At 72.7% G+C, this 57,087-nt stretch carries 51 protein-coding genes and 2 pseudogenes (1 of these 53 only partly in view); 29 read left to right on the forward strand and 24 right to left on the reverse strand.

The genetic code is table 11. The features are described 5' to 3' along the window. The first annotated feature begins 129 nt into the window (after positions 1-129). Positions 130-894 carry a transposase family protein gene (locus tag ACJOT3_RS01080; protein WP_406967752.1) on the forward strand — a complete coding sequence of 255 codons (765 nt, stop codon included), beginning with the start codon at positions 130-132 and terminating at the stop codon, positions 892-894. 42 nt (positions 895-936) lie between these two features. On the opposite strand, the pseudogene ACJOT3_RS01085 reads toward ACJOT3_RS01080, so the two are convergent. The 6 genes and pseudogenes from ACJOT3_RS01085 to ACJOT3_RS01110 all read right to left on the reverse strand — a co-directional run. Beyond that, positions 937-1,062 (reverse strand): annotated as a pseudogene (locus tag ACJOT3_RS01085) (helix-turn-helix domain-containing protein); the annotation flags it as partial. Then, the gene (locus ACJOT3_RS01090) at positions 1,059-1,589 is read right to left on the reverse strand and encodes a DUF6879 family protein (protein ID WP_406967754.1); all 531 of its coding nucleotides are present in this window, start codon (positions 1,587-1,589) and stop codon (positions 1,059-1,061) included. The pseudogene ACJOT3_RS01085 and the gene ACJOT3_RS01090, both read right to left, overlap by 4 nt. A 169-nt stretch (positions 1,590-1,758) precedes the next feature. Continuing rightward, a complete protein-coding gene (locus ACJOT3_RS01095) occupies positions 1,759-2,916 on the reverse strand; it encodes a methyltransferase domain-containing protein (RefSeq protein ID WP_406967756.1) in 1,158 nt (385 codons plus the stop codon). A gap of 23 nt (positions 2,917-2,939) precedes the next feature. Then, positions 2,940-3,380 (reverse strand): annotated as a pseudogene (locus tag ACJOT3_RS01100) (methyltransferase domain-containing protein); the annotation flags it as partial. A gap of 132 nt (positions 3,381-3,512) precedes the next feature. Then, positions 3,513-3,713, reverse strand: coding sequence for a DUF397 domain-containing protein (locus ACJOT3_RS01105; protein ID WP_406967758.1), 201 nt, complete (start codon positions 3,711-3,713; stop codon positions 3,513-3,515). Between the two features lie 28 nt (positions 3,714-3,741). After that, positions 3,742-4,269, reverse strand: a complete 528-nt coding sequence (locus ACJOT3_RS01110) for a DUF6879 family protein (RefSeq protein ID WP_406967760.1) — start codon at positions 4,267-4,269, stop codon at positions 3,742-3,744. A 117-nt stretch (positions 4,270-4,386) separates the two neighbouring features. Here ACJOT3_RS01110 and ACJOT3_RS01115 point away from each other — a divergent pair, with 117 nt between their 5' ends. From ACJOT3_RS01115 to ACJOT3_RS01130, 4 genes are all read left to right on the forward strand, one after another. Further along, positions 4,387-5,244 (forward strand): helix-turn-helix domain-containing protein, encoded by an 858-nt coding sequence (locus ACJOT3_RS01115; RefSeq protein WP_406967762.1) that lies wholly within the window; start codon positions 4,387-4,389, stop codon positions 5,242-5,244. 90 nt (positions 5,245-5,334) lie between these two features. After that, positions 5,335-6,453, forward strand: a complete 1,119-nt coding sequence (locus ACJOT3_RS01120; protein ID WP_406967764.1) for a hypothetical protein — start codon at positions 5,335-5,337, stop codon at positions 6,451-6,453. After that, positions 6,446-7,387 carry a phosphotransferase gene (locus ACJOT3_RS01125; protein WP_406967766.1) on the forward strand — a complete coding sequence of 314 codons (942 nt, stop codon included), beginning with the start codon at positions 6,446-6,448 and terminating at the stop codon, positions 7,385-7,387. The genes ACJOT3_RS01120 and ACJOT3_RS01125 overlap by 8 nt, the downstream gene beginning before the upstream one ends. Next, the gene (locus tag ACJOT3_RS01130) at positions 7,374-8,447 is read left to right on the forward strand and encodes a hypothetical protein (protein WP_406967768.1); all 1,074 of its coding nucleotides are present in this window, start codon (positions 7,374-7,376) and stop codon (positions 8,445-8,447) included. Before ACJOT3_RS01125 ends, ACJOT3_RS01130 begins: the two co-directional genes overlap by 14 nt. A 40-nt stretch (positions 8,448-8,487) precedes the next feature. Here ACJOT3_RS01130 and ACJOT3_RS01135 read toward each other — a convergent pair whose 3' ends face one another. From ACJOT3_RS01135 to ACJOT3_RS01145, 3 genes are all read right to left on the reverse strand, one after another. Beyond that, on the reverse strand, positions 8,488-8,685 hold the full coding sequence (locus ACJOT3_RS01135) for a DUF397 domain-containing protein (protein WP_406967770.1): 198 nt from the start codon (positions 8,683-8,685) through the stop codon (positions 8,488-8,490). A gap of 179 nt (positions 8,686-8,864) precedes the next feature. Next, positions 8,865-9,047 (reverse strand): DUF397 domain-containing protein, encoded by a 183-nt coding sequence (locus ACJOT3_RS01140; protein WP_406967772.1) that lies wholly within the window; start codon positions 9,045-9,047, stop codon positions 8,865-8,867. A gap of 11 nt (positions 9,048-9,058) precedes the next feature. Next, the gene (locus tag ACJOT3_RS01145) at positions 9,059-9,916 is read right to left on the reverse strand and encodes a helix-turn-helix domain-containing protein (RefSeq protein ID WP_406967774.1); all 858 of its coding nucleotides are present in this window, start codon (positions 9,914-9,916) and stop codon (positions 9,059-9,061) included. A gap of 229 nt (positions 9,917-10,145) precedes the next feature. On the opposite strand from ACJOT3_RS01145, the gene ACJOT3_RS01150 reads away from it, so the two are divergent. The 6 genes from ACJOT3_RS01150 to ACJOT3_RS01175 all read left to right on the forward strand — a co-directional run bounded on the left by ACJOT3_RS01150 (position 10,146) and on the right by ACJOT3_RS01175 (position 15,638). Further along, positions 10,146-10,772, forward strand: a complete 627-nt coding sequence (locus ACJOT3_RS01150) for a hypothetical protein (protein WP_406967776.1) — start codon at positions 10,146-10,148, stop codon at positions 10,770-10,772. Next, entirely contained in the window at positions 10,748-10,990 is a 243-nt protein-coding gene (locus tag ACJOT3_RS01155) for a hypothetical protein (protein WP_406967778.1), read from the forward strand. Before ACJOT3_RS01150 ends, ACJOT3_RS01155 begins: the two co-directional genes overlap by 25 nt. Next, positions 10,987-11,226 carry a hypothetical protein gene (locus ACJOT3_RS01160; RefSeq protein WP_406967780.1) on the forward strand — a complete coding sequence of 80 codons (240 nt, stop codon included), beginning with the start codon at positions 10,987-10,989 and terminating at the stop codon, positions 11,224-11,226. Before ACJOT3_RS01155 ends, ACJOT3_RS01160 begins: the two co-directional genes overlap by 4 nt. A gap of 3 nt (positions 11,227-11,229) precedes the next feature. Then, positions 11,230-11,373, forward strand: a complete 144-nt coding sequence (locus tag ACJOT3_RS01165) for a hypothetical protein (RefSeq protein ID WP_406967782.1) — start codon at positions 11,230-11,232, stop codon at positions 11,371-11,373. Between the two features lie 559 nt (positions 11,374-11,932). Further along, positions 11,933-13,930 carry a glycosyltransferase family 2 protein gene (locus ACJOT3_RS01170; RefSeq protein WP_406967784.1) on the forward strand — a complete coding sequence of 666 codons (1,998 nt, stop codon included), beginning with the start codon at positions 11,933-11,935 and terminating at the stop codon, positions 13,928-13,930. Further along, positions 13,917-15,638 (forward strand): glycosyltransferase, encoded by a 1,722-nt coding sequence (locus ACJOT3_RS01175; RefSeq protein WP_406967786.1) that lies wholly within the window; start codon positions 13,917-13,919, stop codon positions 15,636-15,638. Before ACJOT3_RS01170 ends, ACJOT3_RS01175 begins: the two co-directional genes overlap by 14 nt. A gap of 50 nt (positions 15,639-15,688) precedes the next feature. Here ACJOT3_RS01175 and ACJOT3_RS01180 read toward each other — a convergent pair whose 3' ends face one another. From ACJOT3_RS01180 to ACJOT3_RS01195, 4 genes are all read right to left on the reverse strand, one after another. Next, a complete protein-coding gene (locus ACJOT3_RS01180; protein WP_406967858.1) occupies positions 15,689-16,144 on the reverse strand; it encodes a MaoC family dehydratase in 456 nt (151 codons plus the stop codon). 228 nt (positions 16,145-16,372) lie between these two features. After that, positions 16,373-17,503, reverse strand: a complete 1,131-nt coding sequence (locus ACJOT3_RS01185) for an enolase C-terminal domain-like protein (protein WP_406967788.1) — start codon at positions 17,501-17,503, stop codon at positions 16,373-16,375. Positions 17,504-17,942: 439 nt separating this feature from the next. Beyond that, positions 17,943-19,058 carry an alanine dehydrogenase gene (gene ald / locus ACJOT3_RS01190; protein ID WP_406967790.1) on the reverse strand — a complete coding sequence of 372 codons (1,116 nt, stop codon included), beginning with the start codon at positions 19,056-19,058 and terminating at the stop codon, positions 17,943-17,945. Between the two features lie 104 nt (positions 19,059-19,162). Further along, the gene (locus ACJOT3_RS01195; RefSeq protein WP_406967792.1) at positions 19,163-20,404 is read right to left on the reverse strand and encodes an amidohydrolase family protein; all 1,242 of its coding nucleotides are present in this window, start codon (positions 20,402-20,404) and stop codon (positions 19,163-19,165) included. Between the two features lie 307 nt (positions 20,405-20,711). Between ACJOT3_RS01195 and ACJOT3_RS01200 the strand changes: the two genes are divergently transcribed. After that, a complete protein-coding gene (locus ACJOT3_RS01200) occupies positions 20,712-22,922 on the forward strand; it encodes a bifunctional copper resistance protein CopD/cytochrome c oxidase assembly protein (RefSeq protein ID WP_406967794.1) in 2,211 nt (736 codons plus the stop codon). Between the two features lie 169 nt (positions 22,923-23,091). Here the strand turns inward: ACJOT3_RS01200 and ACJOT3_RS01205 are convergent, their stop codons facing one another. The 5 genes from ACJOT3_RS01205 to ACJOT3_RS01225 form a co-directional block, all read right to left on the reverse strand. Then, entirely contained in the window at positions 23,092-23,505 is a 414-nt protein-coding gene (locus ACJOT3_RS01205) for a hypothetical protein (RefSeq protein WP_406967796.1), read from the reverse strand. A gap of 143 nt (positions 23,506-23,648) precedes the next feature. Continuing rightward, positions 23,649-26,822 (reverse strand): AAA family ATPase, encoded by a 3,174-nt coding sequence (locus ACJOT3_RS01210; protein ID WP_406967798.1) that lies wholly within the window; start codon positions 26,820-26,822, stop codon positions 23,649-23,651. Next, on the reverse strand, positions 26,822-27,967 hold the full coding sequence (locus ACJOT3_RS01215) for an exonuclease SbcCD subunit D (protein ID WP_406967800.1): 1,146 nt from the start codon (positions 27,965-27,967) through the stop codon (positions 26,822-26,824). Before ACJOT3_RS01215 ends, ACJOT3_RS01210 begins: the two co-directional genes overlap by 1 nt. Before the next feature lie 189 nt (positions 27,968-28,156). Continuing rightward, entirely contained in the window at positions 28,157-28,816 is a 660-nt protein-coding gene (locus ACJOT3_RS01220) for an O-methyltransferase (protein ID WP_406967802.1), read from the reverse strand. Between the two features lie 88 nt (positions 28,817-28,904). Further along, the gene (locus ACJOT3_RS01225) at positions 28,905-29,621 is read right to left on the reverse strand and encodes a metal-dependent hydrolase (RefSeq protein ID WP_406967804.1); all 717 of its coding nucleotides are present in this window, start codon (positions 29,619-29,621) and stop codon (positions 28,905-28,907) included. Between the two features lie 233 nt (positions 29,622-29,854). On the opposite strand from ACJOT3_RS01225, the gene ACJOT3_RS01230 reads away from it, so the two are divergent. From ACJOT3_RS01230 to egtD, 10 genes are all read left to right on the forward strand, one after another. After that, complete coding sequence (locus tag ACJOT3_RS01230; RefSeq protein WP_406967806.1) at positions 29,855-31,717, forward strand: ABC transporter substrate-binding protein; 1,863 nt, start codon at positions 29,855-29,857, stop codon at positions 31,715-31,717. Next, positions 31,714-32,778 carry an ABC transporter permease gene (locus ACJOT3_RS01235; RefSeq protein WP_406967808.1) on the forward strand — a complete coding sequence of 355 codons (1,065 nt, stop codon included), beginning with the start codon at positions 31,714-31,716 and terminating at the stop codon, positions 32,776-32,778. The genes ACJOT3_RS01230 and ACJOT3_RS01235 overlap by 4 nt, the downstream gene beginning before the upstream one ends. Beyond that, a complete protein-coding gene (locus tag ACJOT3_RS01240) occupies positions 32,775-33,725 on the forward strand; it encodes an ABC transporter permease (protein ID WP_406967810.1) in 951 nt (316 codons plus the stop codon). The genes ACJOT3_RS01235 and ACJOT3_RS01240 overlap by 4 nt, the downstream gene beginning before the upstream one ends. After that, positions 33,722-34,720, forward strand: coding sequence for an ABC transporter ATP-binding protein (locus ACJOT3_RS01245; RefSeq protein ID WP_406967812.1), 999 nt, complete (start codon positions 33,722-33,724; stop codon positions 34,718-34,720). Before ACJOT3_RS01240 ends, ACJOT3_RS01245 begins: the two co-directional genes overlap by 4 nt. Continuing rightward, positions 34,717-35,781: an ABC transporter ATP-binding protein gene (locus tag ACJOT3_RS01250; RefSeq protein ID WP_406967814.1), complete on the forward strand. Its 1,065-nt coding sequence runs from the start codon at positions 34,717-34,719 to the stop codon at positions 35,779-35,781. Before ACJOT3_RS01245 ends, ACJOT3_RS01250 begins: the two co-directional genes overlap by 4 nt. 76 nt (positions 35,782-35,857) lie before the next feature. Continuing rightward, positions 35,858-36,754, forward strand: coding sequence for an arylamine N-acetyltransferase family protein (locus ACJOT3_RS01255; RefSeq protein ID WP_406967816.1), 897 nt, complete (start codon positions 35,858-35,860; stop codon positions 36,752-36,754). Positions 36,755-36,973: 219 nt separating this feature from the next. Further along, a complete protein-coding gene (gene egtA / locus ACJOT3_RS01260; RefSeq protein WP_406967818.1) occupies positions 36,974-38,257 on the forward strand; it encodes an ergothioneine biosynthesis glutamate--cysteine ligase EgtA in 1,284 nt (427 codons plus the stop codon). A gap of 5 nt (positions 38,258-38,262) precedes the next feature. Then, positions 38,263-39,648, forward strand: a complete 1,386-nt coding sequence (gene egtB / locus ACJOT3_RS01265; protein WP_406967820.1) for an ergothioneine biosynthesis protein EgtB — start codon at positions 38,263-38,265, stop codon at positions 39,646-39,648. Further along, positions 39,648-40,379, forward strand: coding sequence for an ergothioneine biosynthesis protein EgtC (gene egtC / locus ACJOT3_RS01270; RefSeq protein WP_406967822.1), 732 nt, complete (start codon positions 39,648-39,650; stop codon positions 40,377-40,379). Before egtB ends, egtC begins: the two co-directional genes overlap by 1 nt. 40 nt (positions 40,380-40,419) lie before the next feature. Next, entirely contained in the window at positions 40,420-41,394 is a 975-nt protein-coding gene (gene egtD, locus ACJOT3_RS01275) for an L-histidine N(alpha)-methyltransferase (RefSeq protein WP_406967824.1), read from the forward strand. A 10-nt stretch (positions 41,395-41,404) separates the two neighbouring features. Here the strand turns inward: egtD and ACJOT3_RS01280 are convergent, their stop codons facing one another. Then, complete coding sequence (locus ACJOT3_RS01280; protein WP_406967826.1) at positions 41,405-42,124, reverse strand: VIT1/CCC1 transporter family protein; 720 nt, start codon at positions 42,122-42,124, stop codon at positions 41,405-41,407. A gap of 77 nt (positions 42,125-42,201) precedes the next feature. Here ACJOT3_RS01280 and dapB point away from each other — a divergent pair, with 77 nt between their 5' ends. Next, a complete protein-coding gene (dapB, locus tag ACJOT3_RS01285; protein ID WP_406967828.1) occupies positions 42,202-42,945 on the forward strand; it encodes a 4-hydroxy-tetrahydrodipicolinate reductase in 744 nt (247 codons plus the stop codon). 61 nt (positions 42,946-43,006) lie between these two features. Here dapB and ACJOT3_RS01290 read toward each other — a convergent pair whose 3' ends face one another. From ACJOT3_RS01290 to ACJOT3_RS01305, 4 genes are all read right to left on the reverse strand, one after another. Then, positions 43,007-43,312, reverse strand: coding sequence for a hypothetical protein (locus tag ACJOT3_RS01290; RefSeq protein WP_406967830.1), 306 nt, complete (start codon positions 43,310-43,312; stop codon positions 43,007-43,009). Beyond that, the gene (locus tag ACJOT3_RS01295) at positions 43,305-43,868 is read right to left on the reverse strand and encodes a hypothetical protein (RefSeq protein WP_406967832.1); all 564 of its coding nucleotides are present in this window, start codon (positions 43,866-43,868) and stop codon (positions 43,305-43,307) included. Before ACJOT3_RS01295 ends, ACJOT3_RS01290 begins: the two co-directional genes overlap by 8 nt. Positions 43,869-43,975: 107 nt before the next feature. Further along, positions 43,976-44,848, reverse strand: a complete 873-nt coding sequence (locus ACJOT3_RS01300) for a 1,4-dihydroxy-2-naphthoate polyprenyltransferase (protein WP_406967834.1) — start codon at positions 44,846-44,848, stop codon at positions 43,976-43,978. A gap of 337 nt (positions 44,849-45,185) precedes the next feature. Continuing rightward, a complete protein-coding gene (locus ACJOT3_RS01305) occupies positions 45,186-45,734 on the reverse strand; it encodes a GNAT family N-acetyltransferase (RefSeq protein ID WP_406967836.1) in 549 nt (182 codons plus the stop codon). An 86-nt stretch (positions 45,735-45,820) separates the two neighbouring features. On the opposite strand from ACJOT3_RS01305, the gene ACJOT3_RS01310 reads away from it, so the two are divergent. The 4 genes from ACJOT3_RS01310 to ACJOT3_RS01325 all read left to right on the forward strand — a co-directional run bounded on the left by ACJOT3_RS01310 (position 45,821) and on the right by ACJOT3_RS01325 (position 51,939). Further along, positions 45,821-46,201, forward strand: coding sequence for a phage holin family protein (locus tag ACJOT3_RS01310; RefSeq protein ID WP_406967838.1), 381 nt, complete (start codon positions 45,821-45,823; stop codon positions 46,199-46,201). A 406-nt stretch (positions 46,202-46,607) separates the two neighbouring features. Further along, a complete protein-coding gene (gene dapA, locus ACJOT3_RS01315) occupies positions 46,608-47,579 on the forward strand; it encodes a 4-hydroxy-tetrahydrodipicolinate synthase (protein WP_406967840.1) in 972 nt (323 codons plus the stop codon). After that, entirely contained in the window at positions 47,576-49,261 is a 1,686-nt protein-coding gene (locus tag ACJOT3_RS01320) for a ribonuclease J (protein WP_406967842.1), read from the forward strand. Before dapA ends, ACJOT3_RS01320 begins: the two co-directional genes overlap by 4 nt. Positions 49,262-49,440: 179 nt before the next feature. Further along, entirely contained in the window at positions 49,441-51,939 is a 2,499-nt protein-coding gene (locus ACJOT3_RS01325; protein ID WP_406967844.1) for a DNA translocase FtsK, read from the forward strand. 127 nt (positions 51,940-52,066) lie between these two features. Here the strand turns inward: ACJOT3_RS01325 and ACJOT3_RS01330 are convergent, their stop codons facing one another. Further along, complete coding sequence (locus ACJOT3_RS01330) at positions 52,067-54,217, reverse strand: hypothetical protein (RefSeq protein ID WP_406967846.1); 2,151 nt, start codon at positions 54,215-54,217, stop codon at positions 52,067-52,069. Between the two features lie 246 nt (positions 54,218-54,463). Between ACJOT3_RS01330 and ACJOT3_RS01335 the strand changes: the two genes are divergently transcribed. Further along, complete coding sequence (locus ACJOT3_RS01335; protein WP_406967848.1) at positions 54,464-55,651, forward strand: helix-turn-helix domain-containing protein; 1,188 nt, start codon at positions 54,464-54,466, stop codon at positions 55,649-55,651. Positions 55,652-55,836: 185 nt separating this feature from the next. Continuing rightward, positions 55,837-57,087, forward strand: partial view of a 30S ribosomal protein S12 methylthiotransferase RimO gene (gene rimO, locus ACJOT3_RS01340; protein WP_406967850.1) — the 5' portion only. 192 nt of this gene lie beyond the right edge of the window; only the first 1,251 of its 1,443 coding nucleotides appear in the window; it begins with the start codon at positions 55,837-55,839; its stop codon lies off the right edge, out of view.

The raw sequence follows: 57,087 nt of genomic DNA on the forward strand, positions 1-57,087 counted from the left end.
TGAGCCTTTTTCATCCTGAAGGTGCAGGTCACAGCCCCGTACCGGTCTCCCTGAAGCCCTTCTGAACAGCAAGAAGCCCCTGGTAGATGGATTAACGACCAAGAAAACCCGCCCCACCAGAGGCTCCACATGCTGTTCTACCGTGCCGCGCTACCCCTGTCACGCCGGACCCTGAACCTGGCCGCCCGCACCATCCGCGCCCACCGCAAGGACACCGGTTCTCGATGGCGCCGCCTCGACCCGGCCGCCCAGGCCCTGCTCGTCCTGGTCCACCTGTACAAGGGCGAACCGTTCGCCCAAGTCGCAGCCGGTTTCGGCGTCGGCACCACCACCGCCTGGCGCTACGTGCACGAGACCACGGCCCTGCTCGCCGCCCAAGCCCCCACCCTGGAGCAGGGACTGCGCCGCGCCCGCCGCAAGGGGTGGGCGTACGTGATCGTGGACGGCACGCTGATCGCCTGCGACCGGGTGGCGGCCGACCGGCCCTTCTACTCCGGCAAGCACAAACAGCACGGCATGAACATCCAGGTCGTCGCAGCCCCCGACGGCGAACCGCTGTGGACGTCCTGGTCGCTGCCCGGCTCGGTGCACGACACCCGGGCCGCCCGGGTCTGGAGGATCGCCGAGCGCATCAGAGCCGCGGGACTGCTCGGCCTGGGCGATAAGGGATACGTGGGGCTCTCGGACGTGGTGTTCTGCCCGTTCAAGGGGCGCGGCAAGCCGCAGTGGAAGAAGGACGCCAACTCCGAACACGCCAAGCTCCGCTCGCCGGGCGAGCGCGCGATCGCCCGGCTCAAGCAGTGGGACATCCTGCGCCGCCTGCGCTGCTGCCCGCAACGCGCCGGCCAGATCACCCGCGCGGTGCTGGTCCTTCAGCTCCGAGAAGCAGGATGAAAAAGGCTCACTCAAGGGGTGTTCTCCGAGGTCTGTCCAGGGGCGGGACACCTTGGAGGGATGCCACCCGGCGCGGGCCGCCAGCTCTCTCCCGGACAGCCCGGCCTCCTTCCGGAGTTCGCGCAGGCGGACGCCGAGGGAGGTACGGGCGGTCCGGTAGTCGGTCATAGGGCGCGGGTGGCCATGTACTCCGTGAAGGTCAGGGCGTGGTGCCAGGCGGCGTCGCGGGCCTGGAGGGCGGTGAGCACCTGTTCGGGGTCCTCGGTGAGCGCGGCGCCCAGGACGTTGCCCTTGTCGTCGAACTCCAGGCGGGCGACGGTGCGGCTGTCGAAGACCCAGAAGTCATGGTCGGGCAGCTCGGCGACGATCGGGTGGGTGCGGGGCAGGTAGCGGATGTCCTCGCCGATGCCGAGGTTGTAGGGGGTGCCCCACAGTTCCCAGCGCAGGTAGTCCGAGGGCGGGTCGTCGATGAGCCGGACCCGTTCCATGCGCTTGCCGGTGGCGAGTTCGGCCCGCATCATCCTCAGCCAGGGCTGGAACCACTCGATGTCGGAGTCGTCCCCGACCAGCCACCGCTGGAAGGGCTCGTTCTCGATGAGAACGCCGTAGAAGGTGCGGGTCTCCAGCCGCCAGGCGGTGTGGCGGTAGTGCCGGAAGAGGTCGTTGAAGGCCTCTCCGGAAACGAGGTCGGACACGTCACTCCTTGGGGACGAAGCGCGTCAACAGGGTGCGGGAAGAGTGCTTTGAGTATTCCGGAGCGAATCAGCCTGGGGGCAGGCTTCGGTAGTCGCCGGGAGAACAATCTCTCGTAATGTCCGCTTTTGCTCACCGTCGCCGTCGTACGCCCATGCCGACTCGGTTCGATCAGCGGTCGTCCGATAGGTGATCCAGCGCGATGCTCGGGGTGTCGGGGGTGTCGAGCCAGAGGTGGTGTCGTCCGTCCGGGTCAACCGTGAGCCCGTACCGGCCGATCCCGGGTCGGCCGGCCTCGTCCCAGGACCGGAGCAGGGCACGGTAGGGCGCCCACAGAAGGTGGCCGCCGCCCTCGCCGACCGTGGCGTTCCCTTCGCCGTCGACCTCGGCGCGCCACCACGCCCCCGAGGCCCCGTCGAGCACGCAGTGCACCTCGTGCTCCTGCCGGTGTTGGACCATGCGAAGCGCGTAGGGCAGCAGCAGGGACAGCAGGAACTCGGCCATGGCGTGGTCGTCCAGGCCGGGAACCCGGGCCTCCTGGTGCACCCGGTCGGGTTCGCCCGCCGCCGCAGACAGGACACGGTCCAGGGCGGGCACGCCGGGGACGGAGATTGAGCGCAGTCGCATGAACCCCGCCGCGTCGGGGAGGAAACGCCCGCGTGCGTGCCCGTCCGGCTCTTTGCGCAAAAGGGCCATGCCCAGGCCGACGTTGGCGAGGACCAGCCCGTCCCCGTCCAGTTGGCCGAGCCAGGCGGTGGGTACGCGGCCGAGCCCGCAGGTGGCGAGGATCCGCTGGTAGGGGGCGTTGGGCGGGTAGCCCTGGGTGCCGTCCATCACAGCGAGGGTGGGCCGGTACCCGGCGGCCTCCAGAGCCTGCCGGGCCTGGGCGACCAGCGCCCGGTCGACGTCGATCGAGGTCACCAGACCCGACCCCAGGCGCTCGCTGAGCAGGGCGGCGTTGTAGCCGGTCCCGGTGCCCACCTCCAGGACCTTCATACCGTCCTGCACCTGGAGGTGTTCGAGCATCGACGCCATCAGCGAGGGCTCGGTGGAGGAGCTGGCGGCCAGCCCGTCGGGAGAGAAGCGGGTGATGAGGGTGGCGTCGCTGTAGATCGCCTCCAACCATCCCGGCGTCCGGTCGGTGTAAGCCGTGGTGCCCTGGTCGGTGCGGAGGTGGAAGGCCGGGACGAACAGGTGGCGTGGCACGTGGGCGAAGGCCCGCCGCCACGCGGCCGAGCGGACGCTGCCGTTCGCGGCCAACTCGCGGGCCAACCGGTCGGCGTGCCCGGACCCGGGAGCTGCGGGGTCGGTGTCCGCTGAACGCGTCATATGGGCTCTTTACTTCTCCGAGCCAGGCGTTCCAGGGCGTGCGCGGCCACGTCGGGGTCGATCTCCACGCTCGTCACCGCCCCCGCCGGGCCCACGAGACAGGCGAGGAGTGCGGCGTTCCACCCGGTGCCGGTGCCGATCTCCAGCACACGCATGCCCGGTGCGATCTCGGCGGCCCGGAGCATGTCCGCCATGAGTTGGGGCGCGGAGGACGAGGACGTCGGGATGTTCACGGGCCCCGCACCGCCGTTCTCGGCCTGGGTGGTGACGTAGTCGCCTGTGTAGACCGAATCCGCCCACCGGTCGGGGTCATCGGCCCGGTCGAGTGGCGCCCCGACCGCATCAGGCCAGATCACGTCGGGGATGTACGTGTGGCGGGGGTGGGCCGCGAAGGCGGCCCGGATCTCGTCGGTGGCATCCAGCCGATCGGTCAGAAGGGCGTGCGCCCGGTCGAGGTCGATCATTCCCTCATGCCTTCCCGGTCCCCTTGCACAGCGGGCACTGCACGGGCTCTTTGTCCTTTCAGGACCCTTGCCCGTCCCCACCCGGGAAGGTCCATCTACTTCCCGGGCGGTTGCCGAAGGTGGTCGGAGTGGTCAGAGCCGGTCGCCCCGAGCAGTGCGGATGAAGGCCCGCCACTCTGCGGCCGTGAGCAGGACCAAGGCTTCCCGCGGGTTCTTCGAGTCGCGCAGGCCGACGGCGTCAGGGGTGTGCCGGGTGATGGCGACCTCGACGCAGTCACCGCTTCCGCTCCCGCTGGCCTTGCGGAAGTCCGAGTCATTGAACGGGGGGTTCATCTTCTGCCTCCAGGATTCGTTGAGCCTGTCAGACCTGCGGTGTGAGTCCTGCTTGAGCCATGTACTGCTGCAACGGGGTGGCCTGAGCCAGAACGGCCTCGCGTCGGCGAACGTGCTCGCCGACGAGCACGGGATCCGTGGTGACCTCAACATGCCTGAGTGCGCCGTCGTCGCCGTAGACCATGACTCCGGTGCGGTCGTCGTCGAACAGCCAATAGTCCTCGTCGGGGATGTGCAGTTCCTTCGCGATCTCACGCGGCAGGACCCCGATCTCCTCCCCCGCCCTGATATTCGAGGGGTAGGCGCACGTCAGCTCGAAGACCAGGTACTCCGTCAGGGGTTCGTCCACCACGTGCACGCGGCGGAACAGGGCTCCCCTGTCCCGGGCGGACCGCACCCGCTCCGACCACGGCCCGAGCCAGGACGCGTCCTGGGGACGGCCCTGCCGGAAGTTGGCCAAGGGGACGCGTTCGCTCGGGGAGTCGTAGAAGTCCAGGGTCTCCATCCGGAAGACCTGGGTGCGGAAGTCGTCGAAGGTGCCGAGGAAGTCGGACATCGCCATCACGTTCACTGCTGCGTGCTCCCAAAGTCGGTGACAGCCGTGTGCACGTTAGTCTGTACACCTCACATCTCGATCAAAATAAGAGACTAGCAAGACTTGAATGGGAATACTATGAAGGAGTCCACGACCCAGGGCGAGAGAGCCGACGGTCCCAGAAAAGAGCTCGCCTCTTTGCTGCGCTCCGCCCGGCTGGACCACGGCCTGTCCGGGCAGGAACTGGCCGATGCCCTGGGCTGGTCGCAGTCGAAGGTCTCCAAGATCGAGAACGGCCGTACCAGGCCCACCACCGACGACGTCAGGGCCTGGTTGGACGCTTGCCGCGCCCCGGAGGATGTCGTGCGGCAAAGCGCGGAGCTGGCAGAGGCCGCCCTGGTGGAGTCCCGCCACTGGCGGGTGGTGCACGCCCGTGGGCTGCGCTCCGGTCAAGACGGGGTCCGGGCACTGGAGCGGCGTGCAGAAATCGTCCGTTCCTTCCAGCCCTCCCTGGTACCCGGCCTACTGCAAACCGCCGAATACGCACGGCAGGTGCTCAGTGCCGTCGACCTCTCCGGGCAGCGCGATGTCCCCGAGGCCGTCGCGGCGAGGATGCGCCGCCAAGAGACCCTCTACGATCCTGGGCGACGCTTCGAGTTCACCCTCACCGAGGCCGCACTGCGCTGGTACCCCCACGACGTCGGCCTACTGGTCGCCCAGGTGGACCGCCTGCTCTCCGTTGCCACGCTCACCAACGTCGCGCTGCGCGTCCTTCCCTTGTCCTCGCCCTTCGGCCATCTCCAGAGCAACGGGTTCCTGCTGTTCGAGATCCCCGGTGAACCCACCGTCATCGTCGAGACGTTCACCCGGGAGTTGGCGATCACCGACCCCGAAGAGGTCGGCCAGTACCGGGACATCCACGCCGCCCTCACCGAGCACGCCCTGGACGAGGCGGCCAGCCGCGACTACCTCAGGGACTTCTCGGCTTCCCTGTGACTCGGGCCGACGAAAACCGTTGACCTTCTCCACGCCCAGGTTTAGTCTCAATCTAGTCTTAAATAAGTCTTGATCTAACTGGGAGGTGCTGTGGTCCTGTTCCTCAACGGCCCTGTCCAGAACGGGGACTTCACCTTCCGCGACCTACCGGGTAAGGCCGTTGGGATCCGCCTGGCGGAGACGCTCGACGCCATGCTCGGTCTGCCGAGGCCACCGCATCTGTGGAACACCGTCACCTTGGCCGGGGACCTGCGGTTCGGCGCGAACTCCTCCGCTGGGCGAGAGGAATCCGAGTACCGGGCCTTACTCGGCAAGTACGGCTCGGATCTGTCCGTCCCCGCACGGATCCTCACCGACTCTGACCCCGACGTCGGCGCTCTGGCCCTGGAGATGATCGACGCAGGCCTCAGCCGTGGTTCTCTGCATATCGAGTGGACAGCGGTCCGGGAATGTGTCGCCTGCGGACACATGATCGGCCCCGTCGCAGACCGCTGCACCGCGTGTGGCGGAACCGACCTGCGTACGCGCCGGACCAGACACCTCGTACACGAACCGGCCGAGGGAGCACCCTCCCTCTCAGGTTTTCTTCACGGCCACCATCGCCGACACCCTCGGCACCTGGAGGCGGTGGTCGGGCAGGCGCCCCACCGCCTCCTGCTGTCCCGTACCCGCGCCCATGGGATCCGGTTGGATCCCTTCGGGTTGGACGGTCTCGTGCTGGATCCGAGAACCGGTGTGCATGTGGCCGTACTCAGCGCCGCCCGGAGCTTGGGCGTCCCCGAGGTCGCCATGACGGCGACGGCTCACGCCGTGGCCCACGTCGCCGCCCACGGAGCCGGGTTCACCTCCTGGCAGGGGCACCGGATGCGGTACGCCCTCCATGGGCGCGTCCCCTACGACGCCATGTCCCGGCTGGAAAGTTTCCACTCCTTGTACCGCACCAGTGACCGGGAACGGCAGGTGTTCGAGACCCGCTTCCTCCCCCTCATCGCCTGGCACAACAAGAACCGGACCGACTCCGGCCAACTGCCCGCGTTCCTGAAGTACTTCCTCAAGGTGCACCGGAGCCGCTCCATGCCCGAGGACTCCGAGCGGCTCGGCAGGGTCCGGGAAGAGATCCTTCGGGGAGGCACATCCTGGGTGATGGACAAACGCCTCCTCGCCGCCGCTTTGGCGGAAATCGCGGAAAGGACCGCAGCCGTTGTCTGACTGGGAACTGATTACCGTCAGGACCGCCTCGGACGGGGGAGCCGTCTGGTACTCGCCCGGCGAACGGCTCTACAAGCGGACCGGCGGCCCCGAAGTGGAGGAAGAAGGCGAGCACCAGCGTCTTCTCGCCGATCTCGGCTTCCCCGTGCCCCGGCCCATCGAGGTGGGGGCCGACGGGAAGGAGTCCTACTTCACCGAGCCCGAAGCGGGTGCGCGCAGTCTCCACGACCTCGCGATGGCCCAGGCGGAGGACGGTGACGGAGCGGTCGATGACTCACTCGTCGATGCCGCCGCGGCCATCTCCTCGCGGCTGCTGCGGGCGCAGGCCGCTCATCCGGTCGAGGGGGCGAGAGCACAGGCGCAGGTGAAGGCATGGTTCCACCGGGCGGGGTTCGTCGAGGAGGTCTTCGCGGAGAACCCGGACCTGGACACGGAGGAGATCCGGGCCCTGATCGACACCGCCGTCGACCGGCTCGCGCAGGTACCCCTGTGCCACGGCCACCTGGACTACGGGCTGCCCAACGCCTTTCCGGACGCCGTCATCGACTGGCAGCACCATGCGCCGGCCCCGCTGGGCTATGACGTCTACCCCATGCTCGACATCTCCGCCTTCAAGGGCGGGAACCGCGGCTACACCTTCACCCCGGAGCAGAGAGCCCGCTACACCGGCATGCTGGACGACGTCGCCCGGCAGTGTGCCGGCAGGCCGTTGAGCCCTCACACGGGGGATTTCCTACTCGCCAAGTGCTTCTTCTTCCTCGCCCGTATGCGACCGAAAGACGGAGCCTCTCCCGCCAAGCACCGCAAGTGGCGCTATCGCCGAACCCTCTTCATCCGAAGCGCAGAGGAATATGCAGGCACACGAAACATCGACACCGCCGTTTTCCCCCTCCTCGCCGACTTCGAGCACCGGTCTCCGGGTGCGCGACCGTGACTACCTGCTCGATCGTCACGGGACCGTCTTCAAGGTCATCGGCGATGTCCATCCCGACTCGCACTACCTGGGATATGTGAAGTACCACCCGCACCCCAGGGGCGACCGTGTCCTGTTCGGGCGCTGCTACCAGCAGAACAGCGTCGTCTCCAAGTCCTTCGGAATCCTGGCGTGCAGGCCGGAGTGCTATGTGTACTCCGATGTGCTGGGCAGCGTCATCACGGGGGTTCCGCGCCGGGACGTCGTCCGCCACTACTCCGCGCGCCGCACGCTCGCCGAGCTGCACCGCACCAACACCGGCCGGGCGGAGGCGAACGGTGTCGGTGGGGATCTGCTGGCCATCGTCGACCGCATCGCCGAGCGGGGGTGGTCACCGCTCTTCGGTGTCACCGGGTCGTTCCTGGTGGGGTGCGCCAACCGGTGGTCGGACATCGACCTGGTCAGCTACGGCCCTGAGGGTTATGAGGCCGCGCGGGAGCTCTTCGCGGATCGGGAGGTCATTCACGCTTACGAGGGCGAACACCTCACACGCCTGTACCTGCGCCGGGCGAAGTACATGGAGGGCAGCCGGTTCGAGACCCTCATCGAGCAGGAGAGCCGCAAGTTCCAGGGGATGACCGCAGGTGTAGGAGCGCACATTAACTGCGAGCCCCTGCGCTCCGACACCCCTGGGCAACTCGACACGATGAGGGCCAAGGAGATCGGCGAGATCACCCTGCTCGCCACGGTGACCGACCATTCCGAGGGGGTGCTGACCCCTGCGCTCTACCGGATCAGGGCCGATCGAATTCTGCACTCGACCGTGGACGACCCCGAGTCCTTCGCCGACCGGATCGTGCACCTGCGGTCGTACCTGGGCGCGTACACGGGGGCTTTCCGGGCAGGGGATTCGATCCACGTGGTGGGCAGGCTCGTCCACCTGTCCCAGGACGGAGAGGACACCTTCGGGGTGGAACTCACCCCGTGGACGGCGAGCAGGTCCTACCTGGCCGGCCTCGCTCCGAGAGCGGTCGCCCGCACCCGCCCTACGTCGGGTCTTTCTGTTCCACTGGCCCGATAGCGGACGCGCGTTCGGTAATCGGAGGCGTCGGGTCGGCCGATCAGGGCCGAAGAACGTCGAGCAGGGCTGCCCACTCCGTGGCGGGGAAAGTGATGTGCCCGGCAGCACGGTTCTGGGTGTCGCGTACAGCGGCTCCGCCGGTGGAGAGGTCCGCGACCTCCACGCAGTCGTTCGCGGTCGCGCTGTAGGACGACTTGCGGAAGGTGAGGGGGCGGGGGTTGTCAGCGTGCATCGTCATGCCTGCGTCGTCCCCCGGTAACTGGCCGCTCACACCCGTCCTGGTTTCATTAGGCCACCGAGTCTTTGCGCCTGCCTCGTTCACCCCTTCCGGGGCGCGGTGGGCGTGGGAGCTACGTCAGGTAGTGCAGCGATGCGGCCCCGACCATCTTGGTCGGGGCCGCATCCGTCCTCGGCCGGTCAGGGTCGAAGAGCGTCGAGCAGGGCTGCCCACTCTTGGGTGGGGAAGGTGAGGTGACCGGCTTCCCGGTTCTGGGTGTCCCGTACCGCTGATGCGCCGGGCAGGTCCGCCACCTCGACGCAGTTCTCGGTGCGGGCACCGGAGTAGGAGGACTTGCGGAAGATCAGGTCGTGGGATTGCATCTCATGCTTCCTTAGCTGGACGGGTCGGGCAGGAAGCCCTCCATGAAGCGGATGGACTCCTGGACCCCCAGGGCGCTTGCGCTCACATACTGGTACACGAGGTCGAAGCCCTCAACGTCATTAACATCGTCGAGCACTTGTTGGCGGGCTGCGCTCTCGGTGTACACCAGCCCGGAGTCCTCGGCGAAGTCCAGGATGGTGAACCCGCCGGCAACGGCAGCGTGCAGACCGGCACCGTCTGGGAGCACCTGGACTCTCAGGTTAGGGCGCTGAATCGTGATGAGGTGGCGAATCTGCTGCTCACGAAGCTCCACGGGAATCTTGCGCAGAGCGGCTTCATCGAGGATGCACCAGTAGGTGGGGCCGTCGGCCTGCGGATCGAGGATCCGTTGCCGGAGCATGCGGGCCTCGACTCGTCGATCGATCTCGTCCTGGTCCACGATGCCGCCGCCGACGACTACCGCGCGGGCGTACGCCTGTGTTTGCAGGAGCCCGGGAACCACGGTGAGGGCCACATCGCGGATGCGTGAGGCTCCGGGTTCCAGGCCTGTCAGCTCTCCCTGGCCGATGACATCGGCGTAGCTCGCCCACCATCGTTTCTGGCGGGCTTCCTTGGCGAGGCGGATGAACTCATCGCGTTCGGAGAGTGCGGAGATGCCGTAGATGTCGAGCAGGACTTCGACGTCTTCGAGCTTGGGGCGCACCCACTCGTCTCGCTCCAAGCGGGTGATCTTTGATGCCGACCACCGTGTGGCGCCCAGTTCGCGTGCTTTCTCGGTGACCTGGTCGGCCGTCAGACCCGCAGTCTCCCTGCTCTCACGCAGTAGGCGGGAGAGCCGTCGCTTACTCAGGGGCGGAGAACTGGTCACCAGGACTCCTTGGTCGGAGGCGGACTTCGATGTGCGCCCCGATCCTATGCGTGGATCTTGGTTTTCGGACATTTCACACATGGCCAACCTTAGAGTGAGGGATCTACAAGGAATGATCTCACTAACTCAAAAGTTGGTCTTGCATTTTTTAGCCCTTCGGGTGACCATGTAGCTACCTGATGCAGCCGCCGGGCTTCCCACCCGGCTCCCCTACCGGAGGTGTGCGCGTATGGCGCGATACCGCTACCTGAACTGCTCCGAACTCGTGGCCGCCCGATGGCTGGCCTCCGAGGCCCTCCGATGGCACCGGCCCCACCGAGCCTCTCGGGCCCGTATGTACGTCACCCACCCGGGGCGGGACCTGGCCCCGCTGGCTCTGGCGGTACGGCAGTGGATCACCCACACCGCCCCGACCCCGGCACCGGTGCCGCCCGTGCTCCCTCTTCCGCTACCGCTACCGCTACCGCGCAGGGTCAGCGGCACGGCCTCCTCCGGCCGGCCCCGGGTTCCGGAGCCCCGCACCAGCCCGGACCAGCGTCCCGAACCCCCGACCGCACTCTCGGTCTCGGCGTCGACGCCGATCGCGGACGCGGTCGCCGAGGCGGTGCCCGGCTCGGGGTTCACCGCCGCTCTGGCGTCCCGGCCCCGCATCCAGGCCCTACGGGAGGGCGCACGCACCCGCACGCGCACCCGGCCGAAGCCGTCCCTGGCCAGGGGCAGGGCGGCGGCGCGGTTGCGGGCCCGGACCGCCACCTTCCGGAAGACCACGCACATGACCGCCGACCGGGACGGGTTGTGGAAGGACTCCCTGGCGGCCGCGCGGATTCTGAAGTGGGACCTGGGCAGGGCCGCCTGATGCGCCGGGTGTGCGATATCCGCGAGTTCTCCTCGATCCAGACCCTCGGGTTCTGGGCCCACAACCACAACGTTCCGTTGCGCTACCTCGGACCCACCCTGGAAGGCCGCGCCGTCTACGCCGCGACGGACGGGTGCACGACCCGGGTCGCGGTCACCTCCGGACGCGACCCCCACCCGCTCCCGCTCATCTGGCGCAGCCCGCTGGAGGCCCTGTGACCACCGAACCCACGACCCCGGATCCGCGGGTGCGGGTGCTGGAGGACCTCATCCACGGCCGCTGGGTGCTGACCCTGGAGCCCACCCCTGACGGCGGCATGGAAGTCGTCGCCTACCGGCCCCTCGGCTGGACCGGGCCGAACCCCCACGAGCGCCTGGCCGCTCCCGACCACGCCGCCATGCGCGACCTGCTGGCCCGCCACACCACCACGGACACCGCCGAGAGCAGGGAGTAGGACATGGACAAGCCCGGCTACACCGACCCGGCAGACGACCCCATCCCCGACGACCTCACCGAGGAAGAAAAGAACGCCGTCCGCCGCCAAGGCGAATTCCTCGCCTGGCAGCGCTCGGTCCTCGGTGACCAGACCGACGGCGACTGACCACCACCCGCCTTCCGAACCCCCGCGTGCCCCGGACCCCACCAGTCCTCCTGGGCACGCGGGACCACGACCGGCCGCCCCGCACACCGGCACCCATCGCCGGAGAGGGGAAGCGCAGGGGCGGCCCCGGTGGGGCCGGGGCACACCCCGGCCCCACTTCACGCTTCAAGTAGTCAAGTTTGGCTACTACTAGTCAAACTTGGCTTCCACTCATCTCGTTAGCCGCTTTCTGGCTGAACGGAACCGGCCCTGACCTGCGGATGTCTTTGAGCTGCATCTCTCGGGGGTGCTCGGCGGACGTGGCGGTCGGTACGGCTGATGCTGGGGTGCCTGTTGTGCGCTTCGCTGTTCGGTGTCTTGTGCCGGGGTTTCGGTGGTTGGTTCGGCGCCGCGGGGCTGCCTTTCGGGGTGGCCCTTTTTGGTGTTTCGGACGGGGCCTGAGCAGTGGATATGACAACACGCGCACGGTAAGACACTAAAAGTCACCGTCATGTCTACTATGGGGCCTCGTGGTCGGTTAGCGCCCACCCCGTTTCGCCTAGACGATCGAGGACGCCCGATGATCACCACCGCCGTCCGCCAAGCCCTGCGCACCCGCGGGGACGAACCCGCGGTCCTCTGCCTCATCGGGGACCTGGGCCCCGACCGGGCCGAACTCACCTCACTGCGCCTACGCGGCAACGACCTCCGGATCGACCTCGACGCGCACGGCATGGGCCGCCCCGTGGAGGTTCCCGGGGTGGGTGGGGAGGAAGAACCGGCTTCGACCGGGCTCACCGTCGTTGTCGCGGGCGGTCTGACGGATCTGCGGCGGGCCGTCACCGTCGCGACGCAACTTCCGCCGACGGCTCATCTGCTCGTGGTGGCCCGGCATGTGCCTTCGCACCTGGGCCCGCTGGTGCCCACGGCCCCCACCATCGACGAGTGGAACGACCTCCACGAGCTGAGGGTCCGCCGCTTCGACCACCGTGGCTGGGCCTGTGAGCTGTGCTTCCCCAGCGGCGTCTCCGTCGCTGAGGCGCTGGCCGCCGTGGTCCACGGCGCTCGCGGCCGCCGACGCGGCCCCGGGGTGGGGATTCTGAGCGGCCTGCACGGCACCGACGCCGCCCTCTGGCGCCCCGGCGACGTCGCCGCCCGGGGCGTGAGCGCCACCGGCCCCGTGGAGATCGACCGCGTCACCCCGGTCTCCGATGTGGTCCTGCGCCTGGACGACGGAGAGGGCCTGCCGTTCTGGGAGGACGTCGAGGTCCCCGTCGTGGACCGCCCCGCCCCCGTGGCGGCGGTCCCCGAGGCGCGGGTGTACGCGGGTGATCCCGTCGCCCGGGTCGCTCCTATCGACGACCGGTTCGTCAATCCGACCGGTTTCAGCAAGAAGACCAAGGGCCCGCTCGGTGAGTTCGCCGAGGCCGACGGCCGCCTGGTGGTGCGCGACGAGGCCGGTGTCCTCGTCCGCCCCGCCCTCGACGGCACCGTCACCGAGAACGACCTCGAACGCATCCGCCACCTGCGCGGCGTCCGGATCACCTGGCCCGCCCGTGGCGACGCCTCCGCGATCCGTGCCATCGCCTCGCTCGCCGCCGGGGGTGTCCCGGTCGTCGGTGACCCCGCCCCCGCGTGGGCGGCAGGCCTGGGCGCCGATCTGATCGACCTCATCCCCTCGGTCGGCGAGGACGTGTTCACCGACGCGATGAGGCGCGAAGAGCACAGCATCCGCCTGCGCCGCGCCGCCCTGCGCACGCACGGCGTCCGCACCCGGTGGCGTTCGCTGGCGGCCGAGGCCGGGCTGCCCGTGCCGCCGCAGACCCGGGTGTCCGTGGTGCTGTGCACCCGCCGCCCCGAACTCGTCGGCTTCGCCCTGGCCCAGATCGCCCGGCAGCGCCACGTCCGCTTCGAGGCGGTCCTCGCCCTGCACGGCTTCCCCGCAACACTGGTGACCGCCGAGATCGCCCAGTTCCGCGCAACCGGAATCCCGCTGGTGGTCCACGAGGCCGACGGCGGCACCGTGTTCGGCGCCGTCATGAACGAGGCCGTCGACCGCGCCTCCGGCACGGTCATCGCCAAGTGGGACGACGACGACTGGTACGGCCCCGAGCACCTCGCCGACCTCATGCTCGCCCGCGCCTACTCCGGCGCCGACGTCGTCGGCATCAGCCAGAACTTCACCTACCTGGAGGAGCTGGACCTGACCGTCTGGCGTGGCTACCGGTCGGAGGTGCCCAGCCCCGCGATCGTCGGCAGCACCATCCTCGCCGACCGGGTCGTCATCGAGGACGTCGGCGGGTTCCGCCCCCGACCGCGCGCCATCGACAGCCAGTTCCTGATGGCCGTCACCCGCTCCGGCGGCCGCATCTACCGCACCCACGGCTTCGGCTACCTGCTGCGCCGCGCCGGCGGCGGCCACACCTGGAACGTGGACCTGGGCTACTTCCTGCGCAACCACACCGAGCAGTGGATCGGCCGCCGCCCCAGTTCCCTGCTGGAGGGGGAGCCCACCCCCTTCGGTGGCGACCGCGCCCACACCGAGCAGCACACGGGGGGACACGTTGAGCACTTCTGAGAGCATCCCGCGCCGGCACGGCCCGCACCGGAACAACCCGGAGCCGCACGGTCCGCGCCCGCGGCCGGTGGTGGACTTCGCCGACCAGCCGCGCGTGCGCCGCAACGAGTACGGAATCCTCGAACCGCCCACGCTGGGGGAGTGGACGCCGAGCCTGTCGGTGTCGGTGGTGGTCCCCTCCCACGGCCAGCCCGAGAAGCTGGCCCTGGTGCTGGCCTCGCTGGCCGCCCAGAGCTACCCCGCACACCTCATGGAGGTGATCGTGGTCGACGACGGCTCGCCCGAACCGCTCGCCCTGCCGCCGGTGGTCCCGGAGAACACCCGGCTGATCACCTCCGCCGCCGGGGCCTGGGGCTCCGGCCACGCCGTGAACACCGGGGTCGCGGCCTCCTCGGGCCAGGTGGTCCTGCGCCTGGACGCCGACATGCTCGTCTACCGCGAGCACATCGAGGCGCAGATGCGCTGGCACCACCTCGTCGACTACGCCGTGGTCCTGGGCCACAAGCTGTTCGTCGACTTCGAGCCGTCCATGCTCACCGGGGACCTGAACCCGGAGCGGGTGCGCGCGGAGGTCGCCGCCGGTCGCGCCGGAACACTGTTCGACCGGGAGGCCGCGGACCCGCACTGGATCGCGGACCTCATCGAGGGCACCGACGGCCTGCGCACCGCCGGGTACGGCGCCTTCAAGGTGTACATCGGCGCCACCGGCTCCCTGCACCGCGCCCTGTTCGAGCAGGCCGGGGCCATGGACCCCGACCTGGTCCTGGGCGGCGACAGCGAGTTCGGCCACCGGCTGGCCGAGCGGGGCGCCCTGTTCGTCCCCGACGACGAGGCCGACTCCTGGCACCTGGGCCGCTCCCAGATGCAGGACCAGCGCGACGCGGGCCGCCGGTTCCGCGCCCCCTACGTCGCCAACCGGGTTCCCGACTTCCACCTGCGCACCAAGGGCCCCGCGCGGGTGTGGGAGGTGCCGCGGGCGGAGGTGGTCGTGGACGCCGCGGGCCACACCCTGGAGGAGGTGGACGCCACCGTCGCCCCGCTGCTGGCCGGGACCGCGCCGGACGTGCGCGTGCTACTGAAGGGCCCCTGGGAGGAACTCACGGACGGCCGCCGGTCGCCGCTGGCCGAGGAACTGCTGGACCTGCGCCTGATCCGCGAGACCTACCGGGCCGACCTGCGCGTGCGGTGCGTGGAGGAGGTGCCCGAACCGGATGGCCGGGTGCCGTTCCGGCTCCACCTGCCCACCGGGGTGCGTCCGCTGCCCGGCATGGTCGACGACCTGGTGCGGTTGGCCGACCGCAAGTCGGCCGGGCTGGTGTGCGCGCCGGTGCCCGGGGCGCTGCGGGCCGGTGACGGGGTGCTGCGCCTGGAGCGCGCCGCCGCCTTCGCCCGGGCCCTGCACCTGTCGCCCAAGGCGGAGGGCACGGCCCTGGACCGGGTGGTGGAGGAGACGGGCGGTCTCCAGTGGACGTCCGCGAACCGGTACGTGGAGGTGCCCGAGGGCGCCGAGGCCACCTGGGGCACCGAACGCAGGGAGCCGGGCGCGGAACCCGAACCCGAGCCGACCCCGGTGGAGCTGCGCGCGGAGCTGCGCCGGGCCCAGCGGGAGATCGACCGGCTGCGCCGCCGGGCCGAGCGGACCGAGCGCAAGCTGCGCTGGTTCACGCCGGGGCTGGGGCGCCGCCTGCTGCGCCGCATCGCCCGCTGAGCAGAAAGACAGATGAGAGGGGCGCCGGGTTCCCCGGCGCCCTTCGTGTGTCAGGGCACCCAGAGCCCGAGGGACTCGGCGACCAGGGCCGGCCGCTCCTGCCCCTCGATCTCCACCGTGTGCCTGGTCGCGACCAGGTACCCCTTGGGGGTCTCCTGGACCGACAGGATCTCCACCCCGTCGCGCAGCCGCGAGCCGACGGTGACGGGCTGGAGGAAGCGCACCTTGTTGAGCCCGTAGTTGATGGACATCGACGGCTTCTTCTCGACCTTGATGATCGTCTGCGCGAAGTGCGCGAGCAGGGACAGGGTGAGGAATCCGTGGGCGATCGTGCGGCCGAAGGGGCCCGCGGCGGCCTTCTCCTCGTCCACGTGGATCCACTGGCGGTCCTCGGTCGCCTCGGCGAACCCGGTGATCCGCTCCTGGTCGACGGTGATCCAGTCGGTGTAACCCAGGTGCTCGCCCTGGGCGGCGATCACCTCGTCGATATCGGCGAAAACGCGCACCACGCCTCCACACTCCTCGGTCGGGTCGGATGGTGCGGCAACTCTACCTAACAGTGTTCGGTTATGGGAGGGGCTGAGAGGGCTCTGTACGGGAGGGAATGGAAAGGGGGCGAACGCCTCCGTCAGGGGGTGACGCTTCCGAGAGGACCGACGCCCCCGGCCTGCCCCAGCCCCGGCCAGGCCCCGCCCCGCTCTCTACCTCCGGCAGGGCCCCGCCCCTCACAGGCCTCAGCGCCCCCGAGCTGCTCTGCGCCGCCCCGAGGTGTCCACCAGCAGCGCCTCCGCCGTCCGCTCCGCCACCGCCGCCCGGTCCACCCCGTGCCCCAGGCCGCTCTCCGCCAGCGGGATCGCCACCACGCCCTCGTGCGCGCGCACCGGCGGCGCCACCAGCCCGTCGCGCCCCCGGTTCCCCGCCCCCGGCATCTCCACCGGCAGCGAGGCCCCCGCCAGCGAGGCCAGCGCCACCGTCGCGGCCCGGCCCACCCCGGTCGCCGCGGACGAGCCGCACCACACCTTCCACCCGGCGTCCACCGCCAGGTCCACCGCCCGCCGGGCCGGGGTCAGCCCGCCCAGCCGGGACACGTCCACGTTCACGGCGCTCCCCGCCTCGACGCGCACCGCCTGGTCCAAATCCTCCAGGGAGCACAGCGGCCGCCCCAGCGCCACCGGGGTGCGCAGCTCCGCCGCCGCGCGGGCGTACGCGCCCAGGTCGTCGGCCGGGAAGGGGTCCTCGATCGCCAGCAGCTCCAGCGAGTCCAACGCCCGCAGCGCCTCCAGGTGCCCCTCCGACTCGGAGTAGCGGCAGCCCGCGTCGACCTGGAGCACCAGGAACGGGAACCGGGACCGCACCGCGTGCACCACCTCGGTGTCCCAGCCCGGCGCCACCTCCAGCCGGATGCGCCGGAAACCCGCGCCCACCTGGCGGTTCACCTCGATGATCAGCGTCTCCACGCTCACCGTCCGGGCCACCGTCACCCCCGCCGTGAGCGCCGTGCGCTCCCCGCCCAGGGCGTGCGCCAGCGGGGTGCCGCGCTGGCGGCTCCACAGGTCCCAACAGGCGGTGTCCAGGGCCCCGGCCAGCGCCGGGTCCCAGGGCAGGTCCGCCCAGGCCGCGCCCGCCTCCGTGGGGCGCGTCCACCCGTGGTCCAGCAGCGCCGGGGCGTACGCCGAACGCAGCTCCGCCCACTGCGCGGGGGTCGCCCAGGGCACCTCGCCCCATCCGCTGACGCCCTCGCCGTCGGCGACGCGCACCAGCACGGGGCCGTCCCCGTCGTCGCGCCGCCCCCGGCCCTGGGGCCGCAGCCGGATCAGTTCGAGTTCGACGATCCGGGTCGCGGTCGTCGAGCCGGTGTGTCCCACGCTGTCCCACCTCGGTCCTCGTGGGCCCGTCTCGGTCCTTCCGGCCCGCGGCCGGACACGGGCTCCGTCCTTCCTCGACGGTACCCGCGCCCGACCCGGCCGACCACCCCGAACGGCACGGACCTGCCCGGACGTCCTCCCACTGTGCTTCTTTCGGCCCTCCGCTCCGCCCGCCCGTCAAGAATCAGAAGGTCCTCAACGGACGGCCTACGGCCGGCAGCCTTTCCCTTTGCCGTGCTCGGCGCCCTTTGAGGGCGGGAATGGGTTTCAGGAGGTACAGTGGCCCCTCCGTCGCAGTCCTCGCCCACCCGTCAAGAATCAGAAGGTCCTCAACGGATGGCCTTCGGCCACAGACCTCTCCTCGAAGACCGCTCCTCCAGGGCCTCCAGAACCCCGCCGGCGCCTCGCGGGCCTCCGGGCAGGTCCGGAAGCGTCGGCGCTAGACCAGCACCTCGTCCAGCGGGCGGTGCTTGAGGCCGTGGGCCTCGGCCACCGGCGCGGACACGACCTCGCCCGCGAAGGTGTTGAGGCCGCCCGCCAGCGCGGCGTCCTCGGCCAGCGCCCGGCGCCAGCCCTTGTCGGCCAGCGCCACCGCGTAGCGCAGCGTGTCCTTGGTCAGGGCGTGCGTGGAGGTGTTGGGCACCGCGCCCGGCATGTTCGCCACGCAGTAGAAGACCGTGTCGTGCACCCGGAAGGTCGGGTCGTCGTGCGTGGTCGGGCGGGAGTCCTCGAAGCAGCCGCCCTGGTCGATGGCGATGTCCACCAGCACCGCGCCCGGGCGCATCCGGGACACCAGCTCGTTGGAGATGAGCTTGGGGGCCTTGGCGCCGGGCACCAGCACCGCGCCGATGACCAGGTCCGACTCCAGGACCGACAGCTCCAGCTCGAAGGAGTTGGACACCACCGTCTTGACCTGGCCGCGGTACAGCGAGTCCACGTGGCGCAGCTTGTTGACGTTGAGGTCCAGCACCGTGACGTCGGCGCCCATGCCCACCGCGATCTGGGTGGCGTTGAGGCCGGACACGCCGGCGCCGATCACCGTCACGCGGGCCGGGCGCACACCCGGGACGCCGCCCATGAGGACGCCGCGGCCGCCGTTGGGGCGCTGGAGGGTGACCGAGCCGACCTGCGGGGCCAGTCGGCCGGCGACCTCCGACATCGGGGCCAGCAGCGGCAGGGAGCCGTCGGGCAGCTGCACGGTCTCGTACGCGATACCGGTGACGCCGCGGTCCAGCAGGGCGTCGGTGCACTCGCGGGAGGCCGCCAGGTGCAGGTAGGTGAAGAGGGTCTGGCCCTCCCGCATGCGGTGGTACTCGGCGGCGATGGGCTCCTTGACCTTCAGGATGAGGTCGCCCTCGGCCCACACCTCGTCCGCGGTGTCGAGGATGCGGGCGCCCGCCGCCTCGAACTCCTCGTTGGTGATGGAGGAGCCCAGACCGGCGTCGCGCTCGACGGACACCTCGTGTCCGCGGCGGGTCAGTTCGTGAACTCCGGCCGGGGTGATGGCCACACGGTACTCGTGGTTCTTGATCTCACGGGGCACGCCGACGCGCACGGTTCCTCCTGGATATCTCCGTTGATACCCCCACTGTCACCTGGGAAGGCGCAGTGACGCCATCGCCAACCTGACAGCGTGTCGGCGATCTTGTTGACAGGGTGTCAAGGCCAGGTGTGGGACGGGCCACTGCCGCCCGAGGGCGCGCGCATGCCCGCGACCCAGACCGGGCCGACTTCTCCGACCAGTTCCCTACCCGCGTACGGGCTGCGATCCACCCGCGGGACCGATACCGGCCGCTGCGGCGCGAACGCCACCAGGTCCGCGTCGCAGCCCGGCGCGATGCGCCCCTTGCCCGCCAGCCCCAGCAGCCGCGCGGGCGCCTCCGCCGTCCACCGGGACAGCAGCTCCAGGCCCGCCCCGCGGCGCCGCGCCGCCGTCCACAGCGCCGGCAGGCTCCACTCCAGCGTGTACAGGCCGTGCGCGGGCAGGTGCCCCGAGGACACCGTCGTGATCGCCGAGTCCGGCTCCAGCAGGGCGCTCCACAGCGCCTTGCGGTTGGCGTCCGAACGCAGCGGCGGGCGGCAGGCGTGCGCGGGCGACTCCGGGTCCAGCACCTCCGCGGGCAGGCACAGGTAGTGCGGGCAGGTCTGCGCGCTCAGCCCCACCCCGATCGACCCGGCCGCCGACAGCAGCGCCGCGCACTCCGCGGCGGTGAACGGCACCACGTGCGTGCGGGTCCCCACCGCACGCGCCGCGGAGATCACGCGTTCCAGGCCCCGGCGCTCGGCCCGCGGCGGGCGCTGCTCCGCCGTCAGCGGCGGCACGCCCAGCTCGCGGGCGTCCTCGGCGTGCACCAGCAGGACCGCGTCCAGCGCGGCCAGCTCCGCCATGGCCTTGCGCAGCCAGGAGTCGTCCAGCGCCGCCATGTCCGGGGCGCCGCCGTCCGACAGCGAGCACTGGAACGCCACCGCGCCCGCCGCCCGCAGGTCCGCCAGGTCCAGGGGGCCGCTGCCCGGGGTGACCCCGCCCAGGAAGTACAGCGCCACCGGAGTCCCGGCCGCCGCCCGGCGGTGCGCCTGGAGGTCGTCGGCGCAGATCACCGCGGGCCGGGCCGGGGCGGGGGAGACCACCAGCGTGGTGACCCCGCCGCGCAGCGCCGCCGCACCCGCCTCCCGGTAGGCCCGGTCCGGCTCCTTGCCCGGGTCGTACACCCCCGTGCCCAGGTCCACCGCCCCCGGCAGCAGGGCGGTGTCGCCCAGGTCGACCTGCTCGCGGGCCGACCAGCGGACGCCGGGGGCGGCCACCGCCTCGATCCGGCCGTCCCGGACGCCGACCGCCGCCGGGACGACCCCGTCGGGGGTGACCACTCGCCTGGACCGGATCACACTGTCGAAGTCGGTCATCGCGTCTTCCCCTTCAGGTGTGTGCGATGGAGGAACACAAAAGGCACTGCGGGGAGGGGCCGCACGCGGACGACGAGGCCCGGGGGCCTTGCGTCCCGACCGGGAGCACCGAGAGTATCGCGAAGAACACGCAAAGGAGGGGCGAACGCCACTTCCCGCCGCTGCCCCTGCGGCGCCGGAGGTGTTGTCCCACCCCCGACCGGTGCCCTGTAGTGGACGGTTTACGCTGGAGTGCGCCGAGCCGCCGCCCCCTTCGACGACCTGGCGGCACCCCCGCCTTGAACGACCTCGACGACGGAAGTGGCACGTGGCTCCTCCCGCAAAGATCACCCAGTCCCCGGATCGCGCCGGGGCGCCCCGCACGTCCACGACGGCGGTCCTGGCCGCGGTGGCCGCCCTGCTGGTCCTGGCCGGGCTGAGCCTCACCCTGACCCTGGGCGGCGCCGCGTTCGCCGAGATCATCCCCGGCCTGCCGGACGCGGGCGACGCCGTGCGCTGGGGCCTGCCGCTGTCCAAGGCGGTCATGGAGACCGCGGCGGTGCTCACCGTCGGGTCGCTGCTGCTGTCCGTCGTCCTGCTGCCCTCGGACAAGGGGCGGCTGTCGCGCCAGGCGGTCGGCTACGTGCACGCCGCCACCTGGAGCGCCCTGGCCTGGGCCGCGGGCGCGGTGGGCACCCTGTACTTCCAGGCGTCGGAGTTCCTGGCCCGGCCGCTGGGCCAGGTCAGCGTCGACGAGGTCACCGCCTACGCCGGATCGGTGTCCGGCGGCATCGCGCTGATGTTCGTCATCCTGCTCACCACCGGGATCCTGCTGTTCGGCCGCACCGTCACCGGCGCGACCGGCGCCCTGTGGCTGCTCGTCCTGGCGCTGGTCGCCCTCACCCCGCCCGCGCTCACCGGCCACTCCGCCTCCGCGGGGGCGCACGAGCTGGCCGTCACCGGGCTGGCCCTGCACATCATCACCATCAGCGTGTGGACCGGCGGCCTGGCCCTGCTCACCTTCCACGCGATGCGCGCCGGCGGCGACGCGGTGGAGACGGCGGCCGCCCGGTTCAGCAGGCTGGCCCTGTGGGCCTACACCGGCGTGGCGATCAGCGGCCTGGCCAGCGCCCTGGCCCGGTTCGAGATCTCCCCGGCCCCGGCGGACGCCACCGCCTGGGAGGCCGTGGCGTTCGCGCTCACGGACACCGTCAGAACCCTGACGACCAACCCCTACTGGATGATCATCGTCCTCAAGGTCGTGCTGTTCGCGATCCTGGGAGCGCTCGGGTACCTGCACCGCGAGTTCGCGCTCAAGGGCCTGGACAGGGCGGCCAAGCAGCCGGACTGGCCCGCCCGCCGCCGACTGCTGTTCCTGCGCGTCGCCGCCGTCGAGGTCCTCATCATGGCGCTCGTCATCGGCATCTCCGTGGGCCTGGGCCGCACCGCGCCGCCCCCGCCGCTGGACAGCCGGGTCGACCCGGCCGCGCTCATCCTGGGCTTCCCGGTGCCGCCGCCCATGGACGTGTACAACCTGCTCACGCTGTGGCGGCCCGACCTGTTCTTCATCATGTTCGTGGTCGTGGCCGGCGGCCTGTACGCCGCCGGGGTCACCCGGCTGCTGCGCCGCGGCGACTCCTGGCCGGTCGGGCGCACGGTCGCCTTCGCGGCGGGCCTGCTCAGCATCGTGGCCGTGCAGCTCAGCGGGTACGCGACCTACGCGATGGTGCTGTTCTCGGCGCACATGATCCAGCACATGGTGCTGGCGATGCTCTCGCCGATCCTGCTGGTGCTGGGCGCGCCCGCCACCCTGGCGCTGCGGGCGCTGCGCCCGGCGAGGCGGCGCGGGGACCGGGGGCCGCGGGAGTGGCTCAACCTGTTCCTGAACAGCCGGTTCTCCAAGGTGGTGACGCACCCGGCGGTGGCGACGCCGCTGTTCGTGTTCAGCCCCTACGCCCTGTACTTCACGCAGCTGTTCCCCACGCTGATGAACGACCACCTGGGCCACCTGTTCATGGGCGTGCACTTCCTGCTCAGCGGGTTCCTCTTCTACTGGGTGATCGTCGGCGTCGACCCGGCGCCCCGCAAGATGCCCTACCTGCTGCGCATCCTGCTCCTGCTGCTGGCCATGGGCTTCCACGCGTTCTTCGGCATCTCGATCATGATGCAGACGGCGCCCATCGCCATGGACTTCTACGGGCAGTTCGAGGTCCCGTGGATCGACGGCCTGGCCGAGGACCAGTACGCGGGCGGCGGCGTGGCCTGGGCGCTGGGCGAGATCCCGACGCTGCTGGTGATGCTGGCGCTGGTGGTGCAGTGGTCCCGCGACGACGAGAAGCAGGAGCGGCGCCGGGAGCGGCACGCCCGCCGCGACGGGTCCGAGGACGCCGACCTGGACGCCTACAACGCCTACCTGGCCGAGCTCGACCGGCGGAACAAGGCGATGTCGGGCGCGCAGGGTGCGGGCCCGGCGCAGGCTTCGGCGCAGGAGCAGGACCCCGCCGAGGAGTCCGAGGACGGGAAGGCCGACGGGGCCTGAGGACACCGCGGGGCCCCGGATGTGACATCCGGGGCCCTCTTGGCGCCGGGGCGACGACGCCCTGGCCGAGGTCATCCCGCTGGTGCGCGCCCGGGAGGAGGCACAGGGGCCCTGAACGCGGGAGAGGGCCCGCGGGGATCCGCGGGCCCTCTCGTGGTTCTCGGAGGCGTCAGACGAACAGGGCGGCCAATCCGGCGGTGACCAGGCCCAGGGCCAGGCACAGCACCAGGCCGACGGCGAACACCGGCAGCGAGGGCCGCAGCGCCGTCCCCGCGCCGCCCTGGCGCTTGGCGATCAGCGGCGACAGGCCGATGTTGACGGCGGCGGCGATCGCCGCCACACACGTGGCCACCCCGAACGCCCGCCAGAACGTCGCCCCCGCCGACAGCACGTTGATCGCGGCCAGCAGCGGCACCGCCACCAGCAGGGCCAGGGCCGCGCCCGCGAAGGCCCGTTGGAGCCCGGGGGAGAGCCCGCCCGGGCGGCCCGAGGCCACCAGGAGCAGACCGACCAGGGCCGCCATCAGGATGGCGCCCACGATTCCGAACACAGCGATGTCCACCAGCGAATTCACGCTGGTCATTCTTCCACCGGTCCGCCGGGCCCCGTCCCCGGGATGCTCCTAGGGCCGTCGAGCGGCCTCGGTGAGGCCGCCCCGTGTGATTCGTCGGCCGGTGCCGGTCGGCGGGCCGGACCCGGCGGAGAGGCCACCGCACGTCCTCACCGTCAGCCGATGTGGCGGATGTGGGACCCGGCGGCGGTCTTGTCCACCTTGAGCTGGCCGGTGATGCGGTGGCGCAGGTCGGCCACGTGGCTGACCACGCCGACGGCGCGGCCGCCGTCGCGCAGCCGGTCGAGCACGTCCAGGACCTCTTCGAGGGTGTCCTCGTCCAGGGTGCCGAACCCCTCGTCCACGAACAGGGTGTCGATGTCGGCCCCGCCCGCCTCGGCGCTCGCCACGTCGCCCAGGCCCAGGGCCAGGGCGAGCGAGCTGAAGAACGTCTCGCCGCCGGACAGGGTGGCCGGGTCGCGTTCGGCGCCGGTCCAGGCGTCCACCACCCGGATGCCCAGGCCGCCCGCCTTCTGAGCGCGGCCGTCTCCGGCCGTCTTGTCCACGGTGTAGCGCAGCTCGTAGCGGCCGTCGGACATGGTGTACAGCCGGTCGTTGGCGGCGGCCACCACCTGCTCCAGCCGTGCCGCCAGCACGTACGCCGACAGGCGCACGCCGTCGGTGTTGTCCTTGGCGGTCCCGGCGGTCAGCGCCCGCATGCCCTCGGCGGTGCGGTAGCGGCGCAGCACCGGGCCGCAGTCGTCCAGTCGGGCGCGCAGCTCCACGCGCAGGGCGGACAGCCGGTCGGAACGCTCCCGCCACCGCCCGCGCAGGGTGACGGCCCGCTCGGCGGCCAGGGCGGCCTCGTCGGCGGCGGCCTTGAGCGCGGACAGGTCCGGGGGCGGCAGGTCCGCGACGGCGGTCAGCTCGGGGTCCTCCAGCGCCGCCCGGACCGCGGCCAGGGCGTCGTCGTGCTCGCGCGCCCGGACGCGCAGCTCCCGGCGCTCGCGGTCGTCCAGGGCGGCGGCGCGGGCAGCGGCCTCGTCGGTGAACCCGGCGCCGGCCAGGGCCTCGGCCAGGGCCGCCTCGGCGGCGTCCCGCTCGGCCCGGGCCCGGTCGTGCTCCTCGACGGCCGCGGCGGCCGCGGCCAGCAGCTCGGCCTCGGTGTGCAGGGCCTGCACGCGGGCGTCGAGGTCGGTGGCCTCGCCGTCTTCACCGAGGGCCGCGCGCAGGTCGGCGGCCAGGCGGTCGCACTCCTGGGCCGCGCCGTCGCGGTGGGCGGCGGTCTCCGAGCGCTGGCGGCGCTGGTCGGCCTCGTAGGCGCGCGCCTGCTCCAGGCGGCCGGTGTGCGCCTCCAGGGCCTCCTCGGTGCGGCGCACCTGCTCGACGGCGGCGCGGGCCTCGTCGCGCCGCCGGGTCAGCTCGGTGACCTCGGCGGCGGCCTCGTCGAGGGTGCGGCCCTCGGCGCGTTCGAGGGCCGCGGCGGCCCGCTCGCGCAGCGCGGCCAGCCGCTCCTGGGCCGCGGACCGGCGCAGGGCGGCCTCGTCGGCGGCGGCCTGGGCGGCGCGCTCGGCCTGGGCGGTGACCAGCTCCTCGGTGACGGTCAGCGCCGGGGCCGGGTGCTCGGCGGAACCGCACACGGCGCACGGTTCTCCGGGTGACAGGCCGAGGGCGAGCTCGGCGGCCATGTGGGTGATCCGCCGCTCGCGCAGGGCCAGAACGTGCTCGCGGGCGGCCTGGGCGGTGTCCACGGCGTCGCGGTGCGCGGTCTCGGCCCGGTCCAGGTCGGCGGACAGCCGGTCGTGCTCGGTGACGGCGTCGCGGCGCTGCACGGCGGCGGCCAGGGCGGCCTCGGCCGCGTCGGCCCTTCCGGCCTGGTCGCGGGAGGCGTCCAGGCGTTCGCGCAGGTCGGTGATGGCGGTGGGTAGGTCGGCCAGGCTCGCGCCCACCCGCTCCAGGTTCTGGTCGTACTTGGCCAGGTGGCGGTCGAACCGGGTGATGGCCTCGCGCCGCTCCCGCAGCCGCCGCGCGTCCGCGCGCAGCCGCTCGGCCCGGGCGAGGGCGTCCCGCCGCTCGCGCTCGGCCGCGCGCAGGTCCGCCGCGGTGGTGAGGGACGTGCCGGTGACGGGCGTGCCTGCGGGGGACGCGCTTGTGGCGTCCGCGAAGTCGGCGGACGCACCGGCGGCGGATACACCGGTGGCGGCCACGTCTGCGGCGGCCGTGCTCGTGGCGTCCGCGAAGTCGGCGGAGGCGTCCGAGGCGGGCGCGAAGGTGGCGGACGTGCCTGTGGTGGCCGTGTCGGCGGCGGGGGTGAAGGTGGCGGGGAGCAGTGCCACCGCCTGGTCGCGGACCAGGGCGGCCTTGGCCAGCGAGGTACGGCGGGCGTCGCGCTCGTTGAGGACCGGCAGCACGGCGGCGGCGCGCTCGGCGGCGGCCAGCCCGGCGTCGACCCGGGCCCGCCACTCCGACAGCTCCATCAGCTCGCCGTGCCGGGCCCGGGCGCGGGCCAGCCGGGTGCGCTGCCGGTCCAGGGCCTGGGCGTCTGCCAGGGCGCGGGCCGCCTCCTCCCGGGCCTCCACCACGGCGTCCACCACCGGGACGACCTCGCCGGCCACCGCGGCGGTCAGCGCCGTCAGCTCGCCGGCCCAGGCCCACAGCTCCTCGGTGTCCTCCGGGGCGGTGGAGCGGCCGGTCTCGGCGATGCGCCCGGCGCTCTCGCGCACCCGCAGGTCGGCGGCCTCCACCTCGCGGCGCAGCCCGGTGGCGTGTTCGGCGAACCAGTCCTCCAGCTCCCGGAACACGCCCGTGTTGAAGATCCGCTCCAGCGAGGCCCGCCGGTCCTTGGCGGAGGCGCGCAGGAACCGGGAGAACTCCCCCTGGGGGAGCAGCACGATCTGGCAGAACTGGTCCAGGGTGAGCCCCACCAGGTCACCGATGAACTGCCCGGCCTCGTCCGGGCGGGTGGTGATCCCCTCCCGGCGGTCGCCGAGGACCTCCTCGACGACGACCTTCTGGTTCTCGACCAGGGTGCCCGACCCCCGCTTCTTGGGCCGCTCCCAGCGCGGGTACCGGGTGATGCCGATACGGCGGCCGCGCACCGTGCACTCCAGGTACACCTCGGGGCGGCGGTCCAGGGGCGCGTGGTGGCTCTTGTAGGAGTCGTCCTTGCCGCGGGCCCCCGGCAGGGAGCCGTACAGGGCGAAGCAGACGGCGTCCAGCACCGAGGTCTTGCCCGCCCCGGTGGGCCCGTGGATGAGGAACAGCCCGCCGGCGCCGAGCCGGTCGAAGTCCACGGTCTCGGTGCCCGCGAACGGCCCGAAGGCCCGGACGGTCAGGGTGTGCAGGCGCATCAGCGCTGTCCTTCCCGGAGTCGGACCTGTTCGACGGCGGCCTCCACCAGGGCCGCCTCCTCGGGTGTGGCGGGGGTGCCGCGCGCCCACTCCACGAAGTCGCCGATCACGGCGCGCTCGGCCCGGCCCGCCACCGGCGCGGCCACCGGCCGGGTGGCGGGGGTGCCGCCCTCGGGGGCGAACTCCAGGACCAGGGTGTGCGGGAACCGCTCGCGCAGCCGGTCCATCGGCTGGGCGGGGCGGCGCGGGTCGGTGAGGGTGACCTGGAGCCAGTGGCCGGTGTAGGCCTCCCACCGGGGGTCGTCGAGCAGGTCGTCGATGCGGCCGCGGATCCGGGCCAGCGGCCGGGGCACGGGGGCGTCGACGAACTCGACCCCGCCCAGCCCGTCGGCGTCCAGGTCCACCAGCCAGTACCCCTTGCGGTGGTGCTCCTCGGAGAAGGAGTAGGCCAGCGGGGTGCCGGAGTAGCGGACCGCGGGGGTGAGGGTCTGCCGGCCGTGCAGGTGGCCCAGGGCGGTGTAGTCGACCCCGGCGTAGACGGAGGCGGGCACGTGCGAGGCGCCGCCCACGGAGATGTCGCGTTCGCTGTCGGAGGGCTCGCCGCCCGCGACGAACGCGTGGGAGAGCACCACCGAGCGGGTGCCGGGCCGCCCGGCCAGGTCGGCGCGGACCAGGTCCATGGCGTGCCCCAGGACCGCCGGGTGCCCGCGCTCGGCGAGCCCCCAGTGGTGGCGGGCGATCTCCGGCTCCAGGTAGGGGATGCCGTAGAACGCGACGGGGCCGTGCCCGTCCTCGATGAGCACCGGCTCGCCGATGCCGTCCAGCGAGCTGCGCAGGTGGACCCCGGAGGCGTCGATGAGCCCGGAGGCGAACGACAGCCGGGCCATGGAGTCGTGGTTGCCCGCGATGAGGACGGCCCGCGCCCCGGTCTCCCGGATGCGCCCCAGCGCCCGGTCGAACAGGCGCACGGCGTCCACCGGCGGCAGGGCGCGGTCGTAGAGGTCGCCCGCCACGAGCACGACGTCGACCTCCCGCTCACGGACGGTGTCGACGAGGTGGTCGAGGAAGGCGGCCTGGGCGTCGAGGAGGTTCTCCCGGTGGAAGGAGCGGCCCAGGTGCCAGTCGGAGGTGTGCAGCAACCGCATGGAACCGGACACTATCGAAGGGGCGACGGTTCCGGGTGGGAAAACCGTCGCCCAATGGACGGCACTGTGGACAATGCCGCACTTCGCGGTGCGCGCGGGGTAGGGCCGTCGGGTTCCCTCGAAACCTGTTCCCGCCCTTTGAAGGTGGTGGGTGACGGCTATGAGGTCGTTCCTACGGCCCTGGAGAAGTCAGTTCTTGCGGGCCAGGGTCAGGCCGTCGCCGATGGGCAGCAGGACCTGGGTGACCCGGTCGTCGGCGACCAGGTGGGCGTTGAAGTCGCGGATGCCCTGGACGTGCTCGGCCGTGTTGGCCTGGTCGATCACCCGGCCGTGGGAGAGCGTGTTGTCGGCCAGCAGGATCCCGCCGGTGCGCATGCGCGGGACGAGCTCCTCCCAGTAGCCGATGTAGCCCTCCTTGTCGGCGTCGATGAAGGCCAGGTCGAACCGCGGCTCGGCGGGCAGGGCGCGCAGGGACTCCAGCGCCGGGCCGAGCCGGAGCGTGATCCTGTCGGCGACCTTGGCCCGCTCCCAGTAGCGGCGGGCGACGGAGGTCCACTCGTCGCTGACGTCCAGGGCCAGCAGCGTGCCGTCGTCGGGCAGGCCGCGGGCGATGCACAGGGACGAGTAGCCGGTGAAGGTGCCGACCTCCACGGCGTCGCGGGCGCCCGAGATCCGCGTGAGCAGGGTGGTGAACGTGCCCTGTTCGGGCCCGATCTGCATCCCCTTGCTCGCGGGGAACAGGCGCGCGGTCTCCTCGACCAGGTCGGCCAGCACGTCGTCGATCGGGGTGCCCTGGGCGACGAGGTATTCGTACAGTTCCGGGGTGAGGCTCTCTGTGGTCCGTGTCACGGGAGACACCTTAGTCCGGGGGTCCGAAAAAGGAAGCGCCCCACCGGGGCGGCGGGGCGCGGGGGACGAACGGGGGAGAGGGGAGGGGTCAGCGCCCGGCGGGGAGCAGGGCGGGCCAGTCGAAGAGGTAGATGGAGCCGATGATCACGCCGACGGTGAGCAGGGGGGTGACCACCTTCTGCTCGACCGGGCCGTCGGTCTTGAACCCCTTGTTCTGGCCGATGCGCTTCTTCCAGAACGGCCAGAAGATCGGCACGCCCATCTTGGTGACCATGTCGCCGAAGAAGTGCAGGACCACGCCGAAGGCGACCGCCAGGCCCAGCCAGGTGTAGTTGGTCCCGGCCGAGAACAGGGCCAGGGTGATCGCCGCCGTCGCCAGCGCGTTGATCACCCCCGACGCCGTCCGGTTCTTGTCGAGTCCGAAACCCAGGCCCTGGAGCGCGATGCCGATCAGCAGGAACACGAAGATCTGCACCGCCAGCTCCGACCACAGGGCCAGGAGCTGCACGATCACACCCATGAGGATCGCGAAGAAGAACGAGTGGGTGCCCATCCGGTGGCCGCCGAAGAGGAACGACAGCATGTCGCTCAGCACCTCGGTGACCTTGCCGTAGGTCTTGGTGACCGTCGCGCTCTTGTGGTCCACGTCGGGCAGCAGGGCCGCCCCCGCGCACACCAGAGAACCGGCGATGATCTCGCTCGGGCCGAGGTTGAAGTCCAGGCCCAGGAATTGCGTCCCCTGGACGAGCGGAACGACCGCCATCCAGCCGACCACGCCGCTCAAGGCGTGAGAGTGCCCCATCATGGCCGGAACCGTAGCGGAGTACGAAGAACAGTGCCAAGGCGGGGCCATTACGGCCCTCACCATTTGCCACTTAACGCCCGCGAAACCCCCTGTGACCACGCTCGGCCGCGAATGTATTGCGATGTCACGGCGCACCTTGTAGATCATTGACGCTCATCGCGGTCCGTTGGTAGACAACGAACCAACCCCCTGGTGGCACAGGCCACCACCCCACGATCCTGACAGGGGCCGAGATGCACTCCCATCACCCTCCGACCGTGTCGCCGCTGTGTAGGGCGGCGACCACAGGAACCGCGCTGCTGCTGGTCGTCGGGACCGCGGCCGCCCCCGCGGCCGCCGACGCCGCCTCCCCCGGCGGCGGCACCCTCACGGTGGCGGTCGCCCAGCAGGTGGACTCCTTCAACCCGTTCACCGCACAGCTCGCCGTCACCACCAACATCCTGTCCCACGTCTACGACTCGCTGGTCACCAACGACCAGGTCACCAGCAACCCCGCCCCGGCCCTGGCGGAGAGCTGGGAGACCAGTGACGACGGCCTGACCTGGACCTTCGACCTCCGCGACGACGTCACCTTCTCCGACGGCGAGCCGCTCACCTCCGACGACGTGGCGTGGACGTTCACCACGATCATGGAGAACGAGGCCGCGGCCACCGCCAACGGCAGCTACGTCGCCGGGTTCGAGGAGGTCACCGCGCCCGACGAGCACACCGTCGTGGTCGAGCTCTCCGAGCCCCAGGCCACCATGGAGTCGCTGACGGTGCCCATCGTGCCCCGGCACGTGTGGGAGCCGATCATCGAGAGCGAGGGCGACGCCTTCGGCGAGTACGCCGCCGACGGCGAGGCGCTGCCCAGCGTCGGCAGCGGCCCGTTCATCCTCACCGGGCACGACCGCGGCCAGAGCATCACCCTGGAGGCCAACCCCGACCACTGGAACGGCGCCCCCGGCTTCGACAACCTGGTCTTCCGGTACTACGCCGAGAAGGACGCCGCCGTCGAGGCCCTGCGCAGCGGCGAGGTCTCCTTCGTCTACGAGCTGACCGCCGCCCAGGCCGACGCCCTGTCGGACGCCTCCGACATCGCCGTCAACTTCGCCGACGGCAAGCGGTTCCAGGCCTTCACCATCAACCCGGGCGCCGTCACCCAGGACGGCGAGGAGTTCGGCGACGGCCACCCGGCCCTGGAGGACCGCACCCTGCGCCAGGCCATCGTGATGGCGATCGACAACCAGGAGATCGTGGACAAGGCCCACGGCGGCCGCGCCACGGCGGCCGGGGGCTACATCCCGACCCGCTACACAGACTTCCACTGGTCGCCGGAGGGCGACGAGGCGATCCTGGCCTTCGACCCCGACGCCGCCAACGAGATGCTCGACGAGGCCGGCTACGAGCTCGGCGACGACGGGGTGCGCGTCTCGCCCGACGGCGACCGCCTCGAACTGCGCATGCACGTCCACCAGGACCGGCCCGACAACGTCAGCGCGGGCAAGATCATCGTGGAGCGCCTGGCCGACATCGGCATCGAGGTCGAGAACCTCACCGTCGACCCCGGCGTGCTCAGCGACGCCCTGTACGCCGCCGAGTACGACCTGATCTTCACCGGGTGGACGGTCAACCCCGACCCCGACTACGTGTTCAGCATCCACACCTGCGACGCGCTGCCCACCGAACCGGGCACCATGCAGGGCGACGCGTACTTCTGCAACGAGGAGTACGACGAGCTCTACGCCGACCAGCTCCGGGAGTACGACCGGGAGGCGCGCGCCGGGATCATCCACGACCTCCAGCGCATCCTCTACGAGGAGGCCGTCGTCAACGTCCTGACCTACCCGGACATCCGGGAGGCCTACCGGACCGACCACATCGAGGAGGGCACCCTCCTCACCCAGCCCGCCGAGGGCGGCAACATCTGGGGCCAGGACGGCTACTGGGCGTTCTGGGCGGCCCAGCCGGTCGAGGACGGACCGGGCGCGGGCCCGAACGTGGGCGGCGTGTCCACCGGGGTGTGGATCGGCGTCGGCGCGGTCGCACTGGTGCTCGTGGCCGGGGGCGCGTTCCTGCTGTTCCGCCGCCGGGCCACCGCGGAGGACCGCGAGTGACCGGCGCCCCTCTCACGGCCCCGTCCGGGGCGGAGGAGGTCCCCTCCTCCGCCCCGGCGGCGGCCGCCGCCCGCGGCCGCGCCGGCCGGGTGCTCCGCTACGTCGGCGGCCGGCTGCTCACCGCCGTGCTGTCCCTGGCCGGGGTGGTCGTCGCCGGGTTCTTCCTGTTCCGCATCCTGCCCGGCGACCCGGTCCGCCGGATGACCGAGGGCCGCGAGGTCACCGCCGAACAGCGCCAGGAACTGCGCCGCCAGTTCGGCCTGGACCAGCCGCTGTGGCAGCAGTTCCTCGACTACGCCGTGGGCCTGTTCCGGCTGGACCTGGGCACCTCGTTCCAGTACCGCAGACCGGTGGCCGAGCTCATCCTCGACGCGCTGGGCCCCACGGTCCTGCTCGCCGGGACCGGCACCGTCATCGCCGCCCTGCTCGGCCTGCTCCTGGGCGTGCGCTCGGGCTGGCGGCCCGGGGGCGCGGGCGACCGGGTCAACACGACGGTGGCCCTGTTCTTCTGGTCGGTGCCCACGTTCTGGCTCGGGCTGCTGCTCATCGTCCTGTTCGCGTCCGGCCGCGACCCGCTGCCCGGCCTGTTCCCGACCGGCGGCATGACCACCCCCGGCGTCACCGGGTTCTGGAACGTGGCCGTCGACACCGCCTGGCACATGGTCCTGCCGGTCGCCACCATGGTCGCGGTCATCTACGCCCAATACCTGATGATCATGCGCTCCTCCCTCATGGACGAGAAGGGCGCCGACTACCTCACCACCGCGCGGGCCAAGGGCCTGACCGACGCGCTGGTGCGCCGCAGGCACGCCGTGCCCAACGCGCTGCTGCCCACCGTCACCCTCATCTTCCTCAACCTGGGCCAGGTGGTCTCCGGGGTGATCCTCGTCGAGACCGTGTTCTCCTGGCCGGGGCTGGGGCGCCTGTTCTACTCCGGCCTGAGCGTGCCCGACCTGGGCCTGGTCCAGGGCCTGTTCGTGGTGTTCGCGGCCTCGGTGATCGTCATGAACCTGGTCGCCGACCTGGTCTACCCGCTGCTCGACCCCAGGGTGCGCCCATGAACACCGACACGGCCCCGCCGCCCCCCGCGGCACCGCCCTCCCCGCGCGCCCTGGCCCGCCGCCGGCGCCGCGAGGCGCTGCGCGCGTTCGCCCGCGAGTACTCCCGCCGCCGCGCCGGGATGGTCGGCCTGGCCGGGCTGCTCGCCCTGGTCGCCCTGGCCCTGTGCGCGCCGCTGATCGTGGACCCGGCCGACCTCACCGTCACCCGGGCGCCCGGCACCGCGTTCGAGCCGCCCAGCGCCCGCTTCCCGCTGGGCACCGACGACTACGGCCGGTCCATCCTCGACCTCATCATCTGGGGGTCCCGGGTCTCGCTGACCGTCGGCTTCCTGGCCACCGTGGTCTCGGTGTCGCTGGGGACCCTGGTGGGCGTGACCGCCGGGCACTTCGGGACGGGCGGCGGCACCGCCGGGCGGATCCTGTCCTCGGTCCTGATGCGCCTCACCGACTGGTTCCTGGTGCTGCCCACCCTGGTGCTCGCCGTGGCGCTGGCCGCGGTCCTGCCCCGCGGCACCGGCACGATCATCCTGGCCATCGGCCTGACGGTGTGGCCCGCCACCGCGCGCCTGGTGCGCGCCCAGACCCTGGCCGTGGAGGCCCGGCCCTACGTGGAGCGGGCCCGCGCCCTGGGCGGCGGCCACCTGCACGTCATGGCCTGGCACGTGCTGCCCAACGTGATGCCGGTGGTGCTGGCCCAGACCACCCTGCTGGTGGCGACCTCCATCATCGCGGAGTCCACCCTGGCCTTCCTGGGCGTGGGCGACCCCACCACCATCTCCTGGGGCGGGATCCTGGAGAGCGCCCGCAACGCGGGCGCGATCAGCTCCGGGATCTGGTGGTACATGGTGCCGCCCGGCCTGGCGATCGCCCTGGTCGCCCTGGCGTTCACCCTGTGCGGCCGCGCCCTGGAGGCCGTCATCGACCCCCGACTCCGGGAGCAGCGTTGACCTCCCTTCTCGACGTGCGGGACCTGCACGTGACCTACCGTTCCGGCGGCGGCGAGGTCCCCGCCGTGCGCGGCGTGGACATCTCCCTCCGACCCGGCGACACGCTCGGCCTGGCCGGGGAGTCCGGCAGCGGCAAGTCCACGGTGGCCATGGCGCTGCTGCGGCTGCTGCCCGACACGGCCCGGATCACCGGGGCCGTGGAGCTGGCCGGGGAGGACGTCCTCACCATGCGGTGGGGGCGGCTGCGCGCGGTGCGCTGGTCGGAGGCGGCCATCGTGTTCCAGGGCGCCATGCACTCGCTCAACCCGGTGCGGCGCATCGGGGAGCAGATCGCCGAACCCCTGCTCATCCACCGGACCGTTCCCAGGAACAGGGTCGCGGACCGGGTCGCCGAACTCCTGCGCCAGGTGGGGCTGCCCGCCTCCCGGGCCGCCGACCACCCCCACCAGCTGTCCGGCGGCCAGCGCCAGCGGGTCATGATCGCGATGGCCCTGGCCTGCGAACCGCGGCTGATCGTGGCCGACGAGGCGACCACCGCCCTGGATGTGATGATCCAGGCGCAGATCCTCGCCCTGCTCAAGCGCCTGGTCACCGAACACGGAATCGGGATGCTGATGATCAGCCACGACCTGTCCGTCCTGGCCGACACCTGCGACCGGGTCGCGGTGATGTACGCGGGGCGGATCGTGGAGCAGGGCCCGGCCCGCGAGGTGATGGGCGCCCCCGCCCACCCCTACGCCGCGGCGCTGGGCGCGGCCTTCCCCAGGATCGGGGACCCGGCCTCCCGGCGGGCCCCGCGCGGGCTGCCGGGCGATCCGCCCGACCCGGCCGACCCGCCCGCGGGGTGCGTGTTCCGGCCGCGCTGCCCGGTGGCCGAGGACGTGTGCGCGACGGTCGACCCGCCGCTGTGGCCGGTCGCCCCCGGCGCCGACGGGGAGTCGGCGCGGCACGCCGCCTGTGTGCACGTGGGCCCGGTCGGGGAGGAGGTCCGTTGAGCACCACCGAGACCGACGCGTTCGCGTCCGCACCGGATCACGGGGAGGGGGCGGCCGTGCCGATCCTGAGCGCCCGCGGCGTGCGGGTCGTCTTCACCTCCGGGTTCGGGGGCGGCCGCGCCGCCGCCCGGGCCGTGGACGGGGTCGACCTGGACGTGGCCGCCGGGGAGATCGTGGCCCTGGTGGGGGAGTCCGGCTGCGGCAAGACCACCCTGGGCCGGCTGCTGCTGGGCCTGGAGCGCCCCACCGCGGGCGAGGTGTCGTTCGAGGGGAGCCCGCTGCGGTACTCCTCCCGGGACCTGCGCGCCTACCGGCGCCGGGTGCAGCTGGTCCAGCAGGACCCGACGGGTTCGCTCAACCCCCGGCGCACGGTCTACGAGTCCGTCGCCGAGGGCCTGCGCATCCACGGGGGGACCACCGCCGACGAGGCCGAGCGGGTGACCCGGGCGCTCTCCCGAGCCGGTCTGCGGCCCCCGGAGCGGTTCCTGGCCCGCTACCCCTACGAGCTGTCGGGCGGCCAGCGCCAGCGCGTGGTGATCGCCGGGGCACTCGTCCTGGAGCCCGAAGTACTGGTGGCCGACGAGCCGGTGGCGTCCCTGGACGCCTCCGTCCGCGGCGAGATCCTGCGCCTCCTCCTGGACCTGCGCGACGAGCTGGGCCTGTCGGCGCTCATCGCCACCCACGACCTGGGCCTGGCGTGGAACATCGCCGACCGGGTCGCCGTGATGTACCTGGGCCGGGTGGTGGAGCTGGGAACGGTCGAAGAGGTCCTGTCCGAGCCCCGGCACCCCTACACCCGGGCACTGCTGTCGGTGCTGCCCGAGGCCGAAGGGGAACCGGTGGTGCTGTCGGGGGAGCCGCCGGACCCCAAGAAGGTGCCGGGCGGCTGCCGCTTCCACCCGCGCTGCCCGGTCCTGGCGTCGGGCGAGGCCGAGCGGGCGGGCGTGGCCGACCGCTGCCGCACCGAGGACCCCGGGGTCCTGCCCGGCGACGGTGACGCGCACGTCACCGCCTGCCACTGGGCGCGCGCCCTGGAGGGCACGTCTCCCGGAACCGGGTGAAGTAACACCGCGGGGCCGTCCGGAACCGGACGGCCCCGCGGGAACCGGCCGGCGGCGGTCCGCCGTTGTGGTGGACATGGCACACGACGACCTGACCCCCGCCCCGCAGGTGGGGCCGCTGTTCACCGAGACCGACCTGTGGGACGCCGCCGACCTGGACCTGGACGCCTACCGCGAGCGCACCGGCCTGCCCGCGGGCCTCGCACCCACCGCGGAGACGCTGCGCGCGGTCCAGCGCGCGCACCTGGCGTCGATCCCCTTCGAGAACGTCGAACTCGTCCTGGGCCGCCCCGTCCCGCTGGACGTGCCCGCGCTGGTGGACAAGATGGTCCGCCACCGGCGCGGCGGCTACTGCTACGAGCAGAACCTGCTGCTGGCCTCGGTCCTGTCCCGGCTGGGCTTCGCCGTCACCGGGTTCGCGGCGCGCGTGGTGGTGGGCGCGAACGGGCACGTGCGACCCGCGACGCACGCCCTGCTGCGGGTGGAGACCGAGAAGGGCCCCTACCTGGCCGACGTCGGCTTCGGCGGGGGCGGGCTGCTGGAGCCGATCCCGTTCGCGGACGGGCACCAGGAGGCGCAGGGCGGCTGGGGCGTGCGGCTGGACCGGGTGGAGGGCCTGGGCGGCCCGGAGTGGCTGCTGCGCACGTTCGACGGCCGGGAGTGGGCGCCGCAGTTCGCCTTCACCACGGCGGGGCAGGCGCGGACGGACTACGCGATCTTCAGCCACTACCTGACCTCGCACCCGCGCTCGCCGTTCCTGGGCAGGCTGACCGCGCAGCGCATCGGTCCGGGTACGCAGTACAAGCTGATGAACACCACGCTGTTCACCGCGCACCCGGACGGGACCGGGGGTCAGGACGAGATCCCGGCGCGGGACGTGCCGCGGGTGCTGGAGGAGGTCTTCGGCATCGGGCTGGACGAACGGGAACGGGAGATCGTGGTGGGCCGGGTGTCCGAATTCATCAATATGTGATCTGAGTCACTTTACTGGTGGACGGGAACATCACCGTCCACCGGGAAGGGCGAAGTCACCGGGGATGTCGATTCCGGAGGGAAGTCGCGAACGCGACCCTTGTCCGCATCCGCTCACCTTTCCGGCCGTTCGACACGTTCGCCGCGCCGGAGAGCGGGGGAGGACAGGGTAGGCACACGCCCCGCGCGGGGCGTTGGCCGCCCTGAGGGAGAGCAGCCCATGGCGCACATGACCACGGACGACGTCCACGAGTACATCAACGGGGTCTGTTTCAAGACCGGCCCTCCAGGCAAGGTCGGAGCCGAGACCGAGTGGCTGGTCACCGACACCGCCGCACCCGACACCACCGTCACCATCGACCGCCTCGCGGCGCTGCTGGAGGGCTCCGGCCCCCCGCCCGCGGGAAGCCGCGTCACCTTCGAACCCGGCGGCCAGATCGAGCTCAGCTCGCCCGCCCTGCCCGGCCCGGCCCGAGCGCACGAAGCGCTCGCCGCGGACCTGGAGCACCTCGCCAAGACCCTCGCCCAGGACGGCCTGTGCCTGGTCGAGTCCGCGCTGGACCCCGTGCGCACGCCGCCCCGGCAGCTCCGGCTGCCCCGCTACGAGGCCATGCACCGGTTCTTCGCCGGGCGCCGCACCTTTGGCGGGCACACCATGATGTGCGCGACCGCCTCGCTCCAGGTGTGCCTGGACGCCGGGGCCGACGCCGCCGACCTGCGCGAACGCTGGGAGTTCGCGCACCGCCTCGGCCCCGTCCTGGTCGCCGCGTTCGCCAACTCCCCGCTCTGGCGCGGCCGCCCCACCGGCTGGAAGTCCACCCGCTGGGCCATCTGGGCCGGCATGGACGCCGACCGCACCGCGCCCGTCCTGGAGCCCGGCGGCCCCGCCGACCCGGCCGACGCCTGGGCCGCCTACGCCCTGGACGCCGCCGTCATGGCCGTCCCCGAGGTCCCCGGGGGCGGTGGAACCTGGCGGGCCGACCCCGGCATCACCCTCGCCGAGTGGGTCGCCGGGCACGGCCCGCGCCCCGTCACCCCCGACGACCTCGAACTGCACCTGAGCACCCTCTTCCCGCCGGTGCGCCCCCGCGGCTGGTGGGAGCTGCGCATGATCGACACCCTGCCGCTGCGCTGGTGGCCGGTCCCCGTCGCGGTCGCCGCCGCCCTCTTCGACGACCCGCGCGCCCGCGCCACCGCCGAGGAGGCCACCGAGCGGCTCAGCGGCGGCCCCGTCCCCGACCGGCGGCTGTGGCTGCGCGCGGCCCGCGACGGCATGGGCGACCCGGACGTCGCCGCCTGCGCCCGCCGCTGCCTCGACGCCGCGATCGACGCCCTGCCCCGCATGGGCGCGACCCGCCTGGCCTTCCTCGTCGACGACTACGCCGACCGCCACACCCGGCGCGGGCTCAGCCCCGCCGACACGCGGTCGAGCGTGCCCGCGCCGCGCCCCGCCCACGCGGGGGCGGCCGACCGCCACTCGGACCACGGTGGAGGAGTTCGGTGAACACGGTGAACAACGGACAGGACATCTCCCAGGGCGCCTCCCGGGGCATCTCCAAGGAGCGCATCGCCGCGGAGCTCGACCGCGGCAGGCGGCGCAGCCTCGGCCTCACCCTGGACGCCCTCGACGACGAGGAGCTGCTCGCCCAGCACTCGCCGCTGATGTCGCCGCTGGTCTGGGACCTGGCGCACATCGGCAACTACGAGGAGCAGTGGCTGCTGCGGGCCGCCGCCGGGCGCGAGGCCCTGCGCCCCGACATCGACCACCTCTACGACGCCTTCGAGAACCCCCGCGCCGAACGCATCACCCTGCCGCTGCTGCGCCCGCGGGAGGCCCGCGACTACAACGACCGGGTCCGCCGCGAGGTCCTGGACGCCCTGGACGGCGTCGACCTCACCGTGCCCGCCCCGCGGCCCCCCGACGACCCCCACGCACCGCCCGGGCCGCCCGGCCTGCTGGACGCCGGGTTCGTCTACCACATGGTCATCCAGCACGAGCACCAGCACGACGAGACCATGCTCGCCACCCACCAGCTGCGCCGGGGCGCCCCCGTGCTGCTGGAGGAGACCCCGCACGTCGCACCCCTGCGCCCGCCCGCCGAGGCCGAGGCCCTGGTCCCCGCCGGGCCCTTCACCATGGGCACCGACGACGACCCCTGGGCCTACGACAACGAGAAGCCCTCCGCCACCGTCGACCTGCCCGCCTACTTCATCGACACCGCGCCCGTCACCAACGCCGCCTACCGGGAGTTCATGGACGACGGCGGCTACCAGACCCGCCGCTGGTGGAGCCCCGACGGCTGGGAGTGGAAGGAGAAGCGCGGGGCGGTCTCGCCCGCCTTCTGGGACCGCGAGGGGCAGGAGTGGTCCCGGCGCCGCTTCGGCCGCCGCGAGCTGGTGCCGCCCGACGAGCCGGTCCAGCACGTCAACTTCCACGAGGCGCAGGCCTACGCCGCGTGGGCGGGCAAGCGGCTGCCCACCGAGGCCGAGTGGGAGAAGGCCGCCCGCCTCGACCCGGCCACCGGCCGTTCGCGCCGCCACCCCTGGGGCGACGAGGAGCCCGCCGCCCGCCACGCCAACCTCGGCCAGCGCAGGCTCGGCCCCGCCACCGTGGGCCGCCACCCCGACGGGGCGTCCCCGCTGGGCGTGCACCAGCTCATCGGCGACGTGTGGGAGTGGACCTCCACCACCTTCCACGGCTACCCGGGGTTCCGCGCCTTCCCGTACCGCGAGTACTCCGAGGTGTTCTTCGACTCCGGCTACAAGGTGCTGCGCGGCGGCTCGTGGGCCACCCACCCCACGGCCGTCCGCTCCACCTTCCGCAACTGGGACCTGCCGATCCGGCGGCAGATCTTCAGCGGCTTCCGCTGCGCCCGCGACGCGGAGCCCGCCTGATGTGCCGCCACCTGGCCTACCTGGGGCCGCCGCGCACACTGTACGACCTGCTGTACGCGGCGCCCCACTCCCTGCACGTCCAGTCCTGGGCGCCCCGCCTGCAAAGGCACGGCACGGTCAACGCCGACGGGTTCGGGGTGGGCTGGTACCCCGACGACACCCCCGAACCCCTGCGCTACCGGCGCGCCCTGCCCATGTGGGGCGACGCCTCCTTCGCCGAGGCGGCCCGCGGCCTGGCCTCGGGGTGCGTGCTGGCGGCGGTGCGCGACGCCACCGTCGGGTTCGGCACCGACGAGGCGAGCACCCAGCCCTTCCGCGCCGGGCGGCTGCTGTTCAGCCACAACGGCGCGGTCAAGGACGACGACGCCCTGGTGGCGGCGCTGCCGCCGCCCCCCGGGGCGCTGGACGCCCGCGCCCCGGTGGACTCCGCGCCGCTGTTCGGGCACGCGGTGCGCCTGTGGCGGGCCTCCGGCGACCTGCCCGGCGCGCTGGCCGCCGTGGTCCGCCACGCCCGCGAGCACTCCGAGGGGCGCTACAACCTGCTGGCGACCGACGGCGAGACCCTCGTGGGCACCGCCGCCGGGGACACCCTGTTCACCCTGCGGGAGCCCGGGGGAGGCGTCGTGCTGGCCTCGGAGCCCTACGACGACGCCCCGGGCTGGCGGGAGGTGCCCGAGGGGTCCGTGGCCGTGGCCGCGGCGGAGCGCACCGAGATCCACCCCATCGTCTGACCCGGCCGACCTGTACGAGCCGCCCGACCGAGGAGTCGCCGTGTTCCGCATCGACCGCAACCTGACCGCCGACGACCTGGACAAGGCCCTGCGCAAGGACGTCGCCGAGGGGCTCTCGTCCGTCCCCAAACAGCTGCCGCCCAAATGGTTCTACGACGAACGCGGCAGCGCCCTGTTCGAGGACATCACCGAGCTCCCCGAGTACTACCCCACCCGGGCCGAGCGGGCCATCCTGGAGGAACGCTCCGACGAGATCGCCGACGCCGCCGACGCCGAGGCGCTCATCGAACTGGGCTCGGGGTCGGGCGTCAAGACCCGGCTGCTGCTGAACGCCATGCGCCGCCACGGCACCCTGGCCCGGTTCGTCCCCGTCGACGTCAGCGGCGAGTTTCTGGCCGCCTCCGCGCGCCGGGTCGCCGACGACTACCCGGACCTGGACGTGCACGCCGTCGTCGGCGACTTCGAGCACCACCTGGGCCTGCTGCCGGTGCGCGAGGACGGCGGGCGCCAGACCGTCGCCGTGCTGGGCTCGACCATCGGCAACCAGGAGCCCGCGCCCCGGGCGGGGTTCCTGCGCGACATCCGGGCGGTGCTGCGCCCGGGCGACACCTTCCTGCTCGGCGCGGACCTGGTCAAGGACCCCGGCCGGCTGGTCGCGGCCTACGACGACGACCAGGGGGTGACCGCCGAGTTCGACCGCAACGTCCTGAGCGTGATCAATCGGGAGCTGGGGGCCGACTTCGACCCGACGGAGTACGAGCACGTCGCCCGCTGGAACGAGAAGGAGGAGTGGATCGAGATGCGGCTGCGCTCGCGGGTGGACCAGCACGTGCGGGTGGCGGCCCTGGACCTGGACGTCGACTTCGCGGCGGGGGAGGAGATGCGCACCGAGATCTCGGCCAAGTTCCGCAAGGAGGGGCTGGAACGGGAGCTGGAGGAGGCCGGGTTCGAGCTGACGCACTGGTGGACCGACCCGGACGGGGACTTCTCGCTGAGCCTGTCGGCGGCGAAGTGACCTCGCCGGTTCAGAGGGACGTGAACTGCCCGACCAGGGTGCCGACCAGGTAGGTGACCAGCATCGCGAAGGAGCCGCCCACCACGCACCGCAGCGCCGCCCGCCCCGGCAGGGCCCCGCCCATGCGGGCGCTCACCGCGCCCAGCGTCCCCGTGGCCACCAGCACCGCCGCCACTGTCACCGGCAGCCGCCAGGCGTCGGAGCTGAGCAGCATCGCCGTCAGCGGCACCAGCGCGCCCAGCACGAAGGAGAACAGGCTCGCGAACGCCGCCTGCCACGGGTCCACCCGGTAGCGGTTGAGCCCCAGCTCCACCTCGGCGTGCGCGCGCAGCGCGTCGTGCTCGGTCAGCTCCCGGGCCACCCGGTGCGACAGCTCCTCGCTCAGCCCCCGCTCGCGGTACAGCCCGGCGAGCTCCTCCAGCTCGCCCTGCGGGTCGTCGGCCAGCTCCCGCCTCTCCCGGGCCAGGGCGGCCCGCTCGGTGTCGCGCTGGGTGCTCACCGACACGTACTCGCCCGCCGCCATCGACAGCGCCCCGGCCAGGGTGCCCGCGATCCCCGCCACCAGCAGGGCCTCACGGTGCGGGGTGGCGCCCGCCACACCCACCACCAGGCCCGCGGTGGAGACGATGCCGTCGTTGGCGCCCAGCACCGTCGCGCGCAGCCCGTTCAGCAGGGAGCCCAGGCGGTGCTGGGAGCCGTGCGCGCCGCCTGTGTCGCTTTGGTCCGCCATGGGCCGATCGTCGCACGCGGCCGGTCCCGGCCCAGGTCGCACCACGCCGGACCGCGCCGATCCGCTACGCTCGTGCCGTGTTCAAGGTCGGAGTTTTCGGCGCCGAAGGGCGCATGGGGTCAGAGGTCGTCAACGCGGTCCGGGGGGCCGACGACATGGAGTTCGTCGGCGGCGCGGACGCCGGCGAGGACCGGGAGCGGGTGCTGGGGGCCGACTACGTCGTCGACTTCACCCACCCCGACGTCGTCATGGACAACCTGGAGTGGCTGATCGGCCACGGCATCCACGCCGTCGTCGGCACCAGCGGGTTCGACGAGGAGAAGCTGAACCGGGTGCGCGAGCTGCTCGCCGCCAAGCCCGGCGCGAAGGTGCTCATCGCGCCCAACTTCGGCATCGCCGCGGTGCTGATGATGCACTTCGCCGCCAAGGCCGCGCCCTACTTCGAGTCGACCGAGATCATCGAGCTGCACCACCCCAACAAGGCGGACGCCCCCAGCGGCACCGCCTACCACACCGCCGAGCTGGTCGCGCAGGCCCGCCGGGCGGCCGGGGTGGGCCCGATGCCCGACGCCACCACCGCCGAGATCCCCGGCGCCCGCGGCGCCGACGTGGACGGGGTGCGGGTGCACGCGCTGCGCATCCAGGGGCTGATCGCCCACCAGGAGGTCGTGTTCGGCACGGACGGTGAGACCCTGAAGATCCGCCACGACTCCATGAACCGGGCCTCGTTCATGCCCGGCGTGCTGCTGGGCGTGCGCAGGGTCGCCGACCTGCCCGACCCGCTGACGGTGGGCCTGGAGCCCCTGCTCGACCTGGGCTGAGCCGTCGTTACTCCCGCCCCGGGCCGCCGCGTCGCGGCCCGGGGCGTTCGTGCGTCCGGGCTCAGGGGGCGTCCACGACGGGCGCCGTGATGTCCTTCACCGGGGCCTCGATCCCCTCGACCGGCGCCTCGATGTCCTCGACCGGTGCCGTGACGTCCTCCACGGGCGCGGTGGCCACCGGGGCCGTGTTGACCGGCGGAACGTACGTCCTCGGTTCGTCCGGGACGCCGCCGGGGTCGCTCAGGGCGAAGAGGACGGCGTGGGTGATGACGAGCACCACGACGACGAAGGGGCCGATCAGCAGGATCATGCAGCAGTTGACGAGGCGGGCGGGGTCCGTTCCGCCCTGCGTCCGCTCCTCAGACAACGGGGACCCCGGGGAACGTCCCGCCCAGGACCAGCCGCACGTCGATCGCGTCCATGCCCTCCGGCGGGGCCGCGAAGGTGGCGCTGAGCACCAGCACGTCGCCCTGCAACAGGTACACCTCCTCGGCCCGCGAACAGACGCACACCCCGTCCCCGTCCCGGGCCACCCGGTGGACCCTCCCGTTCTCGGTGTCGACCAGCTCGCTATCCTCCAGCCACCCCGCCAGGTCCGCCGCGTGCACGCCGCTCTCGCCGACGACGTGGACCGCCACGGTGAGGTCGGCCAGCTCGCCGCCGGTCCGCCGCACCGGGCCGACGACCACCACGCTCTCGACACCCCCGACCCGGACCGTGTGGGAGGGCAGGTCGGTCTCCCCGGCCCCGTCGGACGGGGGCGGGGCCGGGGAGGAGGCCTGGGGGACGCCGCCGCGGCCCAGGGAGGTCTCGTCCGCGCCGGGGGCGTCGGCGGGGTTGCCGGGGCTCGACGAGCACGCGGCCAGGATCAGCGTCAGCGCGGCGGCGGTCAGCGCCGCGGCGGTTCTGCGGGGGGTCGCCATGCCCCGAACCTAGGCGGCGGCGGGTCTCCGGCCGGTCACACCCCGCCTACGAATCCGCCCCTGTCCGCACCCGGCCACCCGGGCACCGGGCCATCCGGCCACCGGACTCACCCCAGCAGCAGAGCCACCGACAGCAGGGCGCCGAACGCCATCTGGAGCCGGCCGGTCTCGCCCAGCCCCAGCACCAGGTCGCGGCCGGTCTGGCCGCCCAGCACCCGGCGCAGCGGCGGCACCGCCAGCGGGGCCGCCAGCAGCACCAGCGGCACCCACCAGGACACCGCCACCAGCGGCAGGGCCACCACGAACGCCGCGACGACCATCCCCGCGTACAGCCGCCGCGTCCCGGCGTCGCCCAGCCGCACCGCCAGCGTGATCTTGCCGGTCTCCCGGTCGGTGGGGATGTCCCGCAGGTTGTTGATCACCAGCACCGCGCAGGACAGCAGCCCCACCGGCACCGAGGCGACCCACGCCTGCCAGGGCGCGGCCTCCAGCTGCACGAACACGGTGCCCACCACGGCCACCACGCCGAAGAACACGAACACCGACACCTCGCCCAGGCCCCGGTACCCGTACGGGGTGCGCCCGCCGGTGTAGTACCAGGCGGCGCCGATCGCCACCGCGCCCACCAGCAGCAGCCACCACGACGTGGTCACCACCAGCACCAGGCCCACCAGGCCCGCGAACGCGAAGCTGCCCAGCGCCGCCGCCAGCACCTGTTCGGGCGCGGCCAGCCCGGTCGCCGTCAGCCGGGTGGGCCCGGTCCGCTCCGCCGTGTCGGTGCCCTTGACGCCGTCGCTGTAGTCGTTGGCGAAGTTCACCCCCACCTGGAGGGCCATCGACACCACCAGCGCCAGCAGTGCCTTCCACCACACGAACCCGTCCAGGGCGAAGGCCAGCGCGGTACCGACCGCCACCGGGACGATCGAGTTGGGAAGCGTCCGGGGGCGCATCCCCGAGATCCATTCGCTGACCGTGGCCACTGCCGGGTTCCTCCACCGCTCGACGGCCGGCGCGCGTCGCGCCGCTACGACCTCCCCACGGTAGTGCCTGCCCGCCGGGCCGGCGCACCCGCCCCGGGGCCGCGGCCGCGCCGCCCCGGGGCCGGGGCTACCGCGAGGCGCCGGCGGGGTTCTGGAGGCCCGAAGCGGACGTCCGGGGAACGAGGACGGCCGCGTAGGGCCGCTGTGCTTCCTGAAACCCATTCCCGCCTTCTAGGGGCGCCGAGCACGGCAAGGGGAAAGGCTGTCGGCCGTAGGCCGTCCGTTGAGGACCTTCTGACTCTTGACGGGCGGGTGGAGCGGAGGGCCGAAGCAGGCGCTAGATGGCGGCGTGCAGGCGCACCATCACCAGCTCCGTGCCCAGGTCGAGCGTCCGGCGGGCGCCGTCGGGCGCCCAGCCGGAGGACTCGAAGAACGTCCGCAGCGCGTTGCCGGCCTCGGGCACCCACACGTGCACGGTGGTGAACCCGTCCTCCACCAGGTGGTCCACGGTCGCGTTCAGCAGGCGGCCGCCGTGCCCCCGCCGGGTCAGCGCCGGGTCCACGTGCAGGGCGAAGACCTCCGCGTCGGTGGCGGGCCACAGGTCGGGGTCGCCCGCCGGGCCGAACGCGGCGAAGCCCACCACCGTGCGCGCCCCGTCGTTCTCGTCGGTGGCCACCACCAGCCGGTGCTTGGAGGTGGGCGGCGACTCCAGTGCCGTCGACCACTGCGCGTGGAACTCCTTGCGCGCCTCCGCGCCGCCGAGCTCGGCGACCACCGCCTCGGGCACCAGGCCCCCGTACACCTCCCGCCAGGAGGACACCTGCAGGTCCACCACGGTGCCGATATCGGCGGAACGGGCGGGACGGACGAACTGGGCACCGGACACGATCAGGCCTCCTGGGGGAGTCATCGACACGAGTGGGCCCACGCCGGAGTTTTGGGACCTTGCCACGGCGTGGGAACATCTACGTTGTGAGCTTCATTATCAGAGTCATCGTGAACGCGCTCGCCCTGTGGCTGGCGGCCTACCTGGTCAGCGGCATCGTCGTCGACACCACGGACACGACGGAGACGATCCTCGTCTTCCTGGGACTGGGACTGATCTTCGGTCTCGTCAACGCCGTCATCAAACCGATCGTCAAAACGGTCGGCTGCCTCTTCTACGCGCTGACCCTGGGGCTCATCGGCCTCGTCGTCAACGCTCTGCTGTTCCTGCTCACCGAGTGGATCGCCGGGCTCTTCGGACTGCCCTTCGAGATCGACGGCTTCTGGCCCGCCTTCTGGGGCGCGATCATCGTCTCGGTCGTCAGCTGGCTGGCCAGCCTCTTCCTGCCGGACGGCAAGGACGACTGACCGCAACGCGGCCGCGGCCCCTTCCGCACCGATCCGCCCGCCCCGAATCCGCGGGTTCCCGCCCGTGTCCCGGCCCGATGGCCGGGACGCGGTGCGGGTAGGTTCACATGCGAGCCCCTCCCTCGACCCACGAGGACGGGGCCGACCCCGGTCCCGGCACCGGCGTCCGCACGGACGCCGTCCGGACACGACCGGCACAGGCTTCTCCGCGACCGCCCCCGTCGGACCCCGCAGTGGTCCGACCCGGCCCCGGTCACGGAACGCGGACACACGGCTCCGCACCTTCCATCCGTACGCCACACCACCGGTCCCGCCCCGCGCGGCGGGACCGCACACACCGAGAGGAGGAGGGGCAACCATGGACCCCACCGCCCCACGGCGGCGGTCCGCATGCCTTTCACACACGATGGTGGACACGAAGAACCGCCCCTTCGGCGCGATGTTGACCGCAATGGTCACACCCATGCTGGACAACGGGGACATCGACTACGACGGGGCCGCCCGGCTGGCGACCTACCTGGTCGATGAGCAGCGCAACGACGGCCTGATCGTCAGCGGCACCACGGGCGAGTCGCCCACGACCAGCGACGACGAGAAGGAGCGCCTGCTCCGCACGATCGTCGAGGCCGTCGGCGACCGCGCCAAGATCGTCGCCGGTGTCGGCACCAACGACACCCGCCACAGCATCGAGCTCGCCAAGACCGCCCAGAGCGCCGGCGCGCACGGCCTGCTGACGGTCACCCCGTACTACAACAAGCCGCCGCAGGAGGGCCTGATCAGGCACTTCACGGCGATCGCCGACGCCACCGACCTGCCGGTCATGCTCTACGACATCCCCGGCCGCACCGGGGTGCCCATCGCCTCCGAGACCCTGGTCCGGCTGGCCGAGCACCCGCGCATCGTCGCCAACAAGGACGCCAAGGACGACATCGGCGCCAGCTCCTGGGTCATGGAGCGCACCGGCCTCGCCTACTACTGCGGCAGCGACATGCTCAACCTGCCGCTGCTGTCGGTGGGCGCCTCCGGCTTCGTCAGTGTCGTCGGCCACATCGTCGGCTCCGACCTGCACGAGCTGATCGACGCCTACGAGGCGGGCGAGGTCACGCAGGCGCTGGCCATCCACCGCCGCCTCACCCCGGTCTACACCGGCATGTTCCGCACCCAGGGCGTCATCACCACCAAGGCGATCCTCAACCTGTTCGGCCTGCCCGCCGGACCGGTCCGGGCGCCGCTCACCGACGCCTCGGTGGAACTCCAGACCCTGCTGCGCGAGGACCTGGCCGCCGCCGGGGTGAAGGGCCCCATCGGCCTCGCCCCGCACCAGGCCGTCCCGGCCAGCGCCATCCCCGTCGAACGCCTCACGGAGGGTTCCGTATGAGCCACCCGCACCCCGAGCTGAGCTCGCCCCCGCCCCAGGGCGACGGCGTCCTGCGCGTCGTCCCGCTGGGCGGCCTGGGCGAGATCGGCCGCAACATGACGGTCTTCGAGTTCGGCGGAAAGATCCTCATCGTCGACTGCGGCGTGCTCTTCCCCGAGGAGGAGCAGCCCGGCGTCGACCTGATCCTGCCGGACTTCGACTACATCCGGGACCGCCTGGACGACATCGAGGCGATCGTCCTCACCCACGGCCACGAGGACCACATCGGCGGCGTGCCGTTCCTGCTGCGCGAGCGGCCCGACATCCCGATCGTCGGCTCCCGGCTCACGCTCGCGCTCATCTCCGCCAAGCTCGGCGAGCACCGCATCAAGCCCGAAGTGGTCCAGGTGGAGGAGGGCGAACGGCGCGACTTCGGCCCGTTCGACCTGGAGTTCTTCGCGGTCAACCACTCCATCCCCGACGCGCTGGCCGTCGGCATCCGCACCCCCGGCGGGTCGGTGCTGCACACCGGCGACTTCAAGATGGACCAGCTGCCGCTGGACGGCCGCCTCACCGACCTGGCCGGGTTCGCCCGGTTCGGCGACGAGGGCGTCGACCTGCTGCTGTCGGACTCCACCAACGCCGAGCAGCCCGGCTTCATCATCAACGAGCGCAACCTGACCGAGGCCATCGACAAGGTGTTCCGGCAGGCCGACAAGCGCATCGTGGTGGCCTGTTTCGCCTCGCACGTGCACCGGGTCCAGCAGGTCATCGACTCCGCCACCAAGCACGGCCGCAAGGTCGCGTTCGTGGGCCGGTCGATGGTCCGCAACATGAACATCGCCCGCGACCTGGGCTACCTGAGCATCCCCGGCGACACCATCATCGACGTGCGCCAGCTCGACGACCTGCCGGCCGACAGGGCGGTGCTGATCTGCACCGGCTCCCAGGGCGAGCCGATGTCGGCGCTGAGCCGGATGGCCAACCGGGACCACCAGATCCGCATCGAGGAGGGCGACACCGTCCTGCTGGCGTCCTCGCTCATCCCCGGCAACGAGAACTCGGTCAACCGGGTCATCAACGGCCTGACCCGCTGGGGCGCCAAGGTCGTGCACAAGGGCAACGCCCTGGTGCACGTGTCCGGGCACGCCCCCGCCGGCGAGCTGCTGTACGTGCTGAACATGGTGCGCCCGCGCAACTTCATGCCGGTGCACGGCGAGTGGCGGCACATGCGCGCCCACGCCGACCTGGCCAAGCTGACCGGGGTGCCCGCGGACCGGATCGTCATCGCCGAGGACGGCGTGGTCGTCGACCTGTACAAGAACCGCGCCAAGATCGTCGGCGCCGTACAGGCCGGGTACGTGTACGTGGACGGCTCCTCGGTCGGCGACGTCACCGACGCCGCGCTCAAGGACCGCCGCATCCTCGGCGAGGAGGGCTTCATCTCCGTCGTCGTGGCCGTGGACTCGGGCAGCGGCAAGATCCTGGGCGAGCCGGAGATCCACACCCGGGGCGCGGGCATCGGCGCGGACGCCTTCGACGACGTCATCGACAAGATCCAGGACGCCCTGGACAAGGCGGCCCGGGACGGGGTCAACGACCCCCACCAGCTGCGCCAGCTCATCCGGCGCAGCACCGGCCGGTGGGTCAACGACACCTACCGCCGCCGACCGATGATCATCCCGGTCCTGGTCGAGGTCTGACCGGGAGCGGTACCCGAAAGCGCGCCGAACGGCCCGGGGGGACCCGGGCCGTTCGGCGTTCCCGCGACACGCCGTGCCGGGTACGGGGCCCGGGGGTGGACGACTCGATAGGCTGCCCGCCGTGGCGGGAGAGTGCGCCCGCCCGTCGTGACCGTTCCCCTGCACGGAGGTGACCCCCGATGGCCCCGCGCGCCTCCTCAGGCGGATCCGGGCGCAAGAAGCCCGCGGCCCGCAGACCCGCGGCCAAGCGGATGCCCGACGGGCCCATCGCGTTCGCGGTCACCATGTTCGGCCAGTTCCTGCTGGTGCTGTGGAAGCTCGTCGCGCACACCGTCGGCGGGGCGGCCCGCGCCGTGGGCCGCAGCGCCCGCGACCTGGACCCGGACCTGCGCCGGGACGGGGCGGGCCTGCTGCTGCTGGCGGCCGGGGTGCTGGTCGCCGCCGCCGTGTGGTGGGAGAGCGCCGGGCCGCTGCCGGAGTACACCCGCCTGGTGGTGGTCGGCGCGTTCGGGACGTTCTCGCCGATCCTGCCGCTGCTGTTCCTGCCGCTGGCGATCCGCCTGATGCGCACCCCGGGCGCGTCCCGGGAGGGCGACGCCGGGCGGCTGTTCATCGGCACCAGCGCGATCCTGCTGGGGCTGCTGGGCCTGATCCACATCGCCAACGGCATCCCGCAACCCTCCGAGGGGCTGGAGGCGCTCCAGGACGCGGGCGGGCTCATCGGGTTCGTCGCCTCCGGGCCGCTCAGCGCCGTCATCACCCCCTGGCTGACCGGGGTCCTGCTGGCGCTGGTGCTGGTGTTCGGCATCCTCGTGGTCACCTCCACGCCCATCCGGCGCATCCCCGAGCGGTTGCAGACGCTGTTCGGCGCCCTGATGGAACGCGACGCCGGCCCGGACGCGGGGATCGGCATCCTGGGCGCCGAGCGGGAGGCCAAGCCAGCCCGCAAGCGCCGCTCCCGCAAGAAGGCGGAGGAGGCGGCCGCCGCCGAGACCGTCGCGGGCGACCACGAACGCCCCTACGACAGCCCCGTCGTGCCCGAGGAGCCCATCGCCCCGGCGCTCACCGACGAGGAGGAGGCGGCGGCGCAGGCCGCGGCGGCCGCCAGGGACGCCAAGGGCGGCAGGAAGGGCCGCAAGAAGCTCCCCGTCCCCGACCCCACCCCGGCGCCCGCCGTCACCGAGCAGCTCGCCATCCCGTCCCGGGTGGTGGAGGGAGACTACGAGCTGCCGCCGCCGGTCATGCTCAAGCCGGGCAGCCCGGTCAAGCCGCGCACCAAGGCCAACGACGACGTGGTGGACGCGCTCACCGGGGTGCTCACCCAGTTCGGCATCGACGCCGAGGTCACCGGGTTCACCCGCGGGCCCACGGTCACCCGCTACGAGATCGAGCTGGGCCCGGCCGTCAAGGTCGAGAAGGTCACCGCGCTCACCAAGAACATCTCCCTGGCGGTCAAGAGCGCCGACGTGCGCATCCAGTCGCCGATCCCGGGCAAGTCCGCGATCGGCGTGGAGATCCCCAACACCGACAAGGACATCGTGAGCCTGGGCGACGTGCTCGGCTCCCCGGCGGCCACCTCCGACGACCACCCCATGCTGGTGGGGCTGGGCAAGGACGTGGAGGGCAACAACGTCGTCGCGAACCTGGCGAAGATGCCGCACGTGCTGGTCGCCGGCGCCACCGGCGCCGGCAAGTCCACGTGCATCAACGGGCTGATCACCTCGCTGATGATGCGGGCCGCGCCCGACGAGGTGCGGATGATCCTGGTCGACCCCAAGCGGGTCGAGCTGACCATGTACGAGGGCATCCCGCACCTGATCACGCCGATCATCACCAACCCCAAGCGGGCCGCGGAGGCGTTGCAGTGGGTGGTGGGGGAGATGGACCGCCGCTACGACGACCTCGCGGCGTCCGGCTACCGGCACATCGACGACTTCAACGCCGCCGTCCGCACCGGGGAGCTCACCGCTCCCCTGGGCAGCGAGCGCGTGTACGAGCCCTACCCGTACCTGCTGGTGATCGTCGACGAGCTGGCCGACCTGATGATGGTCGCCCCGCGCGACGTCGAGGACTCCGTCGTGCGCATCACCCAGCTGGCCCGCGCCGCCGGCATCCACCTGGTGCTGGCCACCCAGCGGCCCAGCGTGGACGTGGTCACCGGCCTGATCAAGGCGAACGTGCCCTCGCGGCTGGCGTTCGCCACCTCCAGCCTCGCCGACAGCCGGGTCATCCTCGACCAGCCCGGCGCGGAGAAGCTGGTGGGCAAGGGCGACGCGCTGTTCCTGCCGATGGGCGCGGGCAAGCCGATCCGGTTGCAGAACGCCTGGGTCTCCGAGAAGGAGATCCGGGCGATCGTCGACCACTGCAAGAAGCAGGCCGAGCCCAGCTACCGCGAGGACGTGGCGGTCGCCGACACCAAGAAGAAGGAGATCGACGAGGAGATCGGCGACGACCTGGACCTGCTGTTGCAGGCCGTCGAACTGGTGGTCACCACCCAGTTCGGGTCGACCTCGATGCTCCAGCGCAAGCTGCGCGTCGGCTTCGCCAAGGCGGGCCGCCTGATGGACCTCATGGAGAGCCGCGACGTGGTCGGCCCCAGCGAGGGCTCCAAGGCCCGCGACGTGCTGGTCACCCCCGACGACCTCCCCGCCGTCCTCACCGACATCCGCGGCGGCTAGTGCTCTTTTCCGGCCTCCGCTCCTCCCGCCCGTCGAGAATCAGAAGGTCCTCGACGGACGGCCCACGGCCGACGGTCCTCCTCCTCGAAGACGTCCGCTCCAGGCCTCCAGAACCCCGCCGGCGCCCTCACCCCCGGCGGGTCGCGAAGTGGTCCAGGGCGGCGCGGAGCAGGGCGGTGTCCAGGGCCAGGCCGTCCAGGGCGGCCTCGGCGCGGTCGCGGTGCCCGGCGAGCAGGCGCGCGGCGGTGGCGCGGCCGTGGGCGGCGGCCAGGGTGGGCCGGTCGGCGCCGGGTCCGGCCAGCAGGTCGGCGCGCAGGCGCAGCACGATCCCGGAGTGGTGGGCGTAGGCGGTCAGCAGGTCCACCTCGTGGTCGGGCAGGCCCAGCAGGATCGCGGTCGGGGCCAGGGCCGCCTCGATCTCCGTCGAGGCGGTCAGCGTGTAGACCTCCAGGAAGCCCGCCGCGTCGGCGGGCTCCTCGCCGCGGGCCAGCAGCCGGTCCAGGTAGCGGCCCCGGCACAGGCGCTCGGGGCCCAGCAGCGTGCCCATCCGGGCCATCGCCCCCACCACCCGCTCGGGCGGGTGGGTGGCGGCCAGCCGGGTCATCAGCCCGTAGCCGCCCGAGACCAGCGCGATCCCGGCCAGGTGGGAGGCGCGTTCGTCGAAGGCCAGGCTGCCGGTGTGGAACAGCTCCACCGCCGCCACCAGCGGCGCCAGCGGCTCGGGGTCCACCGCAGCGCCCTCGACCAGCATCAGCGCCAGCGCCGGGCGCAGCGGCCCCTCCGGGCCGCCCGGGGAGCGGGACAGCACCCCGCGCGGGCCGCGGGCGTCGTTGCCCGCGGCGTGCCGGGCCAGGGCGGCGTCCACGAACACGGACCGGTCGGCGGCGAACGTGCGCGGGTCGGTGGCCCGCGGCGGCCGGGGCCGCCCGCGTTCTGGGCCCGGGGACCCGGTCGGCAGGGGGCGGCGCGGCGGCCGGGCGGCCGAGCGCAGCAGCGCCTCGATCTCCGGCGTGACCCGGTGCACCTCCAGCAGCTCCTCCACCCGCCCGCCCCGCCGGGCCAGGTGGTCGGCCAGCCGGCCGGCGCCGTGCCGGGCCAGGGCGTCGGCCACCTCCGCGTCGCCGCCGAACACCGTCGCGACCAGGTGCGCCTCGGCGGCGAACAGGTCGTGCAGCGGATCGCCGTCCAGGTCCTGCGGGGCCAGGGTGAACGTGGTGAGGCGGCCGGTCACCGCGTCCCGCACCCGGTTGAGCAGGTCGTGCCGGAACCGGGTGGCCAGCGCCGCCGCCAGGTGCGGGCCCAGCAGGTCCGCCGGTGGGTTGCGGCGGCCCAGCAGGGTGGCCGCGATCGCGCCCGCCCCGGTCTCCAGCACCGCGTCGGCCAGCAGGGCGTCCCCGCCGTCGCGGACCGCGTCCTCGCGGGTGCGCCGCTCGGCCCGGGCGCGGGCCAGGTACATGACCTCGGTGGCCCGGTACAGGGCCCGGTGGCCGGCGAAGGGGAACCCGTCCAGCAGCAGCACGTGGGCGGTGTGCAGCTCCTCGGCCAGCGGGTCGTCGGGGACCCCCGCGGCGGGCTCGGACTCGGTCAGCAGGTGCGGCAGCAGCCGGTGGTGGGCGTTGTGCCGGGCGTGCGCGGGCAGGTCGATGACCGCCTGGGCGACGGCCAGGGCGTACGCGCCGGGCACGACCCGCCGCAGGTGCGCCGCCGCGGTGTCGTCGTCCTCGCCCAGGGTGTCGTGGGAGGCGACGGCCAGCACCCCGCCGATGGTCCGGGCGGCCCGGTCCATGGCCCCGGCGGCGACGGCCTCCTCGGGCAGCGCGGCGTAGAGCCGGGTCATCCGCTCGCGCAGCGTGCCCAGGCCGGGGATCCGCTGGAGGGAGGCGCTGAAGCGGACCCGCTCCAGGGCGGTGCCGACGCCGTCGACCGGGACCGGGACGGCGGGCCGGGGCAGCCGGCGCGGGTCGGCGGTGAGCCGGTCCAGGGCCTCGGGGGAGGGGATCTCGCCCAGGGCGAGCGCGTGGCGGCGCAGGGCGCGCCGGCGCAGCCGCGCCCGCTCGGCGGCGCGGGCGGCCTCGGGGGCCAGGCCGCGGCGCAGCCGGTGCAGCAGGGTGCGGCGTTCGAGGACCTCGGGCAGGTGGGAGGACCACCGGTACACGTGCGCGGCGACGTCGTCGGCGTGGGCGCCGCTCCAGGAGCGGAAGGCGTCGAGGGCGGCGCGGGCCGCGCCGACCGGTGCGTCGCCGTCGAGTCCGGCGGCGGAGAAGTCATGCTGGGGCATCGGCTGAGTCTCGGGGTGGGGAGCGGGGGGTGGTGCCGGGGAGGGTGGGGCCAGGGTGATCCAAGATCATCGTAGACACGGCCCCGGAACAAGGGGATGACCGTATCCGGTCGAAAAATCTGGCCGTAATTCTGTCCGATTTGGCGGGATCTTTGGGGCTTCATGGCGTGTGGTGGCCTGCGTGTCGCGCGCCAAGGACGGCAGAGTGGACTCCGTCAGATACATACAGTCGCGAGGGGAGTGCGTATGGCGACGATCGGACACACCTTGTCCGCCGCCCGCGTCGCGGCGGGTTTCACGGTCGCCGACCTCAGCGCCCGTACACGCATCCGGGAACCGGTCCTCCGGGCGATCGAAGAGGAGGACTTCGTCCCCTGCGGCGGGGACTTCTACGCGCGCGGCCACATCCGGGGCCTGTGCCGGGCCCTGCGCCTGGACCCGGCACCGCTGCTGGAGGAGTTCGACCGCGAGCACGCCGGCCGCCGCGGCTCGGTGTTCGTCCCCCCGCCCCGCCACCCGGCCGCCGTGCCCGCCGCGGCCCGGGCCGCGGCGGGCACCGGGGACGCGCCGGGGGAGGGCGAGGAGCCGCCGATGGCCGGTCCGGCCGTCATCGGGGAGGGCACCGAACCCGGTGCCGGGACCGAGCGCTGGAACCACTTCGAACGGGGCGACCACCTGCGCGGCAGGGTACGGGGCACCCGGCCGCGGCGCCGGGGCCGCGCCCCCGCCGCACCCGCGGCACCCGCCGCGGGCGCACCGGCGGGCACCGCGGTCGGGGAGAAGGAGGCGGCGGCCGCCGCCGTCCCCGCACCCCGCAGACCGCGCAACGGCGAGGACCGGCCCGCGGGCAGGCGGCGCAGGCCCCGCAACGGGGAGGACCGGCCCGCGGCCCGCCCCGCACCCCGCCCACCGGTCACCCGCACCCGCAGCCGCCGCTCCGAGGCCGTCCGCAGGCACTGGCCCTGGGCCCTGGTCGCCCTCCTGGTCGTCCTGAGCGTCGTCATCGGCGTGCGGACCTGGCAGGACTGGGACGGCGACTCGCTGCGCACCGCCTTCGAGGGGGCCGGCAGCGGCACCGTCGACTCCGCCGTCCTGCCCGAGGCCCCGGGCGCGGAGGAGGGCGCCGGCAAGCACAGGGGCGGGGACGACCCCGCCACCGCCGAGAAGAAGGCCGAGACCGGCGAGATCACCGTCGAGCTCACCGCGTCCGCGCGCACCTGGGTCAAGGTCACCGACGCCGGGGGCGAGAACCTCTTCACCGGGTTCCTCACCGCCGGCGACGCGCAGGACTACGTGACGGACGACACCCTGACCCTCTGGCTGGGCAACGCCGGGGGCGTCGAGGTCGCCGTCAACGGCGAGGACCTCGGCTCCGTCGGACGCAGCGGAGAGGTCAAGGAGGTGGTCGTCGGGGCCGACGGCTTCGACGGCTGACTCCACGCCCGATCCCGCACCCGCCCCGGCCAGGGATGATCCCGGCCGGGGTTCGGGCGGGTGGGCCGGTGCGGGTAATGTTGAGGGCTGCGGGCGACGTTCGTCGCACCGCGCCGCGGGGCACCGGGACCACCCGGTCCGTCCCCCGCGATCACTCGAAACGCTCTCCCACACGCTTGGAAGCCATGTCACCGCGCCGTACTGTCTCACTGGTCACCCTGGGGTGTGCGCGTAACGAGGTCGACTCCGAAGAGCTGGCCGGACGCCTGTCCGCGGGCGGCTGGGAGCTGGTCGACGGCGACGCCAAGGCCGACGTCACCCTCGTCAACACCTGCGGGTTCATCGACGCCGCCAAACAGGACTCCATCGAGACCCTGCTGGAGGCCGCCGAGAACGGCGGCCGGGTCGTCGCCGCCGGGTGCATGGCCGAACGCTACGGGTCCGAGCTCGCCGACGCGCTCCCCGAGGCCCAGGTCATCGGGTTCGACGACTACGCGGCCATCACCGACCGCCTCGACGACGTGCTCGAAGGCCGCGCCCTGGTCCCGCACAGCCCGCGCGACCGGCGCACCCTGCTGCCCATCAGCCCGGCCGAGCGCGGCGCCTCCGACGTCCACATCCCCGGCCACGGCGCGTTCGCCGACGCCGCCGGGGCCGCCGGGACCGAGCTGCCCTACCGCTCCGCGATCCCGCGCCGCCGCCTGACCGGCGGCCCGGTGGCCAACCTCAAGATCGCCTCCGGCTGCGACCGCCGCTGCACCTTCTGCGCCATCCCGACCTTCCGCGGCGCCTACATCTCCCGGCAGCCCGACGAGATCGTGCGCGAGGCGCAGTGGCTGGCCTCCGAGGGCGTGCGCGAGGTGTTCCTGGTCAGCGAGAACTCCACCTCCTACGGCAAGGACCTGGGCGACGTGCGCGCGCTGGAGAAGCTGCTGCCGCGCCTGGCCGAGGTCCAGGGCCTGGACCGGGTCCGGGTCAGCTACCTCCAGCCCGCCGAGGTCCGCCCCGGGCTGGTGGACGTGCTCACCGGCACCCCCGGCGTGGTGCCCTACTTCGACCTGTCGTTCCAGCACGCCAGCGGCACCCTGCTGCGCCGCATGCGCCGGTTCGGCGACCGCGAGCGCTTCCTGGAGCTGCTGGACACCGTGCGCTCCCGGGTGCCGGAGGCGGGCGCCCGCTCCAACTTCATCGTCGGGTTCCCCGGGGAGACCGAGGCCGAGTTCGAGGACCTGGTCGCCTTCCTGGAGTCGGCCCGCCTGGACGCCATCGGCGTCTTCGGCTACTCCGACGAGGACGGCACCGAGGCCAAGGACCACCCGGACAAGGTGGCCGAGGAGGTCGTCGCCGAGCGCGTGGACCGCCTCAACCGCCTCTCCGAGGAGCTGATGGCCCAGCGCGCCGAGGAGCGCCTGGGCGAGGAGGTCACCGTCCTGGTC

Origin of the sequence: Nocardiopsis protaetiae (genome assembly GCF_045446735.1) — a bacterium.
GTDB lineage: Bacteria > Actinomycetota > Actinomycetes > Streptosporangiales > Streptosporangiaceae > Nocardiopsis > Nocardiopsis protaetiae.

Bases quoted from the DNA above. Each gene is read 5' to 3' on its own strand.
- ACJOT3_RS01080 (WP_406967752.1), top strand. From the start codon at position 130: ATGCTGTTCTACCGTGCCGCGCTACCCCTGTCACGCCGGACCCTGAAC.
- ACJOT3_RS01095 (WP_406967756.1), bottom strand. From the start codon at position 2,916: ATGACGCGTTCAGCGGACACCGACCCCGCAGCTCCCGGGTCCGGGCAC.
- ACJOT3_RS01105 (WP_406967758.1), bottom strand. From the start codon at position 3,713: ATGAACCCCCCGTTCAATGACTCGGACTTCCGCAAGGCCAGCGGGAGC.
- ACJOT3_RS01110 (WP_406967760.1), bottom strand. From the start codon at position 4,269: ATGTCCGACTTCCTCGGCACCTTCGACGACTTCCGCACCCAGGTCTTC.
- ACJOT3_RS01115 (WP_406967762.1), top strand. From the start codon at position 4,387: ATGAAGGAGTCCACGACCCAGGGCGAGAGAGCCGACGGTCCCAGAAAA.
- ACJOT3_RS01135 (WP_406967770.1), bottom strand. From the start codon at position 8,685: ATGACGATGCACGCTGACAACCCCCGCCCCCTCACCTTCCGCAAGTCG.
- ACJOT3_RS01140 (WP_406967772.1), bottom strand. From the start codon at position 9,047: ATGCAATCCCACGACCTGATCTTCCGCAAGTCCTCCTACTCCGGTGCC.
- ACJOT3_RS01150 (WP_406967776.1), top strand. From the start codon at position 10,146: ATGGCGCGATACCGCTACCTGAACTGCTCCGAACTCGTGGCCGCCCGA.
- ACJOT3_RS01165 (WP_406967782.1), top strand. From the start codon at position 11,230: ATGGACAAGCCCGGCTACACCGACCCGGCAGACGACCCCATCCCCGAC.
- ACJOT3_RS01170 (WP_406967784.1), top strand. From the start codon at position 11,933: ATGATCACCACCGCCGTCCGCCAAGCCCTGCGCACCCGCGGGGACGAA.
- ACJOT3_RS01195 (WP_406967792.1), bottom strand. From the start codon at position 20,404: ATGACCGACTTCGACAGTGTGATCCGGTCCAGGCGAGTGGTCACCCCC.
- ACJOT3_RS01205 (WP_406967796.1), bottom strand. From the start codon at position 23,505: ATGACCAGCGTGAATTCGCTGGTGGACATCGCTGTGTTCGGAATCGTG.
- ACJOT3_RS01210 (WP_406967798.1), bottom strand. From the start codon at position 26,822: ATGCGCCTGCACACCCTGACCGTCCGGGCCTTCGGGCCGTTCGCGGGC.
- ACJOT3_RS01215 (WP_406967800.1), bottom strand. From the start codon at position 27,967: ATGCGGTTGCTGCACACCTCCGACTGGCACCTGGGCCGCTCCTTCCAC.
- ACJOT3_RS01225 (WP_406967804.1), bottom strand. From the start codon at position 29,621: ATGATGGGGCACTCTCACGCCTTGAGCGGCGTGGTCGGCTGGATGGCG.
- ACJOT3_RS01230 (WP_406967806.1), top strand. From the start codon at position 29,855: ATGCACTCCCATCACCCTCCGACCGTGTCGCCGCTGTGTAGGGCGGCG.
- ACJOT3_RS01240 (WP_406967810.1), top strand. From the start codon at position 32,775: ATGAACACCGACACGGCCCCGCCGCCCCCCGCGGCACCGCCCTCCCCG.
- ACJOT3_RS01255 (WP_406967816.1), top strand. From the start codon at position 35,858: ATGGCACACGACGACCTGACCCCCGCCCCGCAGGTGGGGCCGCTGTTC.
- egtA (WP_406967818.1), top strand. From the start codon at position 36,974: ATGGCGCACATGACCACGGACGACGTCCACGAGTACATCAACGGGGTC.
- egtC (WP_406967822.1), top strand. From the start codon at position 39,648: ATGTGCCGCCACCTGGCCTACCTGGGGCCGCCGCGCACACTGTACGAC.
- ACJOT3_RS01280 (WP_406967826.1), bottom strand. From the start codon at position 42,124: ATGGCGGACCAAAGCGACACAGGCGGCGCGCACGGCTCCCAGCACCGC.
- ACJOT3_RS01295 (WP_406967832.1), bottom strand. From the start codon at position 43,868: ATGGCGACCCCCCGCAGAACCGCCGCGGCGCTGACCGCCGCCGCGCTG.
- dapA (WP_406967840.1), top strand. From the start codon at position 46,608: ATGGTGGACACGAAGAACCGCCCCTTCGGCGCGATGTTGACCGCAATG.
- ACJOT3_RS01320 (WP_406967842.1), top strand. From the start codon at position 47,576: ATGAGCCACCCGCACCCCGAGCTGAGCTCGCCCCCGCCCCAGGGCGAC.
- ACJOT3_RS01325 (WP_406967844.1), top strand. From the start codon at position 49,441: ATGGCCCCGCGCGCCTCCTCAGGCGGATCCGGGCGCAAGAAGCCCGCG.
- ACJOT3_RS01330 (WP_406967846.1), bottom strand. From the start codon at position 54,217: ATGCCCCAGCATGACTTCTCCGCCGCCGGACTCGACGGCGACGCACCG.
- ACJOT3_RS01335 (WP_406967848.1), top strand. From the start codon at position 54,464: ATGGCGACGATCGGACACACCTTGTCCGCCGCCCGCGTCGCGGCGGGT.